Source organism: Modestobacter sp. VKM Ac-2977, assembly GCF_026968045.1.
Lineage (GTDB): Bacteria > Actinomycetota > Actinomycetes > Mycobacteriales > Geodermatophilaceae > Modestobacter.
In genome coordinates, this window is record NZ_JAPVBQ010000002.1 from 657 (window position 1) to 50832 (window position 50176).

46 protein-coding genes are annotated in these 50176 nt (G+C 74.5%); 35 read left to right on the plus strand and 11 right to left on the minus strand.

Annotation, left to right across the window (positions count from 1 at the left end; genetic code table 11):
* A partial coding sequence (locus tag O2V63_RS07635; RefSeq protein WP_269166950.1) for a hypothetical protein occupies positions 1 to 794 on the minus strand: 794 nt, incomplete at its 3' end.
* A gap of 72 nt (positions 795 to 866) precedes the next feature.
* On the opposite strand from O2V63_RS07635, the gene O2V63_RS07640 reads away from it, so the two are divergent.
* Positions 867 to 1928: a tetratricopeptide repeat protein gene (locus tag O2V63_RS07640; RefSeq protein WP_269166951.1), complete on the plus strand. Its 1062-nt coding sequence runs from the start codon at positions 867 to 869 to the stop codon at positions 1926 to 1928.
* An 85-nt stretch (positions 1929 to 2013) separates the two neighbouring features.
* Positions 2014 to 2373 carry a single-stranded DNA-binding protein gene (locus tag O2V63_RS07645; protein WP_269164214.1) on the plus strand — a complete coding sequence of 120 codons (360 nt, stop codon included), beginning with the start codon at positions 2014 to 2016 and terminating at the stop codon, positions 2371 to 2373.
* Positions 2374 to 2409: 36 nt separating this feature from the next.
* On the opposite strand, the gene O2V63_RS07650 is transcribed toward O2V63_RS07645, so the two are convergent.
* Positions 2410 to 3681 (minus strand): DUF1015 domain-containing protein, encoded by a 1272-nt coding sequence (locus tag O2V63_RS07650; RefSeq protein WP_442929005.1) that lies wholly within the window; start codon positions 3679 to 3681, stop codon positions 2410 to 2412.
* A 153-nt stretch (positions 3682 to 3834) separates the two neighbouring features.
* Between O2V63_RS07650 and O2V63_RS07655 the strand changes: the two genes are divergently transcribed.
* Complete coding sequence (locus O2V63_RS07655) at positions 3835 to 5382, plus strand: HAD-IIA family hydrolase (RefSeq protein WP_269166953.1); 1548 nt, start codon at positions 3835 to 3837, stop codon at positions 5380 to 5382.
* A gap of 17 nt (positions 5383 to 5399) precedes the next feature.
* Here the strand turns inward: O2V63_RS07655 and O2V63_RS07660 are convergent, their stop codons facing one another.
* Positions 5400 to 5738 carry an alkyl sulfatase C-terminal domain-containing protein gene (locus O2V63_RS07660; protein WP_036341266.1) on the minus strand — a complete coding sequence of 113 codons (339 nt, stop codon included), beginning with the start codon at positions 5736 to 5738 and terminating at the stop codon, positions 5400 to 5402.
* 266 nt (positions 5739 to 6004) lie between these two features.
* On the opposite strand from O2V63_RS07660, the gene O2V63_RS07665 reads away from it, so the two are divergent.
* The 4 genes from O2V63_RS07665 to recN are packed head-to-tail and all read left to right on the plus strand — an operon-like array spanning position 6005 to position 9861.
* Complete coding sequence (locus O2V63_RS07665; protein WP_269166954.1) at positions 6005 to 6226, plus strand: hypothetical protein; 222 nt, start codon at positions 6005 to 6007, stop codon at positions 6224 to 6226.
* Positions 6226 to 7023: a TlyA family RNA methyltransferase gene (locus tag O2V63_RS07670; protein WP_269166955.1), complete on the plus strand. Its 798-nt coding sequence runs from the start codon at positions 6226 to 6228 to the stop codon at positions 7021 to 7023. Before O2V63_RS07665 ends, O2V63_RS07670 begins: the two co-directional genes overlap by 1 nt.
* The gene (locus O2V63_RS07675; RefSeq protein WP_269166956.1) at positions 7020 to 8090 is read left to right on the plus strand and encodes an NAD kinase; all 1071 of its coding nucleotides are present in this window, start codon (positions 7020 to 7022) and stop codon (positions 8088 to 8090) included. The genes O2V63_RS07670 and O2V63_RS07675 overlap by 4 nt, the downstream gene beginning before the upstream one ends.
* The gene (gene recN, locus O2V63_RS07680; protein ID WP_269166957.1) at positions 8065 to 9861 is read left to right on the plus strand and encodes a DNA repair protein RecN; all 1797 of its coding nucleotides are present in this window, start codon (positions 8065 to 8067) and stop codon (positions 9859 to 9861) included. The genes O2V63_RS07675 and recN overlap by 26 nt, the downstream gene beginning before the upstream one ends.
* 72 nt (positions 9862 to 9933) lie before the next feature.
* On the opposite strand, the gene O2V63_RS07685 is transcribed toward recN, so the two are convergent.
* Positions 9934 to 10929 (minus strand): TetR/AcrR family transcriptional regulator, encoded by a 996-nt coding sequence (locus O2V63_RS07685; RefSeq protein ID WP_269166958.1) that lies wholly within the window; start codon positions 10927 to 10929, stop codon positions 9934 to 9936.
* A gap of 165 nt (positions 10930 to 11094) precedes the next feature.
* Here O2V63_RS07685 and steA point away from each other — a divergent pair, with 165 nt between their 5' ends.
* From steA to O2V63_RS07730, 9 genes are read left to right on the plus strand one after another with little or no spacing between them, the layout of a single operon-like run.
* Positions 11095 to 12279: a putative cytokinetic ring protein SteA gene (gene steA, locus O2V63_RS07690; RefSeq protein ID WP_269166959.1), complete on the plus strand. Its 1185-nt coding sequence runs from the start codon at positions 11095 to 11097 to the stop codon at positions 12277 to 12279.
* Entirely contained in the window at positions 12276 to 13229 is a 954-nt protein-coding gene (locus tag O2V63_RS07695; protein WP_269166960.1) for a copper transporter, read from the plus strand. The genes steA and O2V63_RS07695 overlap by 4 nt, the downstream gene beginning before the upstream one ends.
* A complete protein-coding gene (locus tag O2V63_RS07700; protein ID WP_269166961.1) occupies positions 13226 to 14068 on the plus strand; it encodes a hypothetical protein in 843 nt (280 codons plus the stop codon). Before O2V63_RS07695 ends, O2V63_RS07700 begins: the two co-directional genes overlap by 4 nt.
* Positions 14069 to 14114: 46 nt before the next feature.
* On the plus strand, positions 14115 to 15743 hold the full coding sequence (gene murJ / locus O2V63_RS07705; protein WP_269166962.1) for a murein biosynthesis integral membrane protein MurJ: 1629 nt from the start codon (positions 14115 to 14117) through the stop codon (positions 15741 to 15743).
* Positions 15740 to 16888 carry a glycosyltransferase family 4 protein gene (locus O2V63_RS07710; protein ID WP_269166963.1) on the plus strand — a complete coding sequence of 383 codons (1149 nt, stop codon included), beginning with the start codon at positions 15740 to 15742 and terminating at the stop codon, positions 16886 to 16888. Before murJ ends, O2V63_RS07710 begins: the two co-directional genes overlap by 4 nt.
* Entirely contained in the window at positions 16888 to 19323 is a 2436-nt protein-coding gene (locus tag O2V63_RS07715; protein ID WP_269166964.1) for a hypothetical protein, read from the plus strand. Before O2V63_RS07710 ends, O2V63_RS07715 begins: the two co-directional genes overlap by 1 nt.
* A complete protein-coding gene (locus O2V63_RS07720) occupies positions 19298 to 21019 on the plus strand; it encodes a CTP synthase (RefSeq protein WP_269166965.1) in 1722 nt (573 codons plus the stop codon). The genes O2V63_RS07715 and O2V63_RS07720 overlap by 26 nt, the downstream gene beginning before the upstream one ends.
* Positions 21019 to 21603 (plus strand): NUDIX domain-containing protein, encoded by a 585-nt coding sequence (locus tag O2V63_RS07725; protein ID WP_269166966.1) that lies wholly within the window; start codon positions 21019 to 21021, stop codon positions 21601 to 21603. The genes O2V63_RS07720 and O2V63_RS07725 overlap by 1 nt, the downstream gene beginning before the upstream one ends.
* A 49-nt stretch (positions 21604 to 21652) precedes the next feature.
* A complete protein-coding gene (locus O2V63_RS07730) occupies positions 21653 to 22066 on the plus strand; it encodes a GlcG/HbpS family heme-binding protein (RefSeq protein ID WP_269166967.1) in 414 nt (137 codons plus the stop codon).
* A 60-nt stretch (positions 22067 to 22126) separates the two neighbouring features.
* Here O2V63_RS07730 and O2V63_RS07735 read toward each other — a convergent pair whose 3' ends face one another.
* On the minus strand, positions 22127 to 22744 hold the full coding sequence (locus O2V63_RS07735; RefSeq protein WP_269166968.1) for a hypothetical protein: 618 nt from the start codon (positions 22742 to 22744) through the stop codon (positions 22127 to 22129).
* 122 nt (positions 22745 to 22866) lie between these two features.
* Between O2V63_RS07735 and O2V63_RS07740 the strand changes: the two genes are divergently transcribed.
* Together O2V63_RS07740 and O2V63_RS07745 are read left to right on the plus strand one after the other, a co-directional pair.
* The gene (locus O2V63_RS07740; RefSeq protein ID WP_269166969.1) at positions 22867 to 23799 is read left to right on the plus strand and encodes a helix-turn-helix domain-containing protein; all 933 of its coding nucleotides are present in this window, start codon (positions 22867 to 22869) and stop codon (positions 23797 to 23799) included.
* Positions 23796 to 24335, plus strand: a complete 540-nt coding sequence (locus O2V63_RS07745; protein ID WP_269166970.1) for a dihydrofolate reductase family protein — start codon at positions 23796 to 23798, stop codon at positions 24333 to 24335. The genes O2V63_RS07740 and O2V63_RS07745 overlap by 4 nt, the downstream gene beginning before the upstream one ends.
* Before the next feature lie 28 nt (positions 24336 to 24363).
* Here the strand turns inward: O2V63_RS07745 and O2V63_RS07750 are convergent, their stop codons facing one another.
* Positions 24364 to 25236: an aldo/keto reductase family oxidoreductase gene (locus O2V63_RS07750; RefSeq protein WP_269166971.1), complete on the minus strand. Its 873-nt coding sequence runs from the start codon at positions 25234 to 25236 to the stop codon at positions 24364 to 24366.
* Between the two features lie 135 nt (positions 25237 to 25371).
* Here O2V63_RS07750 and O2V63_RS07755 point away from each other — a divergent pair, with 135 nt between their 5' ends.
* From O2V63_RS07755 to O2V63_RS07790, 8 genes are all read left to right on the plus strand, one after another.
* A complete protein-coding gene (locus O2V63_RS07755; RefSeq protein WP_269167897.1) occupies positions 25372 to 25806 on the plus strand; it encodes a winged helix-turn-helix transcriptional regulator in 435 nt (144 codons plus the stop codon).
* A 150-nt stretch (positions 25807 to 25956) separates the two neighbouring features.
* The gene (ald, locus tag O2V63_RS07760; protein ID WP_269166972.1) at positions 25957 to 27072 is read left to right on the plus strand and encodes an alanine dehydrogenase; all 1116 of its coding nucleotides are present in this window, start codon (positions 25957 to 25959) and stop codon (positions 27070 to 27072) included.
* On the plus strand, positions 27051 to 28022 hold the full coding sequence (gene xerD, locus O2V63_RS07765; protein ID WP_269166973.1) for a site-specific tyrosine recombinase XerD: 972 nt from the start codon (positions 27051 to 27053) through the stop codon (positions 28020 to 28022). Before ald ends, xerD begins: the two co-directional genes overlap by 22 nt.
* 282 nt (positions 28023 to 28304) lie before the next feature.
* Entirely contained in the window at positions 28305 to 29228 is a 924-nt protein-coding gene (locus O2V63_RS07770) for a ParA family protein (RefSeq protein WP_269166974.1), read from the plus strand.
* Between the two features lie 41 nt (positions 29229 to 29269).
* Positions 29270 to 29752 (plus strand): hypothetical protein, encoded by a 483-nt coding sequence (locus O2V63_RS07775; RefSeq protein WP_269166975.1) that lies wholly within the window; start codon positions 29270 to 29272, stop codon positions 29750 to 29752.
* A gap of 101 nt (positions 29753 to 29853) precedes the next feature.
* On the plus strand, positions 29854 to 30678 hold the full coding sequence (locus tag O2V63_RS07780) for a segregation and condensation protein A (protein ID WP_269166976.1): 825 nt from the start codon (positions 29854 to 29856) through the stop codon (positions 30676 to 30678).
* Positions 30675 to 31598: an SMC-Scp complex subunit ScpB gene (gene scpB, locus O2V63_RS07785; RefSeq protein WP_269166977.1), complete on the plus strand. Its 924-nt coding sequence runs from the start codon at positions 30675 to 30677 to the stop codon at positions 31596 to 31598. Before O2V63_RS07780 ends, scpB begins: the two co-directional genes overlap by 4 nt.
* Positions 31599 to 31660: 62 nt before the next feature.
* On the plus strand, positions 31661 to 32503 hold the full coding sequence (locus O2V63_RS07790) for a pseudouridine synthase (protein WP_269166978.1): 843 nt from the start codon (positions 31661 to 31663) through the stop codon (positions 32501 to 32503).
* A gap of 142 nt (positions 32504 to 32645) precedes the next feature.
* Here the strand turns inward: O2V63_RS07790 and O2V63_RS07795 are convergent, their stop codons facing one another.
* The 4 genes from O2V63_RS07795 to O2V63_RS07810 all read right to left on the minus strand — a co-directional run bounded on the left by O2V63_RS07795 (position 32646) and on the right by O2V63_RS07810 (position 36944).
* Positions 32646 to 33740, minus strand: a complete 1095-nt coding sequence (locus O2V63_RS07795; RefSeq protein ID WP_269166979.1) for a LacI family DNA-binding transcriptional regulator — start codon at positions 33738 to 33740, stop codon at positions 32646 to 32648.
* 43 nt (positions 33741 to 33783) lie between these two features.
* Positions 33784 to 34620 carry a carbohydrate ABC transporter permease gene (locus O2V63_RS07800; RefSeq protein WP_269166980.1) on the minus strand — a complete coding sequence of 279 codons (837 nt, stop codon included), beginning with the start codon at positions 34618 to 34620 and terminating at the stop codon, positions 33784 to 33786.
* 37 nt (positions 34621 to 34657) lie between these two features.
* A complete protein-coding gene (locus O2V63_RS07805) occupies positions 34658 to 35506 on the minus strand; it encodes a carbohydrate ABC transporter permease (RefSeq protein WP_269166981.1) in 849 nt (282 codons plus the stop codon).
* Between the two features lie 142 nt (positions 35507 to 35648).
* Entirely contained in the window at positions 35649 to 36944 is a 1296-nt protein-coding gene (locus O2V63_RS07810) for an ABC transporter substrate-binding protein (protein WP_269166982.1), read from the minus strand.
* 106 nt (positions 36945 to 37050) lie between these two features.
* On the opposite strand from O2V63_RS07810, the gene O2V63_RS07815 reads away from it, so the two are divergent.
* The 4 genes from O2V63_RS07815 (at position 37051) to arfA (ending at position 43333) form a co-directional block, all read left to right on the plus strand.
* A complete protein-coding gene (locus tag O2V63_RS07815) occupies positions 37051 to 38322 on the plus strand; it encodes an endo-1,4-beta-xylanase (protein WP_269166983.1) in 1272 nt (423 codons plus the stop codon).
* A 126-nt stretch (positions 38323 to 38448) separates the two neighbouring features.
* Positions 38449 to 40791 carry a glycoside hydrolase family 3 N-terminal domain-containing protein gene (locus tag O2V63_RS07820; protein WP_269166984.1) on the plus strand — a complete coding sequence of 781 codons (2343 nt, stop codon included), beginning with the start codon at positions 38449 to 38451 and terminating at the stop codon, positions 40789 to 40791.
* Entirely contained in the window at positions 40791 to 41825 is a 1035-nt protein-coding gene (locus tag O2V63_RS07825; protein ID WP_269166985.1) for an acetylxylan esterase, read from the plus strand. The genes O2V63_RS07820 and O2V63_RS07825 overlap by 1 nt, the downstream gene beginning before the upstream one ends.
* On the plus strand, positions 41825 to 43333 hold the full coding sequence (gene arfA, locus O2V63_RS07830) for an arabinosylfuranosidase ArfA (RefSeq protein ID WP_269166986.1): 1509 nt from the start codon (positions 41825 to 41827) through the stop codon (positions 43331 to 43333). Before O2V63_RS07825 ends, arfA begins: the two co-directional genes overlap by 1 nt.
* A 59-nt stretch (positions 43334 to 43392) precedes the next feature.
* Here arfA and O2V63_RS07835 read toward each other — a convergent pair whose 3' ends face one another.
* Positions 43393 to 44385, minus strand: coding sequence for a LacI family DNA-binding transcriptional regulator (locus tag O2V63_RS07835; protein ID WP_269166987.1), 993 nt, complete (start codon positions 44383 to 44385; stop codon positions 43393 to 43395).
* 449 nt (positions 44386 to 44834) lie between these two features.
* Between O2V63_RS07835 and xylA the strand changes: the two genes are divergently transcribed.
* The 5 genes from xylA to aroH all read left to right on the plus strand — a co-directional run bounded on the left by xylA (position 44835) and on the right by aroH (position 50040).
* Positions 44835 to 46025 (plus strand): xylose isomerase, encoded by a 1191-nt coding sequence (gene xylA / locus O2V63_RS07840; RefSeq protein WP_269166988.1) that lies wholly within the window; start codon positions 44835 to 44837, stop codon positions 46023 to 46025.
* 36 nt (positions 46026 to 46061) lie between these two features.
* Positions 46062 to 47483 carry a xylulokinase gene (gene xylB, locus O2V63_RS07845; protein WP_269166989.1) on the plus strand — a complete coding sequence of 474 codons (1422 nt, stop codon included), beginning with the start codon at positions 46062 to 46064 and terminating at the stop codon, positions 47481 to 47483.
* A 104-nt stretch (positions 47484 to 47587) separates the two neighbouring features.
* Complete coding sequence (locus tag O2V63_RS07850) at positions 47588 to 48655, plus strand: ABC transporter ATP-binding protein (protein ID WP_269166990.1); 1068 nt, start codon at positions 47588 to 47590, stop codon at positions 48653 to 48655.
* Entirely contained in the window at positions 48652 to 49569 is a 918-nt protein-coding gene (locus tag O2V63_RS07855; protein WP_269166991.1) for an aldose 1-epimerase family protein, read from the plus strand. Before O2V63_RS07850 ends, O2V63_RS07855 begins: the two co-directional genes overlap by 4 nt.
* Positions 49570 to 49677: 108 nt before the next feature.
* Entirely contained in the window at positions 49678 to 50040 is a 363-nt protein-coding gene (gene aroH, locus O2V63_RS07860; RefSeq protein ID WP_164701331.1) for a chorismate mutase, read from the plus strand.
* Positions 50041 to 50176: the final 136 nt, after the last annotated feature.

Sequence of the window (50176 nt, forward strand, 5' to 3'; positions counted from 1 at the left end):
CGCAGGGTGATCGTCCGGCGTGGCAGGACCGTCGTCCCAGTGGTGACCGTCCGCAGGGTGGTGGGCGTCCGCAGGGTGATCGTCCGGCGTGGCAGGACCGTCGTCCCAGTGGTGACCGTCCGCAGGGTGGTGGGCGTCCGCAGGGTCAGGGCCGTCCGCAGGGTGACCGGCCCGCGTGGCAGGACCGCCGCCCCAGTGGCGATCGTCCGCAGGGTGGTGGGCGTCCGCAGGGTGACCGGCCCGCGTGGCAGGACCGCCGCCCCAGTGGTGACCGTCCGCAGGGTGGTGGGCGTCCGCAGGGTCAGGGCCGTCCGCAGGGTGACCGGCCCGCGTGGCAGGACCGCCGCCCCAGTGGCGATCGTCCGCAGGGTGGTGGGCGTCCGCAGGGTGACCGGCCCGCGTGGCAGGACCGCCGCCCCAGTGGTGACCGTCCGCAGGGTGGTGGGCGTCCGCAGGGTCAGGGCCGTCCGCAGGGTGATCGGCCCGCGTGGCAGGACCGCCGCCCCAGTGGTGACCGCCCGCAGGGTCAAGGGCGTCCGCAGGGTGACCGGCCCGCGTGGCAGGACCGCAGCCCCAGTGGCGACCGTCCGCAGGGTGGTGGGCGTCCGCAGGGTGACCGGCCCGCGTGGCAGGACCGCCGCCCCAGTGGTGACCGTCCGCAGGGTGGTGGGCGTCCGCAGGGTGACCGGCCCGCGTGGCAGGACCGCCGCGCGGCCGGAGACCGTCCGCAGGGTGCCGGTCGTCCGCAGGGTGACCGCCCGGCGTGGCAGGACCGCCGCCCCAGCGGTGACCAACCGCAGGGTTCTGGTCGTCCGCAGGGTGATCGTCCGGCGTGGCAGGACCGTCGCCCCGAGGGGGACGCGGCCGTGCGTCGGGCTCCGGGCCCTGCGCTGCCGGAGTGGGTGGACCCGCGGGACCTCGACCAGTCGGTCCGGTCGGCACTGCGCGGCCTGGACTCCCGCAACGCCGACACCGTGGCTCGGCACCTCGTGGCCGCCGGGGGACTGCTCGACGACGAGCCGGAGTTGGCGCTCGAGCACGCCCGCGCAGCTCGGGACCGCGCGTCCCGCATCGCTGCCGTCCGCGAGGCCGTCGGCGTCGCGGCCTACCACGCAGGCGACTACGCCGAGGCCGCCCGCGAGCTGCGGGCCTACGCCCGGATGAGCGGTGACGACAGCTACCGCGCCGTGCTGGCGGACTGTGAGCGCGCCCTGGAACGGCCGGAGAACGCGTTGCGGCTGGTCCAGGAGGCGCTGGCCACCCAGCCCGGTGACGAGGAGCTCGTGGAACTGCGGCTCGTCGAGGCCGGGGCACGACAGGACCTGGGCGAGACGGCAGCCGCCGCGCTGGTGCTCGAGGCTGCCCTCGGCGGACGTCCGACCCCCGCGACGCTGGGGAACCCGGACCTCGGCCAGCTCCGGCTCGCCACCGCGTACGCCGAGCTGCTCGACGCCCGTGGCGAGGAGGAACTGGCCGGTGAGTGGTTCGCCGCCATCGCCGCGGCCGACCCAGACGACCTCACCGGCGTGGCGGCCCTCTTCGCGGACGAGGACGAGGAGGAGGCGGACGCGGACTTGGACGAGGACGCGGACGAGGACGCGGACGAGGACGCCGACGAGACGGTGGCCACCGACGGCCTGGCTGTCGACGTCGCGATCGCCGACGAAGGGGGCGACGACGACGAGCCCGTTGCCGAGGACGCTTCGGCGGAGGTCGCCGACGCAGATCGCCCGGGTGTCGGCACCGCCGAGATCGGCGGGGTCGAGTTCGCCGATGCCGACTTCGGGGACGTCTCGGCCGATGACATCGAGGCCGAGGTGGCCGAGCTCCTCGGCGAGACGCCGCCCCCCGTCGAGCGTGACCACACGCGCCTGTTCCAGGAGGCGCCCGGGCACGACGTCCCGGAGCAGGAGTCACCGACGGACTGAGCTCCGTCGTCCACACCGGCCAGGTGCGTCCACAGACCGTGGGCACACCTGGCCGGTGTGCTGTCCGGGCAGCGAGGCTCGCGGCATGAGCCTTGCTGTCATCGACCGGAACGACGTCGTCCTGCGCGGCCGGCTGTCCGCCCCACCCGAGCTGCGCCCGTTGCCCAGTGGCGACACCCTGCTGGTCTTCAAGCTCGTCGTCCGCCGGGAGAGCCCCCGACCCCGGGGGCCGAAGTCCGACGTGATCACCTGCGTCAGCCTGTTGCCGGCGCTCCAGCGCTACGCGGCTGCCTGGACCCCGGACGACGTCGTGGAGGTGGAGGGGTCGCTGCAGCGCCGGTTCTGGCGGACCCCGACCGGCACGGCGGTCGCCTACGAGGTCACCTGCCGGCGCGGCCGCAAGGTCTCCCGGGGAGCGCCCCGGGCGTCGGCCGAACCGGCGTGAGCGGCCCCGGATCGACGATCCGGGGCCGTCCGCCGGTCAGTGCACGTGCGGACGCAGCACCAGACCGGTGCGGGGCTTGGGCACGAAGAGGGTCGACTTGCGCGGCATCCGCGCCCCCGCCCGGGCGACCGCCGCCACATCGGCCGGCGACGGGGAACGCAGCAGCAGGGCCACGCCGGCCCGGTCCGCAGCCAGCCGCAGCGCCTCCTCGACGTCGTGGGCGACCAGCACCGAGGAGGGGTCGTCCGGGCGCCCCCACAGACCGGTCAGCAGCGCGGCGTGGGCGAGGACGACGTCCAGCCGCCGCCAGGCCGTGGGCGCCTCGGCCGGCACGGCCGCCTGCATCGCCGGCGACGGCTCGGACAATTCGGCGACCCGACTGCCGTCGGTGAGCAGGAAGGTCCCGTCCGCTCCGGTCTCCAGCCAGTCCGCGATCACCGGCCGGACGGCGCCGCCGGACTGCGCCAGGTCGCGGACCGCGAACCCGGCAGCTGCCGACTCCACCGCGGTCGACATCGACAGGTCGGGCACCACGCGGTGGATCGCCCGGACCCGGAGCCCGCCGGCCCCCATCGGCGTGACCAGCGCAAGCACGCTGCCCTGGCCGGCCCGGCCCCGCTGGTGGTCGCGGGCGGCTGCGAACCGGTGGTGCCCGTCGGCGATCACCGCCGCCGTCCCGGCCAGGGCGTGGGTCAGCCGGTCCAGCACCGCGGGGTCGGTGACCCGCCACAGCCGATGGACCACCCCGTCGGGGTCGGCGACCTCCAGGGTGGGCGGGACGTCCCCGGTCTGCCGGGTGAGAGCCGCCACCTCGGGGTCGGGGTCGTGCGCGAGGACGATGGGCTCCAGATCGGTGTCCGTCGCGGCCAGCAGGGCGGCGCGTCCGGCGACGGCCGGGGGGAAGGTGTCCTCGTGCGGGAGCACGGCCACCGAACCGGCGGCCGGCAGCGTCACCGCCCCCAGCCAACCGACGGTGGGAACGGCTCCCGGCGCGGCCATCTCGTACCGCCACAGCGCCGGCGCCTCGTCGTGGACCAGCACGTCCTCGGCCAGCCAGGTGCGCAGCGTCTCCCCGGCGACGGCGGCAGACCGCTGGTCGCGCTCGGCGCGGGTCGTCTCCTGCCCCGGCAACGGCTCGACGCCGGGCAGGATCAGGCGGACGATGTTGTGCGGATCGGCGGCGGCCAGACGGTCCCGCCCCGCCGGGTTCACCAGGTCGTAGGCCGGTGAGCTCACCCGTGCCAGGCGGTCACCGTCGTGCTGGCGGTAGGTCAGGGCACGGAACGGCCGGACGTCGAGGCCCGTCACGTCAGCGGGCGGGGCGTCCGCCGACGTCGAGGGCGGGGGGTCGTCGAGGGCACGGAGTCGATCGTAGGAGTGCCCCCGCCGGGGGCCGGGAGCGGTGCCTGCCGGCACCGGCGGCGCGTGGAGCACCCGGGAGGGTGCGGGGGAGGAGTTGCGGTGGCGGACCCGGGACAGCCGGACGGCGGCGTCTACGACTGGTACCAGCGGGGGCTCGACCTGCTGGGCGACGGCAACCCCGATGCTGCCGCGACCCTGCTCGACCGCGCACTGGCCGCCGAACCCGGTTCGCGCAGCGTGCGGGAGGCCCTGGCCCGGGCCCAGTACGACGCCGGCCGGTACCGCGAGGCGATCGAGTCCTTCGGCGCGCTGATCGCGGTCGACCCCGCCGACGACTACGCCCAGTTCGGGCTCGGGCTGGCCGCCAGCCGGGCCGGGGAGCTCGAGCTCGCCGCCGAGCACCTCGCCCTGGCCGTGGCGATGCGTCCCGACCAGGGCCACTACGCCCGGGCGTTGCGCGGCGTCCGGGCCCGGCGGGGGGCTGGCGACGGAGCTGCCCTGAGACCGGCCCGCACGCCCCTGCGACAGGATGACGACGTGAGCTCCGACGCTGGGTCCAGCCCTCGCCCGACCGACGCCCGTCCGCCGCTGGCCGCCGGCACCGACACACCGCCCACCCGCGCCTACGACGTGGCCCTGCTCGACCTCGACGGCGTGGTCTACGTCGGCCCTGCTGCCGTGCCCGGGGTCCCCGCGGCCCTGCAGACCGCCCGGGACGAGGGCATGCGGCTGGGCTTCGTCACCAACAACGCCGCGCGGACGCCGGAGCAGGTGGCCGCGCACCTGACCGAGCTCGGCATCCCGGCCTCATCCGACGACGTCATCACCAGCTCGCAGGCCGCCGCCTCGGTCGTGGCCGGGCTGGTCGGGCCGGGCGCGCGGGTCCTGCCGGTCGGTGGCCCCGGGGTCGCAGCCGCCCTGTCGGCGGCGGGTCTGACGGTGGTCGACCGGGCCGAGGATGAGCCGGCCGCCGTCGTCCAGGGCTACGGCCCGCAGGTGGGCTGGGCGCAGCTGGCCGAGGCGGTGGTGGCCGTGCGGGCCGGCGCCCGGCACGTCGCCACGAACACCGACGCGACGATCCCCTCGCCCCGCGGCGTGCTGCCCGGCAACGGTGCGCTGGTCGGCGTGGTCAGCACGGTCACCGGGCAGCAGCCGCTGGTCACCGGCAAGCCCGACCCGGCCATGCACGCCGAGTGCGTCCGCCGGACCGGCGCCCACCGGCCGCTGGTGGTCGGCGACCGGCTCGACACCGACATCGAGGGCGCCCGCCGGGCCGACGCGGCCAGCCTGCTGGTGTTCTCCGGGGTGGCCACCCCGGCCGATCTGCTGGCCGCAGGCCCGGTGCACCGGCCGGACCTGCTCTCCGCCGACGCGGCCGGGCTGCTGGTCGCGCACCCGGCAGTGACCCCGGTCGAGGCCGAGGGGACCTGGCGGTGTGGCGGCTGGGAGGCCGCCGCCGACGGGGAGCAGATGACGTTGCGCGCGGTCGGGCCGGAGCGGGAGGGGGCCGACGGGCTGGACGGGTTGCGCGCGCTCGCCGTCGCGCACTGGTCGCGGCATCCCGCGGAGGGACGGCCGGCGGTGCTGCGGGCCGGGGACGACGCGGCTGCCGAGGTGCTGGCCGGCTGGGCCCTGACCGCCGGGTGACGGTCCGGGCCGGCGGGTCAGAGGAGCGACCGCAGCCGCAGCATGTCGCGGAGGCCCGCTTCGAGCTTGATCCGGCCCGACGCCCACGCGGGCGCGAAGGACAGCTGCCCCGACGTCAGGGCCAGCAGGTCGTCGCTGGTCATCGTCAGCCGGATGTCGGCCTTGGGCACCGCCGGCCCGTCCGGCAGTGCGGTCATGTCGTGCACCGAGCCGCGGGCCAGCCGGCCGGCGACCACCTGGTCGAGGTCGGTCAGCCGGCAGGAGACGCTGCGGTCCAGGTCCCGTGCCGCCTCCTTGGCGGCCAGCTTGCCGACGAAGTCGTCCAGGGCGGTCATGCACTCGTCCAGCGTCGCCACGTCGTGGTGCCTCCTCCAGCCGGTGACCGGGCTCGTCCCGGCCGGGCGGTCGCAGCGGGACGCTACCGGCGGGGAGGACGACCCGGCGCGGGCGGTCCGGCGTGCAGCCCGGTGCCGTCGCCGGGGGCGGGTCCACCGGCTCCTCCGGTGCACCGTCGCCGGTCGGTGGCGGCCGGTAGCCTGCCAGGTGGTCGCCGGGTCCCTGGTGACGGGCGAGCCGGCAGCTGCCGGCGCGCCGGCGTTGACCGCGTGTGGAGGAGGAGCCCGTGAGCGTGCCCGGCCAGCCCCGCCCGGTCCCGCACCCCCCAGGCGGCGCCCGGCCCGCTCCGGCGGGCACCGACGCAGCGGCCACGCAGGAGTCCACGGCGCGTCCCGCGGCGTCCCCGTTCGCCGACCTGGCCGGTCGGCCGGTGGCCGAGCACGTCGCGGTGTTCGAGGCCGAGCACGAGCGGCTGCAGCGCGAACTGTCCACCATCGACCAGCTCTGATGGCCCGCCGCAGCCGGCTCGACGCCGAGCTCGTGCGCCGCGGGCTGGCCCGCTCCCGAGAGGACGCCGTCGCGCTCATCGCCGAGGGCCGGGTCACCGTCGGTGGGCAGGCCGCCACCAAGCCGGCCACCGGCGTGGAGGCGGGCACGCCCGTCGTCGTCCGCACCGACCCGGACCAGCCCCGGTGGGTCTCCCGCGGGGCGCACAAGCTGATCGGCGCCCTGGACGCGTTCGAAGTGCCCGTCGAGGGCCGGCGGGCGCTGGACGCCGGCGCCTCCACCGGCGGCTTCACCGAGGTGCTGCTGCGCCGTGGCGCCCGGGAGGTCGTCGCCGTCGACGTCGGCTACGGCGAGCTCGCCTGGTCGCTGCGCACCGACGAGCGGGTCGCCGTGCACGAGCGGACCAACGTCCGCGAGCTGACCCCGGAGGCGATCGGCGGCACGACCGACCTGGTCGTGGCCGACCTGTCCTTCATCTCCCTGCGCCTGGTGCTGCCGGCCCTCACCGGCTGCGCCGGGCCCGACGCCGAGCTGCTGCCGATGGTGAAGCCGCAGTTCGAGGTCGGCCGGGACCGGCTCGGCTCGGGTGGGGTCGTCCGCGACCCGGCCCACCGCGCCGACGCCGTCGCCACCGTCGCGGCGGCCGCCGCGGAGCTCGGCTGGGGCACCGCCGGGGTGGTGGCCAGCCCGTTGCCCGGTCCGGCGGGCAACGTGGAGTTCTTCCTCTGGCTCCGCCGTGACGCACCCCCACCGGACCAGGCCGACATCGACCGAGCAGTTCAGGAAGGACCACAGTGACCGAGCCCCAGCCAGGCGCACCGGCGGGCGCCGCCGACGAGGACCGTCCGGCTCAACGGCGGGTGCTGCTGGCCGTGCACACCGGTCGCGCCGACATCGTCGGGCTCGCCCGCTCCGCCGCCGCCCGGCTCGCCGAGGCCGGCATCGTGGTCCGGCTGCTGGACGACGAGGCCGAGGCGATGGCCGTCCCCGGCGCGGAGGTCTGCCCCTTCGGCCCCGGAGCGGCGGAGGGCGTGGAGATCGTGCTGGTCTTCGGGGGCGACGGCACCTTCCTGCGGGCCGCCGAGATGGCGCGCAGCACCGATGCGGCGATCACCGGCGTCAACCTCGGCCGGGTGGGCTTCCTGGCCGAGACCGAGCCCGAGGCGGTCGAGGAGATGATCGCCGCAGTGCAGCGCTGCGAGTACGACGTGGAGGAGCGGCTCACCCTGGAGGCCACCGTGCTGGACGCCGAGGGCCGGCCGACCGGTGAGGGCACCTGGGCGCTCAACGAGGTCTCGGTGGAGAAGGTCGAGCGGGCCCGGGTGCTCGACGTCGTCCTGGAGGTCGACGGACACCCGCTGACCAGCTTCGGCTGCGACGGCATCCTGTGCGCCACGCCCACCGGGTCCACCGCCTACGCCTTCTCCGCAGGTGGCCCGGTCGTGTGGCCCGACGTCGAGGCACTGCTCCTGGTGCCGACCAACGCACACGCCCTGTTCGCCCGGCCACTGGTCACCTCACCGACCTCGGTGCTGACCATCGCCGTCCCGCCGGACGGCACCCGGGCCCGTGTGTCGGCCGACGGCCGCCGGGTCGTCGACGTGCCCGACGGTGGCCGGGTCGAGGTCCGGCGCTCCGAGCGGCCGGTCCGGATCGCCCGGATGAACCCGACCGCGTTCGGCGACCGACTGGTCGCCAAGTTCGGGCTGCCGGTCCGGGGCTTCCGGGACGCCCGCTCCCACGGGCCCGGCCACGAGGCGCCCGTCGGGCGCACCAACGTGCTGACCGGGGACGTCAACACCAGCGACGGCGTCCTGCGGACCGCGGAGGAGGTGGGCGGTGGCCACCCGGACGGCACGGCGTGAGCGGCCGGCTCCGCAGCCGGAGCCCGCGCAGGCGCCGAACGGTGCGCTGTCGGAGCTGCACATCCACGGTCTGGGCTCCATCGACGACGTCACCCTGGAGTTCGGCCGCGGCCTGACCGTGGTCACCGGGGAGACCGGTGCCGGCAAGACGATGGTGGTGACCGGCCTGAGCCTGCTCTTCGGCGGGCGGGCGGACCAGGGCCGGGTCCGCGCGGGGGTGCGGGCCGGCGTCGAGGGCCGGCTGGTGCTGCCGCCGGACTCCCCGGTGTGGGCCCGCGCCGCCGACGCCGGCGCGGAGCCCGACGAGGACGGCAGTCTCATCCTCGCCCGAACGTTCAGCGCCGAGGGGCGCTCCCGGGCCCACCTGGGCGGCCGCAGCGTGCCCGTCGGCGTGGTCGCCGAGCTGGCCGAGGACGTGCTCGCGGTGCACGGGCAGACCGACCAGCTGCGGCTGACCCGCCCCGCGGAGCAGCGGCGTGCCCTGGACCGGTACGCGGGCGCCGAGCACCTGGCGCGCGTCGAGGAGCACCGCGCCGCCCACGTGACCTGGCGCCGGCTGGCCGACGACCTGGACCGCCGCCGCGGCCAGGCCCGGGAGCTGGCCCAGGCCGCCGACGTGCTGCGGCACGGCCTGGAGGAGATCGCCGCGGTGGCGCCCGAGCCGGGCGAGGACGTCGACCTCGACACCCTGGCCAAGCGGCTGGGTGACGCCGATGCGCTGCGCTCGGTCGCCGACACCGCCCGGTTGGCGCTCGTCGGGGACGTCACCGGCGACCTCGGCGGGGACGGCGACCTCCCGCAGGACGCCACCAGCGCACTGGCCACGGCCGAGCGGGCGCTGGCCGGTTCCGACGACCCCACCCTGGTCCTGCTCGCCCAGGACCTCGCCGACGCGGTGGCCGTGGTCTCCGACGTCGGTGTGCAGCTGGCCAGCTACGTCGCCGACCTGGACGCCGACCCAGCCCGGCTGGCCGAGGTGCTCGACCGCCGGGCGGCGCTGACCGCGCTGGTCCGCAAGTACGCCGACGCGGGGGAGGGGCTGGCCGGGGTGCTGGCCTGGTCCGCCGACGCAGCCGACCGGTTGTCCCAGCTCGACGTCTCCGACGAGGCGCTGGCGACGCTGGAGACCGAACGGGACGCCGCCCGCACCGAACTGGCCGCGCTGTCCGCCCGGGTCACCGCCGGCCGTCAGGCCGCGGCGGACGGCTTCGCCGCCGAGGTGGGGACCGAGCTGGCCGGCCTGGCGATGAAGAACGCGCAGGTCTCCTTCCGGATCGACACCGACGTCGACCAGCCCGGACCGGACGGCGCCGACGAGGTCGTCCTGCTGCTGTCACCGCACCCGGGGGCACCGGCCCGCCCGGTGCACAAGGGCGCCTCCGGCGGTGAGCTCTCCCGGGTGATGCTGGCCATCGAGGTGGTCTTCGCCGGCGCCGACCCGGTGCCGGTGATGGTCTTCGACGAGGTCGACGCCGGGGTGGGCGGTCAGGCGGCCGGGGAGATCGGCCGGCGGCTGGCCCGGCTCGCCCGCGAGCACCAGGTCGTCGTGGTCACCCACCTGGCCCAGGTCGCCGCCTTCGCCGACACCCACCTGGTGGTGGACAAGTCGCCGGACACCGCCCTGGGCGTCACCGCCACCGACATCCGCGCGGTCCGGGACGAGGACCGGGTCCGGGAGCTCGCCCGGATGCTGTCCGGCCTGGCCGACAGCGACACCGGCCAGGCCCACGCCCGCGAGCTCCTCGCCGTCGCGGCCGAACGAGGCCGCTGACCCCGCCCCCCGGCCCCCTCGCAGGTCCCCGCCGCGAGCGCGCGAGCGGTGGGGTGGCGAGGGGGTCCTCTTTCAGGGGCGCTTGGCGTACCCGGCGAGGCCGAACTGCAGCAGTGCGAGCCCGCGGCGGCCGCGGGCTCGCAGCTCGGTCACCAGCTCGGGGCCGGACGCACCGGCCAGCACCCGGTCCCGAGCCGCTTCCAGCAGCGCCGAGTACAGCCCCAGGACGGCGTTGGCGGCCAGCCACGGCTCCAGGTCCCCGGCGGCGGCGCGCGTCTCCAGGGTGATCTGCTCGGCGAGGGTGTCGGTCAGCGTGCCGAGGATCTCCCGTTCCCGGGCCTGCAGCGTCCGGCTGCCGCGGATGATCCGGGCCATCTCGGCGACGCCCTCGGCCGCCTCGGGGGAGCCCAGCTGGCTCACCGCAGCGACGACGAAGCCACCGGCCGCAGCCGCGGCCGACTCCCCGGCCGGGCGCCGGCGGACGGCGTCCAGCAGCGCCGCGCGCATCGGCGGGTCGGTCTCGAAGACCAGCCCCTCCTTGACCGGGAAGTGGTTGAAGACGGTCTTCTCCACGACGCCGGCGCGCTGGGCGATCTCGATCACGCTGACGTGGTCGAAGCCCCGTTCGGCGAACAGTTCGGCCGCCGCGTCGACGATGGCCTCCCGGGTGCGCAGGCGCCGCTGCTCGCGCAGGTTGGGGCCGCGCCGATCCCGGCGGCGGGCCCGTCGGCCGGGGCCGGCCGCGTCCGCGGGCTCGGCGGCGCTCGCCGGCTGGGGGTCGCTGCCGGCCGGGCCGGCGACGTCCGCCACGGGTTCGGCCGGCAGGCGTGCGGTCGTGTTCGGGGCCACCGCTGTCGGGGTCACCTTGGCCGGAGGCGCCGTGGCGGCGGGCACCGGTGGTCGGGACGGCAACGGCACCACCCGGGCGGACGGCGGCTCCGCGGCCCCGGGCGGGGCGCTCGCCGGGTCGCCGGCGACGGTGCTGGTGGGCTCGACGTCCGGCGCGGCGGCGTCGTCGGCGAGCAGGTCGGTCGCTGTACTCCGGCGCGCGGAGGCCCCTGCAGTCACAGCAGTCACGCTAGTGACGGGCCGGTCCCGTCCCCGGGCAGCGACACCCGGTCATCAGCACGGCGAGTCGACCGGAACCCGGTGTCGCTCACTGAACGTGAGCAGTCGGCTGCGCTCGCGCGTCGGGAGGGAGGGCTCCGACCGGCCCGTGGGAGCATCGAGTCCATGCGCATCGGCACCCTGCGGCGCGGACGGTCGTCCGACACGGCTCCCGGCGTGACCGGCACCGTCCGCGTCGACCGGCGGACCAAGAACCTGACCAAGCGGCTCCGGCCGGGCGAGATCGCCGTGCTCGACCACCTGGACATCGACCGGGTGAGCGCCGACTCGCTCGTGGCGGGCAAGGTCGCCGCCGTCGTGAACGCCTCGCCGAGCATCTCCGGCCGGTACCCCAACCTCGGCCCCGGGATCCTGGTCGAGGCGGGCATCCCGCTGGTCGACGGGGTGGGCAAGGAGGTCCTCGCCCAGCTCAAGGAGGGCACCGAGGTCCGGCTGGAGGGCAACCGGCTCTACGCCGGTGACACGGTCGTGGCCGAGGGCGTCGAGCAGACGCCGGAGACCATCGCGGTGGCGATGGCCGAGGCCCGCGCCGGGCTGTCGGACCAGTTGGAGGCCTTCGCCGCCAACACCATGGAGTACATGAAGCGCGAACGCGCGCTGCTGCTCGACGGGGTGGGCGTCCCCGACGTCACCACCCGGATCGAGGGCCGGCACGTGCTGGTCGTCGTCCGGGGCTACGACTACAAGGAGGACCTGCAGGCCCTCCGCCCCTACATCCGGGACTACCGCCCGGTGCTCATCGGCGTGGACGGCGGCGCCGACGCGCTCAAGGAGGCCGGCTACCAGCCGGACATGATCATCGGCGACATGGACTCGGTCAGCGACTCCGTGCTCCGCTGTGGCGCCGAGGTGGTCGTGCACGCCTACCCCGACGGCCGGGCTCCCGGTCTGCAGCGGGTCACCGACCTCGGGGTCGAGGCCATCACCTTCCCGGCCGCGGCGACCAGCGAGGACATCGCCATGCTGCTGGCCGACGAGAAGGGCGCGACGTTGATCGTCGCCGTCGGCACCCATGCCACGCTGGTGGAGTTCCTGGACAAGGGCCGTGGCGGCATGGCCTCGACCTTCCTCACCCGGCTGCGGCTGGGCGGGAAGCTCGTCGACGCCAAGGGGGTCAGCCGGCTGTACAAGAGCCGGATCTCCACCCTGGCGCTCGTCCTGCTCGTGCTGGCCGCCCTGCTGTCGATCACCGCCGCGCTCGCCGTGTCCACCGCCGGCCGCGTCTATCTCGACCTGCTCATCGACCAATGGGACAGCTTCGTGTTCTGGTTGGAGAACCTCTTCTCGTGATCGACTTCCGTTACCACCTGGTCTCCCTGATCGCGGTCTTCCTGGCCGTGGCCCTGGGGATCGTCATCGGCACCACGCAGCTGAACGGACCGGTGCTGACGAACCTGCAGAACCAGGTGACCGCCCTCCAGGAGGACAAGCGGCTGCTGGAGGACGAGACCCAGCAGCTGCAGATCGCGCTGGACCAGGTCGGCAGCTTCGAGGAGGCCGTCGGTCCCGCCCTGGTCGCCGACACCCTCGCCGGGCGCAGCGTGCTGCTCGTCGTCGGCAGCGAGGACGTGCCGGCCGAGACGGTCGAGGGGGTCACCGCGCTGCTGGCCGACGCCGGGGCCACCGTCACCGGCGCCCTGCGGCTCCCCGCGGGGTTCGGTGACCCGGCCAGCGAATCGGGCCTGCGCAGCTACCTGACCGGCCCCGGGCTGCCGCCCGGCATCACCCCGGCGGAGACCGACGACACCGGTGAGCTGCTGGCCGACGTGCTGGCCGACGTGCTCGTCGTCCCCGGCGCCGACAGCGAGGAGGCCGGCGTCGTCCCCGACCCTGCGGCCACCGCCTCGGTGCTGGCCGGGCTGGAAGAGCTCGGGGTGCTCAGCCGGGACACGTCCTCCGTGGCCGCGGCCGACTTCGCCGTGCTGCTGACCGCGGGCACCGCCTCCGGTGACGATGCCGAGGAGCGCACCACCGCCCTGGTCCAGCTGGCCACCGCCCTGGACGCGCGGGGTTCCGGCGCCGTCATCGCCGGTGACCTCGCCGCGGTGGAGGACGGCGGCCTGGTCGGTGCGGTCCGCGCGGACCGGCCGGTCTCCGACGGCCTGTCCACGATCGACAACGCGGACACCCCGGCCGGCCGGATCAGCACCGTGCTCGCGCTGGCCGCCGAGGCCACGGACACCTCTGGCCAGTACGGGATCGGGGAGGGCACCCAGCCGGTGCCCGCGCCCGTCCCGTGATCAGCTCCCTTCGTGGGCGCGCCACGCTGGCCGCGGGGGCCGCAGGGGCCGCGCTGGCCGGGCTGGCCGGTGCCGACGCGCTGACCGCCCGCCCGGTGGGGGCGCCCTGGCGGCGCACCAACTACGCCGGGCGCCCGGTGACCCTGCTGGGTGGCCCGGTGCTGGCCGCCGCGGCGACCGGGTCGGCGGTTGTCGGCGCCCCCGCGGGCCAGCGGGCCGCGGCCGCCGTCGTCGGTGCCGTCGCCGGTGCGGTCGGCGGCTACGACGACCTGGCCGGCGCCCGGCCGGAGCAGGCGCGGGACAAGGGCCTGGCCGGCCACCTGGCCGCACTGCGGGCGGGGCGGGTGTCGGCGGGGGCGGTGAAGGTCGCCGGGATCGGTGCCGCCGCTGCGGTCGCCGCCGTGCTGACCCGCCGGGGCAGTGGGGTGTCGGCCGTCGTCGACGGCGTCCTGACCACCGGCCTGGTCGCCGGGACGGCGAACCTGGTCAACCTGCTCGACCTGCGTCCCGGCCGCGCTGCGAAGGTCGCCGTGCTGCTGTCCGCGGCGACCGTGGGCGGCCCTGCCGGTGGGCTGGTCGCCGGCCCGCTGGGCGCGGGCCTGGCGGTGCTGCCCGCGGACCTCGGCGAGCGCGTGATGCTCGGCGACTGCGGGGCCAACGCCGTCGGCGCGCTGCTGGGCCTGCGGCTGGCCGCGCTGCCGGGCCGCGGCTCCCGGGCCGGCCTGCTCGGTGTGGTCACCGCACTCACCCTGGCCAGCGAGAAGATCAGCTTCACCCGGGTCATCGAGTCGACCCCCGGCCTGCGGGAGCTCGACCGGCTCGGCCGCCGCCGGGCGTGACCGCCGTGCGGCATCCCGGGCGACGTCCTCCCGGGCGGGTCCGGCGATGACGAGCACCGCTCGCCGCCGGGTCGTGCAGGGCGCGGCCGGGGCGGCACTGCTGATCTCGGTGCTCACCCTGCTGGCCCGGCTGGCCGGGTTCGGGCGCACCGTCGTCTTCACCAACGCCGTCGGCGCCGACAGCACCGCGGACACCTACCTCGCGGCCAACTACGTGCCGAACATCGTCTTCGAGGTGGTCGCCGGCGGCGCGCTGGCCAGCCTCGTCGTGCCGATGCTCGCCGGCGGGATCGCCGTGGGGGACCGGGAGCAGGTGCGCCGCACCGCCGGCGCACTGCTGGGCTGGGCGCTGCTGGTGCTGGTGCCGCTGGCCGCGCTGCTCGCCCTCTTCGCCCGGCCGATCGCCGGTGCGCTGCTCGGGGACGACCCGGCAGAGGTCGACCTGGCCGCCCGCTTCCTGGTCGTCTTCGCCCCGCAGGTGGTGCTCTACGGCATCGCGGTGGTGCTGACCGGCGTGCTGCAGGCGCACCGCCGGTTCGCCGGGCCCGCGCTGGCGCCGCTGCTGTCCACCCTGGTGGTCGCCTCCGCCTACCTCCTGTTCGCCGGCCTCGACGGCAGCCGCACGGTCGGCGGGCTGTCCACCACCGCCGAACTGGTGCTCGGGGTGGGGACGACGCTGGGTGTCGTCGCGCTCGCGGCGTCCCTGCTGCTGCCGCTGCGCGGGTTGCGTCTGGGGCTGCGGCCCTCGCTCCGGTTCCCGGTCGGGGCAGCGCCCCGCGTGCGCCGGCTGGCGCTGGCCGGGGTGCTCACCCTCGCCGGCCAGCAGCTGGTCGCCGTGGTGGCGATCTGGCTGGCCGCCGGAGCGCTCAACGGCACCCTGGTCGCCTACTTCGCCGGGATGACGGTCTTCCTGCTGCCGTGGGCCGCGCTCGCCGTGCCGCTGGCCACCTCGGTCTACCCAGGGCTCACCGAACGGGCCGCGGTCGGGGACGAGGAGGGGTACCGGCGGACGCTGGCGCCGGCCGTCGTCCTCACCGTGGTGAGCAGTGCGGTCGCGGCGGCCGGCCTGGTCGCGGTCTCCGGTCCGATGGCCCGGGTGTTCCTGGCCGCGCCGGACAACGCCGGCGCTGCAGCCGCGCTCCAGGCGACGATCGCCGCCTTCGCCCCCGGACTGGTGGGCTACGGGCTGGTCGCGCTGCTCTCCCGGGCCCTGTACGCCCGGGGGTCGTGGCGCGCGCCGACGGTCTGCGTGGTCGGTGGCTGGCTGGTGGCCGTCGCCGCGGACCTGGTGCTGGCCGCGGTGCTGCCCCCGGCCGACCGCGCGCTCGCACTGGGCGCCGGGCACAGCATCGGGGTCACCGTGGCCGGCATCGCGCTGCTGGTCGTGGTGGCCCGGGAGGCCGGCGCAGGGGCGCTGGCCGGCGTGGCCCGCACCGGTGGGCCGGCGTTGCTGGCCGGCGGGCTCGCGGGTGCGGCCGGGCTGCTCACCGCCCGGGCACTGGGTGCCGACCCGGTGCCCGGGGACGGCGTGCTCGCTGCGATCGGCGTCGGGCTGGCGGCCGGTGGGGTCGTGCTGGTCGTCGCCGCGGCGGTCATGATGGGGACCTCCCGGCGGCCGCTGACCGCGGCCGTGCAGGGCCTGCGGGGGGCCGACGCACCAGGAGGGGACCGATGACCGAACAGCCTCTCCTGACCGGACGCCGGATCGCGGAGGTGCTGGCCACCAGCACCGGCGGCGTCGGCACCCACCTGCGCTCGGTGCTGTCCGCGCTGGCCCGCTCGGGCGCGGCCGTGCGGGTCTGCGGCCCGCGGGCCACCGAGGAGCTGTTCGGCTTCACCGCCACCGGCGCCGACTTCCGTCCGGTGGGCATCTCCGCAGGTCTCGACCCGGTGGCCGACCTGCGCGCGGTCCACGCCCTGCGCCGGGCCACCGCGGGGGCGGAGCTGGTGCATGCCCACGGGCTGCGGGCCGGGCTGGTCGCCGCGGTGGCCCGTGCCCTGGCCGGGCAGCGTCGTCGGCCGCTGGTGCTCACGCTGCACAACGCGCTGCCCGAGGGCGGCGGGCTCCGCCGCCGCGTGCTGCAGGCCGCCGAGCGGGCCACGATCCGCGGCGCCGACGTGGTGCTGGCCGCGTCCGGCGACCTGGCCGACAACGCCCGCCGGCTCGGCGCCCGGGACGTGCGGGTCGCCCCGGTCTCCGCCCCGCCGCTGGGGCCCGCCCGGCGGGACCGCCGCGAGGTGCGGCGCGAGCTCGGGCTCGACGACGACCGACGGCCGCTGGTCGTGGCCATCGGCCGGCTGCACCCGCAGAAGGGGTACGAGTCGCTGCTGGACGCCGTCGGCCGGTGGTCGGCGGACCCGCGGCTGCGCCCGGCACCGCTGGTGGCCATCGCCGGGGACGGTCCGCTGTCCGACGAGCTCTCCCGGCGGATCGCCGCCGAGGGGCTGCCGGTGACGCTGCTCGGGCGGCGCACCGACGTCGCCGACCTGCTCGGCGCCGCGGACGCGTGCGTGCTCCCCTCGGTCTGGGAGGCGCGCTCGCTGACCGCCCAGGAGGCGCTGCGGGCCGGGACGCCGCTGGTCGCCACGGCCGTGGGCGGGATCCCCGAGCTGGTCGGGGACGCCGCGGAGCTGGTGCCCGCCGGCGACGCCGCGGCGCTGGCCGAGACCGTCGCCCGGGTGCTCACCGACCCCGCCGAGATCGCCCGGCTGGGGGCCGCCGGACCGCGTCAGGCGGCCACCTGGCCCGACGAGGCGGCGACCGCGGCCGCCCTGGTCGACCTCTACCGGGAGCTGCTCGGACCCCCCGGGGGGCGGTGATGAGCGGACCGGGCGCCTTCCTGCGCCTGTGCTCGGCCTCGCTCGTCCTGCTCGCCCTGCTCGGCGGACTGCTCGCGGGCACCGCCGGCCCGGCGGCGGCCGCCGCCGCCGCCGCCGAGGGACCGTGGTCGGCAACCCGGGTGGTGGACGTCGGCGTCGCCGGGCTGACCTGGTCGGACCTGGACCCCGAGCGCACCCCCGAGCTGTGGGCGCTGGCCGAGGAATCGGCCATCGGTGCGCTGTCGGTGCGGGCCGCCCGACCCACCACCTGCCTGCTGGACGGCTGGGCCACCCTGGGGGCGGGCAACCGGGCCCGCTACCCGGGGCCGGTCGAGCCGGTCCCCCCGGTGCCCGTGCCCAGCGTCCCGCTCGCGGAGGACGACGAGGTCGGGAACGGCGCCGGAGCCGACGAGGGCCCGGCCGCGGTCCGGGTGGACACCCGGCTGTCCTGGTGCGGGCTGGAGGAGCAGGTCGCCGACGTGGGCCTCGCCGAGCCGCAGCAGACCGTCGCGCGGGTGGCCGCCGACGAGGCGACCGCCCGGTTCGGCGCCGAGCCCGGCGCCCTCGGGGAGGCGGTGGACTGCAGCACGGTCGTCGGCCGCGCCGGCTCGCTGGCGGTGGCGGGGGAGACCGGCGAGTTCAGCGTCCGCGACCGGCTGCCGACCGACCCGGCCGAGGTCGCCGCACTGCTGGCCGAGTGCCCGCTCACCGTCGTCTCGCTGGACCAGTTCACCGACGCCGGCGCGCCGGTCATGGAGGAGACCGACACCGGCACCCAGCCCTCCCGCCGGGAGGCGGCGCTGGCGGTCATCGACCAGACCGTCGGCCGGCTGCGCGACGCCGTGGCCGAGCTGCCCGGGGACACGCTCTTCCTGCTGCAGGGGATCTCCGAGGTCAACGGCGGCCGGCCGCAGCTGCACGTGGGCCTGGCCAACGGGCCGGGGGTGGCGCCGGGCTGGCTAACCAGCGCGAGCACCGGCCGGGCGCCCTTCGTCCAGCTCATCGACGTGGCACCCACGATCCTGCAGGCGCTGGGCCTGGACCGGGTCGCCTCGATGAACGGGCAGCCGTTCCGGGTGGCCGGCGACCGGCCGGAGCTGGCGACCGCGATCGCCGAGCTGGAGCAGATCAACACCCGCGCCGTCGTGCACTACCGCAGCACCGGCGCGACCTTCTGGTTGCTGGTGCTGCTCAACGGTGCGCTGGTCGTGCTCGGCGTGCTCGGCCTGGGCGGCTGGGCCACCGGGTGGTTCCCCGGCCGGGGCCGCGGGCGGGTGCGGGACTGGCTGCAGCGGCGCACCCCCGGACGGCGCCGGACGGGGGCGCTGCAGGTGGCCGCGCTCGCCGTCGCCGCCGTCCCGGTGTCGACCTACCTGGCCAACCTGGTGCCCTGGGAGCTCAGCTCGGCACCGCGACCGGCGCTGGCCGGCTCGGTGCTCGGCTGCACCCTCGCGGTGACCGCGGTCGCCACGCTGGGGCCGTGGCGGCGGACCCGGCTGGGGCCGGCCGTCGCCGTCCTGGTCATCACCCTGGGGACCCTGGTGGGCGATGTGCTCACCGGCTCCCACCTCGAGCTCGACGGCCTGCTGGGCTACGACGCCATCGTGGCCGGCCGGTTCACCGGGTACGGCAACCTGAGCTTCGGGCTGCTGGCGGTCAGCTCGCTGCTGCTCACCGCCGCGGCGGCTGCGGCGGTGGCCCGCCGGGCGGGCACACCCGGTCGCCGGCACTGGCTGCTGCCGGTGCTGGGAGCCGGGGTGGGCACCGTGGTCGTGATCGGCGCACCGTCGCTGGGCCGGGACTTCGGGGGAGTGCTGGCCGCCGTCCCCGGGTTCCTGGTGCTCGGCATGCTGCTGGGCCACATCCGGGTCACGGTGGTCCGGTTCGTGGCGGTCCTCGCCGTCGCCGTGCTGGCCGTCGGCACCGTCGCGGTCCTCGACTGGCTGGGCCCGGCCGACGAGCGCAGCCACCTGGGCCGCTTCGTCGGGCAGCTGCTGGACGGCGAGGCCTGGACCGTGGTGAGCCGGAAGGCCCAGGCCAACCTCAACATCCTGCTGGGCAGCCCGCTGGCCTGGATGCTGCTGGTCGCGCTGGTCGCCGCGGTGTGGCTGCTGCGCCCCGGCGGGCTGCTGCGCACCCGCCCGGGTCACCGCGCCGCGGGGCTGCCCGCCGCCGACCTGCGCGTGCTGCGGGCCGGGCTCGTGGCGATCGCGCTGAGCCTGACCCTGGGCGCACTGGTCAACGACAGCGGCGTCGCCCTCCCGGCGACCGCCGCCACCCTCTTGGTGCCCCTGCTGGTGTGGCTGGTCGCCAGTGCACCGGGCGGCGACGGGGCCGCCCGGCCGCTCCCAGACCACGCGCCGGGCGCGGCGCCGGAGGCCCCGGAGGGCCGTGTTAACGTGGGCGTCCGTGGGTCGACTGGCAGAACCTCGTGACCGCGGACCTCTTCTCCCCAACTCCCAGCCGACGAAGTTCGTCTTCGTCACCGGCGGCGTCGTGTCGTCACTGGGCAAGGGACTGACAGCAAGTTCTCTGGGGGCGTTGCTCTCCAGCCGTGGCCTGCGGGTCACGATGCAGAAGCTGGACCCGTACCTCAACGTGGACCCGGGGACGATGAACCCCTTCCAGCACGGCGAGGTGTTCGTCACCGAGGACGGCGCCGAGACCGACCTGGACATCGGGCACTACGAGCGGTTCCTGGACACCGACCTCACCGGCCGGGCCAACGTGACCACCGGCCAGGTGTACTCGGACGTGATCGCCAAGGAGCGCCGCGGGGAGTACCTGGGCGACACGGTGCAGGTGATCCCGCACATCACCAACGAGATCAAGTCGCGCATCATGGCCGTGGCAGAGGGCCCGGAGCGGGTCGACGTGGTCATCACCGAGGTCGGCGGCACGGTCGGTGACATCGAGTCGCTGCCGTTCCTGGAGGCCGCCCGTCAGGTGCGGCACGAGATCGGCCGGGACAACTGCTTCTTCCTGCACATCTCGCTGATCCCCTACATCGCCCCCTCCGGTGAGCTGAAGACCAAGCCCACCCAGCACTCGGTCGCCCAGCTGCGCAGCATCGGCATCCAGCCCGACGCGCTGGTCTGCCGGTCGGACCGGGAGATCTCCGAGGGCATCAAGCGCAAGATCGGCCTGATGTGCGACGTGGACGCCGAGGGGGTCACCTCCTGCCCGGACGCCCCGTCGATCTACGACATCCCCAAGGTGCTGCACCGCGAGGGGCTGGACGCCTACGTCGTCCGCCGGCTGGGCCTGCCCTTCCGGGACGTCGACTGGACCGTGTGGGGCGACCTGCTGGACCGGGTGCACGACCCGAAGCAGACCGTCACGGTGGCGCTGGTCGGCAAGTACATCGACCTGCCCGATGCCTACCTCTCGGTCACCGAGGCGCTGCGGGCCGGTGGCTTCGCGCACCGCTCCCGGGTGCAGATCCGCTGGGTGCCGTCCGACGACTGTGCGACCCCCGAGGGCGCGGCGGCCGCGCTGGCCGGCGTGGACGGCGTCTGCGTGCCCGGTGGGTTCGGCGTGCGCGGCATCGAGGGCAAGCTCGGCGCGATCCAGCACGCCCGGGTCAACGGCATCCCCACCCTGGGCCTGTGCCTGGGCCTGCAGTGCATGGTCATCGAGGTGGCCCGGGACCTGGCCGGCATCGAGGGCGCGAACTCCACCGAGTTCGACCCGGAGACCCCCGACCCGGTCATCTCCACCATGGCCACCCAGCTCGACGTGGTGGCCGGCCGGGGCGACATGGGCGGCACGATGCGGCTGGGCAGCTACCCGGCCGCGCTGCAGAAGGGCTCGGTCGTCGCGGCGGCCTACGGCGCCACCGACATCACCGAGCGGCACCGGCACCGGTACGAGGTGGCCAACGCCTACCGCGACCGGCTCACCGAGGCCGGGCTGGTCTTTTCCGGCACCTCGCCCGACGGCACCCTGGTCGAGTTCGCCGAGCTGCCCGCCGACGTCCACCCGTTCTTCGTCGGCACCCAGGCGCACCCGGAGCTGAAGAGCCGGCCCACCCGGCCGCACCCGCTGTTCGCCGCCTTCGTGCAGGCCGCCGCCGCCTACCAGGACGCCGCCCGGCTGCCGGTTCCCGAGGGCGAGCAGGTCGGGATCTGATGGCCCACGAGTACGCGGTACTGGACTCCGAGGAGCTCTACGCCGGCCGGATCATCTCGCTGCGCAAGGACACCGTGGCGATGCCCGGCGGCGGCGAGAGCGGGCGCGAGGTCGTGCACCACCCCGGCGCGGTCGGCATCGTCGCCCTGGACGACCAGGACCGGGTGGTGATGCTGCGGCAGTACCGGCACCCCGTCGGGGAGCACCTGTGGGAGGTGCCGGCCGGGCTGCGTGACGTCGACGGGGAGCCCCCGGTGGAGACCGCTCGCCGGGAGCTGGCCGAGGAGGTGCAGCTGTCGGCGGAGCGCTGGTCCCTGCTGACCACCCAACACCCGTCGCCCGGCTTCTGCGACGAGCTCGTGGTGCTCTACCTGGCCGAGGGGCTCAGCGACGTCGCCCGCCCCGACGGCTTCACCGTCGAGCACGAGGAGCTGGACATGACGGTGGAGCGGGTGCCGCTGGCCGAGGCCGTCCAGTGGGTGTTCGACGGGAAGATCCGCAACTCCCTCGCCGTCATCGGGGTGCTGGCCGCCGCCCAGCTGCGGGCCACCTCGCCGCAGCTCCGCCCGCTCGACGCGGTCTGACCGCGGGCCCGGGTTGCCCCCGGGCCCGCCCGCGGGCGATGGTGGCCCGGTGCTGACACATGACCAGGCCCTGTCCCTGCTCCAGGCCGCGCGGGAGGAGTCGACGAAGCTCGGCGTCCCGATGTCCTTCGCCGTGATGGACCCCAGCGGCCACCTCGTCGCGCTCATCCGGATGGACGGCGCGCCGTGGATCTCCGCCGACGTCGCGCAGGGCAAGGCGTGGACGGCGGCCGCCTACGGCGCTCCCAGCGCCGCCCAGAAGGCGAAGATGGAGCCGATGCCGAACTTCGCCTCGGCGATCACCACGATGACCGGCGGCAAGTTCACCCCGCAGACCGGCGCCGTGCCGGTGTACTCCGACGGCACGCTGCTCGGCGCGCTGGGCGGCAGTGGCGGCACCGGCCAGCAGGACGAGGACGTCTGCGCCGCCGCCGTCGCGGCCTGCGGCTACACCGTCAGCTGACGCCGGGAGCATCGCAGGGAGCGCCGGCGAACCGAGAGGGCTCCGTTCAGCTGACCTCCGTCAGCTGAGGGGCGGGGCGGGCGAACGGAGACCGAGTCGCTCGAGCTCCAGCCTGGCCAACGCGTGCAGCGCGGCCGGGTCGCCCGCCCGCCAGCCGGCCCCGGTGCCGGCCGGCAGGCGGGCCAGCTGCGGGAGCGGGGCGGTGGCCATCGCCCGGGCGGCCAGCAGGTCGAGGTCCGGGACCCCGTCGAGCAGCCGGTCGGTCGCCCGGGCCTCGCGCAGCCAGCCCAGTCGCCAGGGCAGCCAGCGCAGCAGCAGCCAGCCCACCGGCAGCAGCACGAGCACGACGGCGAGCACGGTGGCCAGGGTGTGCACGGCGTCCGAGGCGTCCTGCCCGGCGCCGGTCACCGAGCCCCCGGCCTCGCTGAGCGATCCGAAGGGGGCCGCCAGCTCGTCGCCGACCACGGGCATCCCGCCGGCGACACCGGCCGCCGTCCCCATCGAGTCCGAGATCGACCGGCCGAGGTCGGCCACCGCCAGGCCCGGCTCGGCCAGGACCAGCACCGCACCGTGCACCGCCCGGGCGACCAGCACCCACAGCACCGCCCAGGCCACCAGCCCCAGGTCGGCTGCCAGCTGCCGGGTGCGGTGCTCAGGACGGTCGGCGTACAGGCGCATCGGGCAGCTCCGGGTGTTCGCGGCGCAGTGGGTCCCCGGGATGGTGCGTCACCGCGGCCGGGACGGCGATCCGAGCAAGAACGGTCGGGCGCGACCGCCGCGGCGGCGGACAGACTCCTCCCATGACGTCGGACCAGGTGCCCACCGGGCGCGACCGGCTCCGCGAGCTGCTGGACGCCGTGCTGGACGAGGACAACCGCACGCTCGGCGAGATGGCCGGGGACGCGTTCGCCTCGCCCTGGCACTTCAGCCGGCAGGTGGCCCGGGGAGCGGGGGAGCCGCCGGTCGCGCTGCGCCGGCGGGTGGAGCTGGAGCGCGCGGCCTGGCAGCTGGCCGGCGGGGCAAGCGTGACCGAGGTGGCGTTCTCGGCCGGGTACGAGTCCGTGGAGGGGTTCAGCCGGGCGTTCCACCGGGCCTACGGCCGTCCCCCGGGACAGTCGTGCACCGCGCGCACCCGTGACGGTCACTGGCTCCCCGCACCCAACGGCGTCCACTTCCACCCGCCCACCTCGCTGTGGGTGACCGGCGAGCAGGGGTCCCGCGGCGGCGACGAGGTCACCGCGCTGCTGGTGCACCACGCCCTGGAGGACACCCGCGCGCTGCTCGACCTCGCGACGGGCGTGCCCGAGGACGAGTACCGGCGGCCCCGCGCGCCCGGTCTCCAGGTGTTGCCCTGGGACGGTCCGGACGAGTCGCTGGCCGCCGTGCTGGACCACCTGGTGTGGGCCACGGAGGTCTGGCTCGCCGCGGTCGAGGGCGCCGACTCCCCGGCGCACGGAGCCGACGACCCCGCCACGCTGCTGGCCCGGCACGACCGCGCCGCCCCCCGGTGGCTGGCCTTCGTGCGAGAGGTGTCCCGGCGTGGGGCCTGGGGCGACCGGCTGGTCGACGCGCTCTGCGAGCCGCCGGAGACCTTCGTGGTGGGCAGCGTGGTCGCCCACGTGCTCACCTTCTCCGCGTACCGCCGGCAGCTGGCCCGGCACTGGTTCCGCGCGGCCGGCGTCGAGGTGGACGCCGGCGACCCGATCGACTGGCTGAGCAGGAGGAACGCATGACCCGCACCGTCTACTACACCGCCACCTCCCTCGACGGGTTCATCGCCACCGTCGACCACTCGCTGGACTGGCTGCTCAGCCGGGAGAACGACGCCGACGGGCCGATGGGGTACGACGGCTTCATCACCGGGATCGGCGCCGTGGCCATGGGGGCGACGACCTACCTCTGGGTCCGGGAGCACGATCCCGACTGGCTGCCGGATCAGCCCACCTGGGTCTTCACCCACCGCGACCTCACGCCACCGCCCGGGGCCGACCTCCGGTTCACCGCCGACGACCCGGCCCGGGTGCACGCGGCGATGGGGGAGGCCGCGGGCGACAGGGACGTCTGGGTCGTCGGGGGCGGGGACCTGGCCGGCCAGTTCGCCGACCACGGTCTGCTGGACGAGGTGGTGGTCGCCATCGCCCCGGTGACCCTGGGCAGCGGAGCGCCGTTGCTGCCGCGCCGGGTCGAGCTCGAGGTGCGGGAGTGCGCGCGCAACGGCGAGTTCGTCTGCGTCCGGTACGGGGTGCTGCGGAGCCCGGCCGGCGCCTGACCGGCCGACGCCTGACCGGCTCCTCCGGTCAGCGGCCGATCGCGTCCAGCTCGGCCAGGTCCTCGGCGGAGAGCTGGAGCCCCGCGCCGGCGACGTTCTCCCGCAGGTGCACCGTCGACGAGGTGCCGGGGATCAGCAGGACGTTCGGCGACCGCTGCAGCAGCCAGGCCAGCGCCACCGACATCGGCGTCGCGTCCAGCCGGGTGGCGACGGCCGAGAGCGCCGAGGACTGGAGCGGGGTGAAGCCGCCGAGCGGGAAGAACGGCACGTAGGCGATGCCGTCGGCGGCCAGGGCGTCGATCAGCTCGTCGTCGGTGCGGGCGGCGAGGTTGTACATGTTCTGCACGCACACGATGGGCGCGATCGACCGGGCCTCGGCCACCTGCTCGGCCGTCGCGTTGCTCACGCCCAGGTGCCGGACGAGCCCCTGCTGCTGCAGCTCGACGAGCGTCTCGAACGCCGCCGCGAGCGAGCCGGGCTGGGGGCCCGCGGCGTTCCCGATCCGCAGGTTGACCAGGTCGAGCACCTCCAGCCCGAGGGTCTCCAGGTCCCCGTGCACCTGGCGGCGGACGTCCGCGGGCTCCCGGGCCGTCGGCCAGCCGCCCTGGGCGTCGCGGGTCGCGCCGACCTTGGTCGCGACGTGCAGCTGCTCGGGGTAGGGGTCCAGGGCCTCGCGGATCAGCTGGTTGGTGACCTGCGGCCCGTAGGCACCACTGGTGTCGATGTGGGTGATGCCGAGGTCGACCGCCGCACGGAGGACGGCGAGGGCGCCGTCGTGGTCGGCCGGCGGGCCCATGACCCCGGGGCCGGCGAGCTGCATGGCGCCGTAGCCGAACCGGGTGACGGTCAGGTCGCCCAGGGTCCAGCTGCCGCCGGGGAGCGTGGGGGAGAGCGTGCTCATGTCCTGCCTTCTGGGTGAGGGGGGTGGTGCCGAACGGCTCCACCGAGCAGGGTGGTCGTCGCGCTCTCTGACGGGAAGCAGGCACCTGGAAGTGCGTAGGGCACCCAGGGGGAAGGGGAACAGCACGTGACGACGATGACGGCCGCCCAGCAGAAGGCCCGGAGCAAGGCAGACTACGACGCGTTCCTGGCGGGCTGTCCGAGCCGCCAGCTGCTCGACCGGATCTCCGACAAGTGGGTGACGCTCGTCCTGGCCGCGCTCGGCACCGGCGGCCCGTTCGTCGACGGCGGCCCGTGCAGCGGTGAGCCCCGGGCCATGCGGTACTCCGAGCTCTCCCGCCAGCTGGCCGGCGTCAGCCAGAAGATGCTCACCCAGACGCTGCGCTCCCTGGAGCGGGACGGACTGCTCACCCGCTCCGTGACGCCGACCGTGCCGGTCACCGTCTCCTACGAGTTGACCGATCTCGGCCTCTCGCTCTACGAGACGATCCGCGGGCTCAAGGCGTGGGCCCAGCTGCACATGGACGAGGTGCTCGCCCAGCGGGCGGCGTACGACGACCGGGTCGGGTGACCCGGCGACCGGCCGGACGTGGCCGCTGACACACTGCGGGCGCCGTCCGTGCCTACACTCCGGCCGAGGTGGGCCCCGACCGGGCCGCCCAGACGCGGTGGCACCACCGACACCCCGGTGGCCGGCTGCCGAGACCGGGAGTCAGTGCAGATGCGGGTCGGAGTCGTCCGAGAGGTCAAGAACCACGAGTACCGGGTCGCGCTCACTCCCTCCGGGGTGACCGAGCTGGTCGCCGCCGGGCACGAGGTGCTCGTCGAGGCCGACGCCGGGGTCGGCTCATCCATCCCCGACGCCGACTTCACCGCCGCCGGCGCGAAGATCCTGTCCACCGCCGACGACGTCTGGGCCGCCGCCGACCTGCTGCTGAAGGTCAAGGAGCCGATCGCCGAGGAGTTCGGCCGGATGCGCGCCGACCAGACCCTCTTCACCTACCTGCACCTGGCCGCCTCCCGGGAGTGCACCGACGCGCTGCTGGGCGCGGGCACCACGGCGATCGCCTACGAGACGGTGCAGACCGAGGGCGGTGCGCTGCCGCTGCTGGCCCCGATGTCCGAGGTCGCCGGCCGGATGGCCCCGCAGGTGGGGGCACACACGCTGGAGCGGGCCTCCGGTGGCCGCGGCGTGCTGCTCGGCGGCGTGTCCGGCGTGCACGCGGCGAAGGTCGTCGTCCTGGGCGCCGGGGTGTCCGGGATGAACGCGGCCACGATCGCGCTGGGCATGCAGGCCCAGGTCACCGTGCTCGACCGGGACCTGGAGAAGCTGCGTGCCGCCGACCGGCTGTACCGCGGGCACCTGCAGACCGTCGCCTCCAACGCCCTGGAGGTCGAGCGGGCGGTGCTGGAGGCCGACCTGGTGATCGGCGCCGTCCTGGTGCCCGGCGCCAAGGCGCCCACCCTGGTCAGCAACGAGCTGGTCTCCCGGATGAAGCCCGGCTCGGTGCTGGTCGACATCGCCGTCGACCAGGGCGGCTGCTTCGCCGACACCCGGCCGACCACGCACGACGACCCGACCTTCGCCGTCCACGACTCGGTCTTCTACTGCGTGGCCAACATGCCCGGCGCGGTGCCGAACACCTCCACCTACGCGCTGACCAACGTCACGTTGCCGTACGTGCTGGCGCTGGCGAACTCCGGGACGGCGGCCGCGCTGGCCGCCGACCCGGTGCTGGCCCGCGGAGCGAACGTCGCCGGCGGGCAGCTGGTGCACGCCGGCGTCGCCGACGCCCATGCGCTGCCCAGCGTGCCGTGGCAGGAGGTGCTGTCCTGACGGTCGCCACGAGTGCGGGCCCCGCCGTCGATCGCACGGTCACCGGCTACCTCGACCACCTGACCGTCGAGCGTGGGCTGGCCCCCAACACCATCGCGTCCTACCGCCGCGACCTGCGCCGGTACGCGGAGTTCCTCGCCGCCGGCGGGGTGCGCGGGCTGGGCGAGGTGGGGGAGTCCGACGTCACCGCGTTCCTGGTCGCCCTCCGCACCGGCGACGACGACCACCCGCCGCTGTCGGCGACCTCGGCGGCGCGGGCGGTGGTCGCCGTCCGTGGGCTGCACCGGTTCGCCCTGCTCGACGGGCTGGTCAGCGACGACGTCGCCGCGGAGGTGCGCCCACCCGCCCCGGCCCGGCGGCTGCCCAAGGCGATCCCGGTGACCGACGTCGAGGCGCTGCTGAGCGCGGCGGCGTCGGTCGAGGGGCCACGAGGGCTCCGCGACCGGGCGCTGCTGGAGCTGCTCTACGGCACCGGCGCCCGGATCTCCGAGGCGGTCGGGCTGGCCGTCGACGACCTCGACCTGTCGTCCGCGGCGGTGCGGCTGGCCGGCAAGGGTGGCAAGGAGCGCGTCGTCCCGGTCGGCAGTTACGCGGTCACGGCGGTGCAGGACTACCTGGTGCGGGCCCGCCCGGCGCTGGCGGAGAAGGGCCGGTCCGGCGTCCGCGGGGGAGCGCTGTTCCTCAACGCCCGCGGTGGGCCGCTGTCCCGGCAGAGCGCCTGGTCGATCCTGCGGGACGCCGCCGAGCGGGCCGGGATCTCCGCCGAGCTGTCCCCGCACACGCTGCGGCACTCCTTCGCCACCCACCTGCTCGACGGCGGCGCCGACGTCCGGGTCGTGCAGGAGCTGCTCGGGCACGCCTCGGTGACGACGACGCAGGTCTACACGCTGGTCACCGTCGAGCGGCTGCGCGAGGTCTACGCCACCAGCCACCCCCGCGCGCTGCGCTGACCCCACCCCCGTCGCCGTGGCGACGAGACCGGGCCGAGGGCTGTCTCGTGCCCGCGGAGGCAGCGCCCAGCCCGATCGCGCCGGCAGGCCGCGGCCCGGTGGGGAGGGCGCAGCGACCACTTGTCGACAAGTTGCCCTGAGTGGTCACGGTCGGCGGCGGGGCTGCCGAGAAGAGGGGTGGGAGAACGGACCGGCGGCTTCCCCCTGCTGGCAGTGCGCGTTCCCCGCCGTGCCCCCGACCGGGAGCCGCGGTCCGCACAGTCCAGGGAAGAGGCAGAAGCGATGTCGTCGAGACGAGCCGAGGCGGCGGCCTCCGCCGTCGCGCTCCCGCGCGGAGGGGCCCCGGCGGGCGACGCCGAGATGGGCATCCCGACGAGCCGCGTCGACCCTGCCAAGGCCCGGCAGCGGAAGCTGCCCGACCCCAAGCCGATCACCTCCCACGGGCCGGCGCAGATCATCGCGATGTGCAACCAGAAGGGCGGGGTCGGCAAGACGACGTCGACCATCAACCTCGGTGCTGCACTCGTCGAGCAGGGCCGCCGCGTGCTGCTGGTCGACCTGGACCCGCAGGGCGCCCTGTCCGTGGGGCTCGGCGTCCCGGCGCAGGGGCTGGACCGCACCATCTACAACGCGCTGATGGAGCCGGCGACCACGCTGGCCGACGTCCGGGTGGCCACCGGCATCCCCGGGCTGGACCTGGTGCCCAGCAACATCGACCTGTCCGCCGCCGAGGTGCAGCTGGTCAGCGAGGTCGCCCGCGAGCAGACCCTGATGCGGGTGCTCGCTGCGGTGCGCCAGGACTACGACTACGTGCTCATCGACTGCCAGCCCTCCCTCGGGCTGCTGACCGTCAACGCGCTCACCGCCGCGCAGGGCGTCATCATCCCGCTGGAGTGCGAGTTCTTCTCGCTGCGCGGGGTGGCGCTGCTCGTCGACACGATCGACAAGGTCAAGGAGCGGCTCAACCCGTCCCTGGAGATCTCCGGGATCCTCGCCACGATGTACGACACCCGGACCGTGCACTGCCGGGAGGTCTTCAGCCGGGTCGTCGAGGCCTTCGGCGACACCGTCTTCAAGACCGTCATCTCCCGCACGGTCCGCTTCCCGGAGACCACTGTCGCCGGTCAGCCGATCACCCAGTGGGCCCCCACGTCCTCCGGCGCTGCGGCGTACCGCGACCTCGCCAAGGAGGTGCTCGCCCTGTGACGCGGCGGCCTGTGCTCCCGGGTGCCTCCGAGCTGTTCCGGATGACCGACACGTCGGCGGCGGCGCAGCCGGCGCCGGTCACCGAGCTGACGACCCTCGCCGCCACCCAGTCCTCACCCGCACTGCGCTCCAACGGCTCGCGGGCCGACGACGGCCACCCCGCGGCCCCCGCCGAGCCCGCCCCGCTCGCGCTGGTGCCCGACGTGGCCGGCGGTGCGCCCCGCATCGTGGTCGACGAGCTGGCCGCGCACCGCGCCACGATGCCGGCGGCCGCGCCGCTCCGGCCGCAGCAGACCCGGGCGCGCACCGAGAAGGGGCGCACCCGGCACGAGGAGAAGATCACCGTCTACTGCTCGGCCGACGAGCTGCTCGCGCTGGAGACCGCCCGGCTGACCCTGCGCGGCCAGCACGGCGTGGCCACCGACCGTGGCCGGATCGTCCGGGAGGCGATCGCCGTCCTGCTGGACGACCTCGAGGTGCACGGCGAGAACTCCGTCCTCGTCCGCCGCCTCCGCAAGCACTGAGGGGCGGCGCCGTCGATCATCGGCGAGTGGCTGCCCCGCCCGGCGTGTCGGGCAGCCGATCGCCGATGATCAACGCCCGGACGCGGCCGTAGGCTGGCCGGATGACGACGGGGGAGGTCGGCGACGGGCGGTTCACCGTCCGGCTGACCAACTTCGAGGGCCCGTTCGACCTGTTGCTCCAGCTGATCGGCAAGCACAAGCTCGACGTCACCGAGATCGCGCTGTCCACCGTCACCGACGAGTTCATCGCCCACCTGCGGGCCCTGGGCGACGAACTCGATCTGGACCAGGCCAGTGAGTTCCTCGTCGTCGCCGCCACCCTGCTGGACCTCAAGGCCGCCCGGCTGCTGCCGGCCGCCGACGTGGAGGACGAGGACGACCTCGCCGTCCTGGAGGCCCGGGACCTGCTGTTCGCCCGGCTGCTGCAGTACCGGGCCTACAAGCGGGCGGCGGAGTTCCTCCGCGGCCGGGAGGCCGAGGCGGCCCGCCGCTTCCCCCGCAACGCCGACCTGGAGCAGCGCTTCGCCGACCTGCTGCCCGAGGTGCTGCTGGGGGTGACGCCAGAGCAGTTCGCCGCCATCGCGCACGAGGCGCTGGTGCCCAAGCCGCCCCCGACCGTGAGCGTCTCCCACCTGCACGCCCCCGCGGTCAGCGTCACCGAGCAGCTGCTGCTGGTCCGCAGCCGGATCGCCACCGCGGGGACGGCGACGTTCCGGGCGCTGAGCAGCGACTGTGCGCACACCCTAGAGGTCGTCGCCCGGTTCCTGGCGCTGCTGGAGCTGTACCGCCAGCAGCTGGTGACCTTCGACCAGGTCGCGCCGCTGGGGGAGCTGCACGTGCGCTGGACCGGGCCGGAGCTGGTGGGCGGCCGGCTGCCGGACGAGATCGACGCGGACACCGCCGAACACCTGGAGGAGTACGGATGAGCGACCAGCCGGAGGAGGTCCAGCCGGAGGAGGCAGCGGCCGCGGAGCAGGCGCCGGCGACGCCGTTCTCCTGGGACGCCGTCGCCGCGGAGCTCGCCGCGACCCTCGAGGAGCACGACGAGGAGGCTCTCGCCGCGGGCTGGGGGCAGGTGGCCGCCCAGCTGGCCGCCGATCTCGGCACCCCCGTCGGCGCGCCGACCGTCGACGTCCCCGGTCCCGACCTCGCTCCCGACCTGACTCCCGACCCGGCCGGTCCGTTGGGCCGGGCACCGGCCGCGCCCCCGGTCGAGCTGGAGGTGGTCCCCGAGCCGGAGGCGCCGGTCGAGGAGGCCGTGGCACCCGCCGTCGACGCGCCGGTGGACGGGGAGCTGGACCCGGCTGCGCTGCGCGGCGGGCTGGAGGCGCTGCTGTTCGTCGTCGACTCCCCGATCGACGAGGGTTCCCTGGCCGCGGCGCTGCGCTGCCCGGTCGCCCGGGTGCGGGCGGAGCTGACCGCGCTCGCCGCCGACTACGACGGCCGGCGGGCCGGCGTCACGCTGCGCCGGGTGGGGGAGGGCTGGCGGCTCTACACCCGGGAGGAGCACGCCTCGGTCGTGGAACGCCACCTGCTGGAGGGCCAGCGCAGCCGGCTCACCCAGGCGGCGCTGGAGACCCTCGCCGTCATCGCCTACCGGCAGCCGGTGACCCGGGCCCGGGTGTCGGCGATCCGCGGGGTGGGGGTGGACGCCGTCGTCCGCACGCTGGTCTCCCGCGGGCTCATCCGGGAAGCCGGTTCCGACCCGGACACCGGCGGCGGCCTGTACGTGACGACCCCGCTGTTCCTCGAGCGTCTGGGACTCACCGGGCTGGACGAGCTGCCCGAGCTCGCCCCGCTGCTGCCGGACACCGGCGCGATGGTGGACGAGCACCCCGACGCCTGAGCAGCGCGACGCCCTGCCGGGTGTGGTCGAGCGGGCACTGCCCAGGTGGGAGACTGGTGGAGATGGACACGACTGCAGACGACACGCCCACCACCTCCGGCGGCGAGGGCTGGTCCGAGGACATGGAGCTCGCCCCGGCGCACCCCCGGGACGCCGGGCCGACCGAGCCCGACGACGACGCCCAGGGCGAGCGGCTGCAGAAGGTCCTCGCCCGGGCCGGGGTCGGCTCCCGCCGGGTGTGCGAGGACATGATCGACCAGGGCCGGATCTCGGTGGACGGCCAGGTCGTCCGGGTCCAGGGCAAGCGGGTCGACCCGGACAGCGTCGTCATCGCCGTTGACGGCCGGCGGATCGACATCCGCAACGACAAGGTCACCTACGCGATGAACAAGCCCTTCGGCGTCATCACCTCGATGAGCGACGACCGCGGGCGGCCCACCGTCGGCGACATGATGGGCGACCTGGCCACCGGGCTGGTGCACGTCGGGCGGCTGGACCAGGACACCGAGGGCCTGCTGCTGCTCACCACCGACGGCGAGCTGGCCCACCGGCTGGCGCACCCCTCGTACGAGGTGAAGAAGACCTACCTCGCGCAGGTCAGCGGCTCGGTGTCGCGGGAGGTGACCCGCCGGCTGCGCAAGGGCGTGGAGCTGGAGGACGGCGCCGTCGTCGTCGACTCGTTCCAGGTCGTGGACACCCACGCCGGGCAGTCGGTCGTGGAGGTCGTGCTGCACGAGGGCCGCAAGCACGTCGTGCGCCGGCTGCTCGACGAGGTCGGGCTCCCGGTCAACCGGCTGACCCGTACCGCCATCGGCCCGATCGAACTGGCCCGGATGCGCAGCGGCACGATCCGCAAGCTCACCCGTACCGAGGCCGGCGCCCTGCACGAGCTCGTCGGCCTCTGAGGGAACGCCCTCCTGCCCGCGCCACGCAGGAGGGTCCGCCACACACGACTGCGGCCGCCGACCCATTGGGGTCGGCGGCCGCAGTCGTGTGTGGCCCGGCATCAGAGCGGGCGTGACCTCCACCGGGGTGGAGGCGGACCGGTCAGCGGACCTGCACCGGCGGAGCGGTGGACGAGCGCAGCACGAGCGAGGTGTCCAGGGTCCGGTCGAGGTCGTGCACGTCCTCCCCGGCGATCAGGGCGAGGAGCATCTCGGCGGCCTCCTGGCCCATCCGACGGATCGGCTGCTGCACCGTCGTCAACGAGGGCTCGGCGAGCACCGACTCGGGGATGTTGTCGAAGCCGACGACCGACAGCTGACCGGGCACGTCGATGCCGAGATCCCGCGCGACCTCCAGCACTGCCAGCGCAGAGAGGTCGTTCGCCGCGAACACCGCGGTCGGTCGATCGGTGCCAGACAGCAGCTCACGAGCCGCCACGCGCGAGAGTCCCGGCTCGAACCCGCCGGAGCGCACGAGCGCCTGGTCGACGCACAGTCCCGCGGCGGCCATCGCCTCGCGGTAGCCCTGCTCCCGCTGCTGCGCGGACATCAGGTCCGAGCGACCGGTGATCATGCCGATCCGCGTGTGCCCGAGCTCGATCAGGTGCTCGACCCCGAGCCGGGCGCCCTGGAGGTTGTGCGCGGCCACGGCAGGCAGTGCCGACGGCCCGGCCTGCGGGTCGACCGCCACCACCGGTCCGTCGGCCTGCACGTCGGTGACCGTCGGCGTGACCAGCACGGCACCGTCGACCAGGGTCGCCATCAACCGGGTGAGCGAGCGCCGCTCCCAGCCCTCCCGGGCCTCCTCGTGACCACCGGCTGAGTAGGCGATCAACTCGTACCCGGTGCCGTGGACGGCGTCGGCCACGCCCTTGAGGACCTCGGTGCTGAAGGGCTCGAAGTCCATGACGAGCACGCCGACGACGTTGGTGCGACGGTTGCGCAGGCTGCGGGCGACGAGGCTCGCCTCGTAGCCGAGCCGGTCGATCACCCGGGTGACGTGGTCGACGGTCTCCGTCGAGACGCCGTACCGCCCGTTGATCACCTTCGACACGGTCGAGATCGAGACGCCGGCCTCTGCGGCGACCTGCTGCATCGTCACCCTGCCGCGCAACGGGGGCGTGGGGACGCGCGTACCCGCGCCCGCGCCCACGAGCAGGCCCGGGACGACGTCGTCCGGCGTCGAGTCGAGCTTCACCGACCACCCTCTCCTGGTCCGGGACCGGCACCGGGTGCCCGGCTCATCCCTTGACCGCGCCCTGGAGCCCGCTGACGATCCGCCCCTGCATCGCGAGGAACAGGACGAGCGCCGGGATCATCGCGATGGTGGTGAACGCCAGCACCCCCGCGGTGTCGGCAGAGTACTGGGTCGAGAAGTCGGCCACGCCCAGCGGCAGGGTGCGCGTCTCGTCCCGCAGCAGGAGCAGCGGGAGGAGGTAGGCGTTCCAGGAGGTGACGAAGGCCAGCACCCCGACCGTGACCAGGGCCGGCATCGACAGCGGGACCGCGATGCGCCAGAAGACACCGACGCGGGTCGCGCCGTCGAGCATGGCCGCCTCTTCCAGCTCCTTGGGCAGCGCCGCCAGGAACGGCCGCAGGATGACGACCGTGACCGGCAGTGCGAACGCCGCCTGCGGCAGGGCGACGCCCCACCAGGTGTCGCCGAGCCCCAGGTCCTGGGTCACGAGGATGAACAGCGGGATGATGGCCACCGCGGCCGGGAAGAGCAGACCCAGCACGAAGACCAGGAACAGGGGCTCCCGGAGCTTGAACTGGTAGCGCGCCAGGGGATAGGCGGCCATCACACCGGCGAGCACCGCCACCACCGTGGTGATGAGGGCGATCGCGGTCGAGTTGAGCGTGTACTGCCAGAAGGCCGAACTGCTGAAGACGCTGGTGTAGTTGCTGAACACCCACGGGTCGGGCAGCCCGGCGGGGTCGCGTGCCAACTGGGCGTTGCTGCGGAAGCCGCCGAGGGCGCCGTAGAGCACCGGCCCCAGCGTGGCCGCCACGACCACCAGCGCCATCAGGTAGACCAACGGGCCGCCTCGCCCGTACGCGTTCGCTCGCCGTGCCATCAGCGCCGTCCTCCTCGTCGTCCGTGCTGGGCCCGGTTCATGCGTCGGCCTTCGTGTCGCGGCGCAGCACCAGGGCCTGGTACGCCAGCGCCATGACGAAGCCGATGACGAAGAGCACCACGGATGCCGCGCCCGCGATCCCGTAGTTGCTGCGCTGGGTGCCCATGCTGATCAGGTAGGTGACCATCGTGGTCGTGGCGTTCGCCGGGCCACCGCCGGTGAGGATCCAGACCATGTCGAACAGCTGCAGCGAGCCGATCATCGACAGGAAGACCCAGGTGCGGATGGTGGGCGCGAGGAGCGGGACGGCGATGCGGCGCTGGACCTGCCACCACGAGGCGCCGTCGAGTTGCGCGGCCTCGTGCAGTTCGTCGGGGACGCCCTGCAGCCCGGCGAGGAAGAGGAGCACGGCCAGGCCGAGGTACTTCCACGTCAGGACGACGAAGACGGTGGCCAGCGCGAGGTCGGGTGTGCCCAGGAAGCCCTGCTCGGGGACCGGGATCCCGATCGACGACAGGGTCCGCTCGAGGATCCCGGTGCGGGGCTGCAGCAGCTGGAACCACACGACGCCGGCGATCACCTCGGCCAGCACGTACGGGACGAAGACGATCGTCCGCAGCAGCCCGCGCCCCTTGATGCGGCGGTTGAGCAGCAGCGCCAGCGCCAGGCCCAGCGGCAGCTGCACCGCGATCGAGGCGAAGACGATGATGAAGTTGTGCATGACCGCGTCGGTGAAGACCTCGTCGGTCAGCACGCGCAGGTAGTTCTCCAGGCCGATGAAGTCGTCCATCGGGCCGAAGCCCTGCCAGCTGTAGAGCGACATCCGGGCCGCGGAGAAGACCGGGTAGAGGACGAAGACGGCCATCAGCGCGAGGGCTGGCGTCACGAACAGGAGGATCTCGAGGCGCTGCCGACGCATCCCGCTCCGGCGGCGGCCGGTCACCCGGGGGGCGTCTGCGCCGCCCCGGGTGACCGCTGCGCCGGGGGACGTCGCCGCCGGCGCAGCGGTCACTCTGGTCATCGGTGGATCACTTCTCCAGTTCGGCGGCCTGCATGGTGGCGTCCACGATCTCCTGCGGCGTCGCCTCGCCGGCGAACATCAGGGCGATCGAGTCGTTCATCGCGCCACCGATCGACTGCCCGAAGGCGGTGTCGAAGTAGAGCTGGATGTACGGGGCCGCGTCGCGGACCTCCAGCAGCTGGGCGAGTGCCGGGTCGGAGACGGCGCTCGTGGCGGCCGGGTTGGTCGGGAGACCCATGTCGTTCTCCGCGAACCCGGTCTGCACCTCGTCGGAGAGCAGGTACTTGACGAGGTCCACCGATGCGTCGGGTGCCTCGGTCGAGACGGCCCACGCGTCACCACCGCCGAGCTGTGCCGTGGGGTCGCCCTCGCCACCCTCGATCTCCGGGAAGGCGAACCAGCCGGTGTTCTCGCCGAGGCCCGTGCCGTCCTCGGTCAGGCCCTGCATGACGCCGGGCTCCCAGTGGCCGGCCAGCTCCATCGCGACCTGGTCGGTGGCGAGCAGGCCGGACGCCGAGGTGGCCCCCTCCTGCGCCGGGGTCGTGAGGAACCCGGGGTTGAACGGCTCGGTGGCCAACAGCTCCTGCAGCACCTCGCCGGCCTCCACGAAGCACTCGTCGGTGAAGTCGAGGCTGGTGACCGCGTCCTCGAGGACGTCCTGGCCGCAGGCGCGCAGCGCCGTGTAGTACCAGTAGTGGGCGGCGGGCCACTTGTCGCCCGCGCCGACCGAGAGGGGCGTGATGCCCGCGGCCTTCAGCTTCTCGATGGCCGCGTAGAGCTCCTCCATCGTCTGCGGAGCCTCGGTGATCCCGGCCTGCTCGAAGAGCTCGGTGTTGTACCAGAAGCCGACGACGCCGAGGGAGAACGGCAGTGCGTAGGTCTGGCCGTCGACCTGCCACCCGGACACGTTGCCGCCGAGCTTCTCGATCGTCTCGTCGGCCTCCTGGGTGAGGTCGCGGACCAGGCCGGCCTCCACGTGGTCGGCGAGCTCGCCGCCGCCGCGCTCCATGTACACGTCCGGCAGGTCACCGCTCTGGAAGGCGGCCGCCAGCCGGTCGACCATGTCCTCGTGGGCCATGGCCTCGACCTCGACCTCGACCCCCGGGTTGGCCTCTTCGAACTCCGCGGCCACCTGCTCGTAGTAGCCCCGGCCGGGCTCGTTGTTGGAGTTGTGCCACCAGGTGATCGTGTTGTCGTCACCCCCGGCTGCACTGGTTTCCTCACCGCCACCACAGGCAGTGGCCGTCAGCAGCACCGCGCTGCCGCACAGCACCGAGAGAGCTGCTCGCCCCGAACGCCGCATGTCTGACCCCTTCGTCACTTCGCACGCCGTCGTGGCGTGCAACACGTTTATGAAGGTCGCAGCGGACACTTGCGTTGTCAATCGATGTCGATAACGATTTCGCACCATGACCCCTGCTGCTGCCGCTGACGCGGCTCGCGTGATCGACGCCACGCTCACGGTACGACGGGCGGACGGTTCCCCCTGTGCGGACACCGAGGTGCTGGTCGAGCAGGTCCGGCACCAGTTCGCGTTCGGCAACATCGGGTTCGACTTCGTCGGGCTGGCCAACCAGGAGCAGGGGGCGGGCCGGGAGAATGTGTTCGGCGGCGCCGATCCAGCCGCCGCCGGGCGGCTCGAGGAGCTGTTCCTCGACGTCTTCAACACCGCGACGCTGCCCTTCTACTGGGCCGGCTTCGAACCCGCGGAGGGCCGGCCGGACACCGCGCGGCTGCAGGCTGCGGCCCGGTGGTTCCGTGACCGGGGCGTGGCGGTCAAGGGCCACCCGCTGGTCTGGCACACGCTGGCCCCGGACTGGTTGCGGGAGCACACCGACGCCGAGGTCGAGGAGATCGTGCGCGCACGGGTGCGGCGGGAAGTCGGCTCCTTCGCCGGCCTGGTCGACACCTGGGACGCGATCAACGAGGTCGTGATCATGCCGGTGTTCACCAACGAGGAGCGGCAGAACGCGATCACCCGGCTGTGCCGGCGGATCGGACGGATCCCCACCATCCGGCTCGCCTTCGACGAGGCGCACGGCACGAACCCGGCCACGACGCTGGTCCTCAACGACTTCAACCTCGGCACGGCCTACGAGTGCCTGATCGAGGGCGTCCTGGAGGCCGGGGTGCAGGTGGACGCGATCGGCCTGCAGAGCCACATGCACCAGGGCTACTGGGGCGAGGAGCGGACGCAGGAGGTCTGCGACCGGTTCGCCCGCTACGGGCTGCCGCTGCACTGGACCGAGACGACCCTGGTCTCCGGCGACCTCATGCCACCCGAGATCGTGGACCTCAACGACCACCAGGTCGACGAGTGGCCCTCCACACCGGCGGGCGAGGAGCGGCAGGCCGACGACATCGTCCGCCACTACCGGACGCTGCTGGCCCACCCCGCGGTGCAGGCCGTGACCTACTGGGGGATCACCGATCGGGGCGCCTGGCTGGGCGCGCCCGCCGGGCTGGTGCGCGCCGACGGCACACCCAAGCCGGCGTACGACGCCCTCCGCAGCCTGGTCAAGGAGGACTGGTGGCTGGCCCCGACCCGGTTGCGGACCGACGGTGCGGGCCGGGTCGCCGTGCGCGGCTGGGCCGGCGACTACTCGGTCTCGGTGGCAGGCGGCACGGCCACCTGTCAGCTGCGGCCCGACGCGCCGACGCCGGTGGTCACCCTCCCCTGACCGCGCACCACCCCGGGGCCGGGGCAGGATGGAGCGGACGCAGCACCTGCCGCAGCCGTCCCCAGCACAGGCGGCTCCTCGGATCGCCGCACCAGCGAACACGACACAGGACGGACTCTCGCAAGCATGGTCACGAACGCCGACAACGGCCCTGCGCTCTGGCGCGACCCGGACACCCGGGCTGAGGACAGGGTGGCGGACCTCCTCCGCCGCATGACGCTGGAGGAGAAGATCGCGCAGCTCTACGGCGTGTGGGTGGGCATCGACGCGACCGAGGGTGAGGTCGCCCCGCACCAGCACGAGATGGCCGCAGCGCCGGTGGACTGGGAGGAGCTGATCCGCAGCGGGCTCGGGCAGCTGACCAGGCCGTTCGGCACGGCACCGGTGGACCCGCTGGTGGGGGCCAAGGGGCTGGCGGAGAGCCAGCGGCAGATCATGGCCGCCGGCCGCTTCGGCATCCCCGCGCTGGTGCACGAGGAGTGCCTCACCGGGCTGGCCGCGTGGACGGCGACCGTCTTCCCCTCCCCGCTGTGCTGGGCGGCCAGCTTCGATCCGGAGCTCGTGCAGCGCATGGGCGCCCTCATCGGGGAGAACATGCGCCGGCTGGGTGTCCACCAGGGGCTGGCCCCGGTGTTCGACGTCGCCCGCGACCTGCGTTGGGGCCGGGTCGAGGAGACGATGGGCGAGGACCCGCACCTGGTCGGCACGATCGGCAGCGCCTACGTCCGCGGCCTGGAGTCCAGCGGCATCGTCGCGACGCTCAAGCACTTCGTCGGCTACTCCGCCTCCCGGGCCGGCCGCAACCTCGCCCCGGTCTCCGCCGGGCCGCGAGAGATCGCCGACGTGTTCCTCCCGCCCTTCGAGATGGCCCTGAAGGCCGGGGCGCGGTCGGTGATGAACTCCTACACCGACATCGACGGGGTGCCCTCGGCAGGGGACCCGGCGCTGCTGACGTCACTGCTCCGGGAGACCTACGGGTTCACCGGCACGGTCGTCGCCGACTACTTCTCGATCGCCTTCCTGCAGGCCCTGCACGGTGTCGCCGGCTCGCCCGGCGAGGCCGCCGCGCTCGCCCTCGAGGCCGGGATCGACGTGGAGCTGCCCACGGTGGCCTGCTACGGCCAGCCCCTGGTCGACGCGGTCCGCAGCGGTGCGGTGGACGAGGCGCTGGTCGACCGGGCGCTGCGCCGGGTGCTGCTGCAGAAGTGCGAGCTCGGCCTGCTCGACGCCGACTGGTCGCCGGACTCGCCGGCGGTCCTGGACGGGGCCGTCTCGCTCGACTCCGCGGAGTCCCGGGCGGTGGCCGGCGACCTCGCCCGCCGGTCGGTCGTGCTGCTGGCCAACGACGGGACACTGCCCCTGCGCCCCGGGGCCAAGTTGGCGGTGGTGGGTCCCCGCGCGGACACCGCACAGGCGATGCTCGGCTGCTACTCCTTCCCGATGCACGTGGGCGTGCACCACCCGGAGGTGCCGGTGGGCGTCGACATCCCTACGCTCGCCGAGGCGATGAAGGCCGCGCCGGAGGCCTACGACGTCGTCGTCGCCGAGGGCTGCCCGGTGGTGGGCGGCGACGACGAGGCGATCGCGGCCGCCGCACGCGCTGCGGCCGAGGCCGACGTGTGCGTCGCCGTCCTCGGTGACCAGGCGGGCCTGTTCGGCAACGGGACCTCCGGTGAGGGCTGCGACGCCGTGGACCTCCGGCTGCCGGGGCGCCAGGAGGAGCTGCTGGAGGCCCTGCTGGCGACCGGCACCCCGGTGGTGCTCGTCCTGCTGGTCGGCCGCCCGTACGAGCTGTCCCGGCAGGTCGACCGGCTCGCCGCGGTGGTGTGCGGCTTCTTCCCCGGCGAGGAGGGTGGCCCCGCGGTCGCCGACGTCCTCAGCGGCCGGGTCGGCCCGTCGGGCCGGCTGCCGGTGAGCTTCCCCCGCGCAGGCAGCAGTCAGCCCGGGACCTACCTCGCCGCGGCTCTCGGCCGGCACACCGACGTGAGCAGTGTCGACCCGACGCCGCTGTTCCCGTTCGGGCACGGCCTGGGGTACGGCTCGGCCATCTGGGGCGACGTCCGGCTGGGCGCCGGCGCGGAGTGGGACACCGCCGGGACCACCGAGGTCGAGGTCGAGCTCCGCAACGACACCGACCGGGAGGTCACCGAGGTGGTGCAGGTCTACCTGCACGACGTCGCCGCCGAGGTGGTCCGGCCCGTGCAGGCGCTGATGGCCGCCCAGCGGGTCGACCTCGCGGCGGGCGGCGCGGCGACCGTGCGCTTCCGGCTGCACGCCGACCTCACCTCCTTCACCGGGCGCGAGGGCGCGCGGATCGTCGAGCCGGGCGAGGTGGAGCTCCGGGTGGGCGCGTCGAGCACCGACGTCCGGCAGGTCCTCCGGTGCACCCTCACCGGCAGCCGCCGCACCGTCGGGTTCGAGCGGCAGCTGCACCCCGAGACGGTGGTCGAGCACCGGCGCGACGGCTGATGCCGCACACCGACCTGCCCCTGGAGGAGCTCCGGCGCTACGCCCCGCACCTGCCCGCGCCGGAGGACCTGCAGGAGTTCTGGGACGCCACCTTCCAGGAGGCGGGGCGGTGGCCGCTTGACGCCTCCTGGACGCCGGTCGACTCCGGGCTGACGACCGTCGAGACCCTCGACGTGTCCTTCGCCGGCGCCGGCGGCTCGCCGGTGCGCGCCTGGCTGCACATGCCCGCCCGCGCGCTGCGCGGAGACCGGCCGCTGCCCGGGGTGGTCCAGTACCAGGGCTACAACGGCGGCCGCGGGCTGCCGCACGAGCACGTCTTCTGGGCCTCGGCGGGGTTCGCCCAGCTGGTGGTCGACACCCGTGGTCAGGGCAGCGGCTGGACGGTGGGGGACACCGGCGACCCGGTGGGCTCGGCGGCCGCGCAACCGGGGTTCCTGACCCGGGGCGTGCTGTCGCCGCAGGAGTACTACTACCGGCGGGTCTACACCGACGCCGTCCGGGCTGTGGAGGCGCTGCGCGGTCACCCGGACGTCGACGGTGACCGCGTCGCGGTGGCCGGCATCAGTCAGGGCGGTGGGATCGCGCTGGCCGTCTCGGCGTTCGCGCCCGGTGTGCGGGCGGTCATGCCCGACGTGCCGTTCCTCTGCGACTTCCCGCGCGCTACGCGGGTCGCCCCGGGCGATCCGTACGGGGAGATCGTCCGGTACCTCAAGGCACACCGCGACCGGGTGGACCGCGTCTTCGCGACGTTGAGCTACTTCGACGCCGCGGTGCTCGGCCGCCTGGCCTCGGCTCCGGCGCTGTTCTCCGTGGCCCTGATGGACCAGATCTGCCCGCCGTCCACGGTGTTCGCTGCCTACCACGCCTACGGCGGCCCCAAGGACATCCGGGTCTACCCGTACAACGACCACGAGGGCGGCGAGGTCCACCAGCAGCGCGAGCAGCTCACCTGGCTGCGCAGCCAGCTCGAGGCGCCCACCGCGTCCGGCCCGGCGGGGGTCGAGCCGCCCACCGAGCTCTCACGGGGGACCTGATGCTCCACGCCCGTCTCACGCTGGACCCGGCGCGATCGGTGGGTCCGGTGTCCCGGCGGCTCTTCGGCGCCTTCGTCGAGCACATGGGCCGCGGGGTGTACGGCGGCATCCACGAGCCGGCGCACCCGACGGCGGACGCGGACGGCTTTCGCCGGGACGTGATCGACCTGGTCAAGGAGCTGGGGGTGACGACGGTCCGTTACCCCGGGGGCAACTTCGTCTCCGGGTTCCGGTGGGAGGACAGCGTCGGACCGCGCAGCGAGCGCCCCGTGCGGCTCAACCTCGCCTGGCACAGCACCGAGACCAACGAGGTCGGGCTGCACGAGTTCGCCTCGTGGCTGGAGAAGGTCGACGCCGAGCTGATGCTGGCCGTGAACCTCGGCACCCGCGGCATCCTCGAGGCCCTCGACCTGCTCGAGTACGCCAACGTGCCCTCCGGCACGGCGCTCGCGGAGCAGCGGATCCGCAACGGGCGCACGCAGCCGTTCGACGTGCGGATGTGGTGTCTGGGCAACGAGATGGACGGACCCTGGCAGCTCGGCCAGATCTCCGCCGAGGACTACGGCAAGCTCGCCTCCCGGACCGCGAAGGCCCTGCGCCAGGTCGACCCGGACCTGGAGCTCGTCGCCTGCGGCTCGTCGGGCGCCGGCATGCCCACCTTCGGGGAGTGGGAGCGGGTGGTGCTCAGCCACGCCTACGACGACGTGGACTTCATCTCCTGCCACGCCTACTACGAGGAGAAGGACGGCGACCTGGACTCCTTCCTGGCGTCCGCGACCGCCACCGACCACTTCATCGAGACGGTCGTCGCCACCGCCGACCACGTGGGCTCGGTGCGCAGGAGCTCGAAGCGGATGGACATCTCCTTCGACGAGTGGAACGTCTGGTACGCCTCGAGGGTGCAGTCGGGCCTGCCCAAGCGGATCGACGACTGGCCGGTCGCGCCGGCCATCAGCGAGGAGCCCTACACCGTGGCCGACGCCGTCGTCGTCGGCAACGTCCTGATGTCGCTGATCCGCCATGCGGACCGCGTGACCAGTGCCTCGATGGCCCAGCTGGTCAACGTGATCGCTCCGATCGCCGCCGAGCCGCAGGGGCCGGCGTGGCGGAAGTCGACGTTCTTCCCCTTCGCGACCACCTCTCGGCTGGCGCGGGGCGTCGCCCTCCACGTGGACGTCGACGCCCCGAGCCACGTCACCGCCGAGCACGGTGCGGTGCCGCTGGTCGATGCCGCGGCCACCGCCGACGTCGACGCGGGCATGGCGGCGCTGTTCCTGGTGAACCGGTCGCAGGTCGAGGAAGCGGAGGTCTCCGTGGACGTGTCGGCGCTCGGCGTGAGCACCGTCGAGGAGGCGCTGACGCTGTCCGACCCGGACCCGTACGCCGCGAACACCAGCGAGCGGCCGGCGCGGGTCGGGTTGCGGCCGAACCTGCGGGCGACGGTGGCGGACGGCACGCTGCGCGTGACGCTGCCGCCGGTGTCGTGGACGGCGGTGTCCCTCCGCTGAGCACCGCCGCCGGGACCTGCGAGGACGAGCGGTCCCGGCGGCCGGCCCGCCGGGGGATCTCAGGAGGGGCGGGCGGTGGAGGCCCGGGGCACCAGCTGCGTGGCCAGTTCCACCCGCTGGGTCTCCAGGCGGGTGCCGGTGATGAGGTCGTGGAGCATGCGGCCGGCCATGCGCCCCATGTCGGCCAGGGGCTGCCGGACGGTGGTCAGCGGCGGCGAGGACCAGCGGGCCATCGGCAGGTCGTCGAAGCCGACCACGCTCACATCGCCCGGGACGGACAGGCCGGCCTGTCGCGCGGCCTCCAGCACACCGAAGGCCTGCTCGTCACTGCCCGCGAAGACGGCGGTGGGGCGATCGGCCAGCTCCAGCACCACCCGCGCCTGCTCGTACCCCCCCTCGTGGTGGAAGTTGCCGTGCCGCACCAGCGCCGGGTCGAAGGGGATGCCGGCCCGATCGAGGGCCGCCCGGTAGCCGTCGATGCGTGCGCGGCTGCAGAGGTAGTCCTCCTTACCGCCGATCACGGCGATCCGCCGGTGCCCGAGCTCGATGAGGTGCTCGGTCGCGGCGAGACCGCCGGACCAGTTGGTCGCACCGACGCTGGGAACCTCCTGACCGGGCATGTCGACCGGGTCGATGACGACGACCGGCAGCTTGGAGCCGCCCAGTCGCCGCTGGTCGGCCGCGGTCAGGCGAGAGGTGATCACGATGGCGCCCTGACGACCACCGGTGATGAGCTCCTGCACCCAGTCCCCGGCGGAGGACCGGGACAGGGTCGTGACCACGACCTCGAGGTCGGCCTCGGTCACCCCCCGCAGGATCTCCATCCCCCAGGGGCTGTCCAGCGCGGTGAAGACCACGTCGACGAGCGGGCGGGTCGGACCCCTGGGCGTCAGGGGGACGTACTTGTGCTGCTCGAGGACCTGCTGGACGTGCGCCCGGGTGGCGGCCGCGACGTCCTGCTTGCCGTTGAGCACCTTGGAGACCGTCGGCAACGACACCCCCGCCGCGGCGGCGATCACCGCCAGGGTGGGTCGGGTGGGGTGCTGTCTCACGGTGCCTCCTGGGGTCGTGCCGCGATGCCTGGCCCGGATGGACACCGGGTGTCGGCCGGGTGATCGTAACTTCAGCCCATTCCTGTCGAAAGACTTTCGGAAACCGTGCACCCACACGGGCGGCCGGGTCGCCTTGCGGCGGTGGTCGGACGACGGGAAGGGCAGTTCTGACTGTCCGGACAGTTGTGTCAACGGGTTCGAGCAGCGGCGTTGACACCGGACTCGCCGCGTCTTACGTTGTCGAAAACCGCCCGCAACTTTCGGGCCACATTGCTGGTTCGTTGGGTCGATCGGGGTCGCTGGCTCCCGGCCGACCGGCGGGGTGACACTGTCGGTGTCGCCCTCGTTGGCGAGTACCTGATCGCCCGCAGCACCCGCCGGCTCCGGTCCCGAGCCGTCCGGCGGGGACGCCGTCCTCCTGCTCCACAGTCTTCGAGAGGAACCGCCCGATGACCGACCTCACGCCCACCCGCGAGGACAAGTTCACCTTCGGCCTGTGGACCGTCGGCTGGCCGGCCGCGGACCCGTTCGGCACCGCCACCCGTGAGCCGGTGGACGTCGTCGAGTCGGTGCACCGGCTCGCCGAGATCGGTGCCTACGGCGTCACCTTCCACGACGACGACGTGATCCCCTTCGGCAGCGACACCAGCGCCCGGGACGCCCACATCAAGCGCTTCCGCGCCGCGATCGACGAGACCGGCCTGGTCGTGCCGATGGTCACGACCAACCTGTTCACCCACCCGGTGTTCAAGGAGGGTGGCCTGACCGCCAACGACCGCGAGGTGCGCCGCTACGCGATGCGCAAGGTCATGCGGAACATGGACCTGGCCGCCGAGCTGGGCGCGCAGACCTACGTGCTGTGGGGCGGCCGCGAGGGCGCCGAGGTCGACATGGCCAAGGACCTGATCGCCGCACTGGACCGCTACGCGGAGTCCATCGACACCCTGGCCGCCTACTCGGAGGCCCGCGGCTACGGCCTGAAGTTCGCCCTGGAGCCCAAGCCGAACGAGCCTCGCGGCGACATCTTCCTGCCCACCATCGGGCACGCGCTGGGCTTCATCGCCAAGCTCGAGCACTCCCACCTGGTGGGCCTGAACCCGGAGACCGGGCACGAGCAGATGGCCAACCTGAACTTCACCCACGGCATCGCCGAGGCGCTGTGGGCCGGCAAGCTGTTCCACATCGACCTCAACGGCCAGCACGGCCCGAAGTTCGACCAGGACCTGGTCTTCGGCCACGGTGACCTGCTGCAGGCCTTCTCGACCGTCGACCTGCTGGAGAACGGCGGCGTCGACGGCGCCCCGGCCTACACCGGTCCGCGGCACTTCGACTACAAGCCGCTGCGCACCGAGGACATGGACGGCGTGTGGCGTTCGGCCGCGGCCAACATCCGCACCTACCTGCTGCTCAAGGAGCGGGCCGCGGCGTTCCGGGCCGACCCGGAGGTGCAGGAGGCGCTGGCCGCTGCGCGGGTGCCCGAGCTGCGCCAGCCCACCCTCGCCGCGGGCGAGACCTTCGAGGACCTGCTGGCCGACCGCTCCGCGTTCGAGGACTTCGACGCCGAGGCCGTGGCCAAGCGCGGTGCCGGCGTCGTCCGGGTCGACCAGCTGATGATCGAGCACCTGCTCGGCGCCCGCTGAGCTGATCCCGACCGCAGAGAGCAGCAGGAGCAGGTCATGACGCTGGTGGCGGGGGTCGACTCATCGACCCAGTCGTGCAAGGTCGTCGTCCGGGAGGCCGAGACCGGCCGGCTGGTCCGTGAGGGCCGGGCGGGTCACCCGGAGGGCACCGAGGTCGACCCCGCCGCCTGGGAGGCGGCACTGCGGACGGCGATCGACGAGGCCGGCGGCCTCGCCGACGTCGCCGCGGTCGCCGTCGGCGGGCAGCAGCACGGGATGGTGTGCCTGGACGCCGACGGCGAGGTCGTCCGCCCGGCGCTGCTGTGGAACGACACCCGTTCCGCCCAGGCCGCCACCGACCTCACCGCCGAGTTCGGCGGCGGGCAGGCCTGGGCCGACGCCGTCGGCCTCGTGCCGGTCGCGTCGTTCACCGTCACCAAGCTCCGCTGGCTGGCCGAGCACGAGCCGGAGAACGCGGCCCGGACGGCGGCGGTCTGCCTCCCGCACGACTGGCTCACCTGGCGGCTGGCCGGCTCGCCGGGCCTGGACGGCCTGGTCACCGACCGGGGCGATGCCAGCGGCACCGGCTACTGGTCGCCGTTCACCGGGGACTACCGGACCGACCTGCTGGAGCGGGCGTTCGCTGGCCGCGCCCCGGTGCTGCCGCGCGTCCTCGGCCCGGCCGAGCAGGCCGGCGTCGTGGCGGCGGGCGCGGTCGCCGGCGACGGCGGCGCCGTCCTCGGTCCGGGGACCGGCGACAACGCCGCCGCGGCGCTCGGCATCAACGCCGAGCCCGGCGACGTCGTCCTCTCCATCGGCACCTCCGGCGTCGTCTCCACCGTCTCCACCACCCCGTCGGCCGACCCGACCGGCACCGTCGCCGGGTTCGCCGACGCCACCGGCAACTTCCTGCCCCTGGTCGTCACGCTCAACGCCGCCCGGGTGCTGGACGCGACGGCCCGTCTCCTCGGGGTGGACCACGACGAGCTGTCCCGGCTGGCGCTGACCGCGCCCGCCGGTTCCGGCGGCCTGGTCCTGGTCCCGTACCTGGAGGGGGAGCGGACGCCGGACAAGCCGTACGCCACCGGCGCGCTGCACGGGCTGACCCTGTCGACCGCCGACCCCGCGCACCTGGCGCGCGCCGCGGTGGAGGGGCTGCTGTGCGGCCTGGCCGACGGGCTCGAGGCGATCGCCGCCCAGGGCAACCCGGTGCGCCGGGTGCTCCTGGTCGGTGGCGGCGCGCGCTCCGAGGCCGTGCGCCGGCTGGCCCCTGCGGTGCTCGGGGTGCCGGTGCTGGTGCCGCCGCCGGGGGAGTACGTCGCCGACGGCGCCGCCCGCCAGGCCGCGTGGGTGCTGGCCGGTGGGGATGCCCCGCCGGTCTGGCCCGCGACCAGCACGCAGACCTACCAGGCGGACCCGGTCCCGTTCGTGCGCGAGCGGTACGCGGAGGCCCGGGAGATGACCGCCGACCGGGTCTGAACACCCGGCCCCGCCGCGAGGCGGTAGAACTTGCACGGCACCACGACGTCCACGGCACCACCCACTCGGATCGTCCGGCACGTTCCTGCCGGTAGGAGGACACCATGGCCACCGTTACCTTCGACTCCGCGACCCGGATCTACCAGGCGGGTCAGCGACCTGCGGTCGACTCGCTGGACCTGGAGGTCCAGGACGGGGAGTTCCTCGTCCTGGTCGGCCCGTCGGGCTGCGGGAAGTCCACGTCCCTGCGGATGCTCGCCGGGCTGGAGGAGGTCGACGGGGGGCGCATCCTCATCGGGGACCAGGACGTCACCGACGTCGCCCCCAAGGACCGGGACATCGCGATGGTGTTCCAGAACTACGCGCTCTACCCACACATGACGGTCGCGGACAACATGGGCTTCGCGCTGAAGATCGCCGGGATGGGCAAGGACGAGCGCCGCACCCGGGTGGAGGAGGCGGCCAGGCTGCTGGACCTGGAGCCCTACCTGGACCGCAAGCCCAAGGCGCTCTCCGGTGGCCAGCGGCAGCGCGTGGCGATGGGCCGGGCGATCGTGCGCAAGCCGCAGGTCTTCCTGATGGACGAGCCGCTGTCCAACCTGGACGCGAAGCTGCGGGTGCAGACCCGTACCCAGATCGCCTCGCTGCAGCGCCGGCTGGGCATCACCACCGTCTACGTCACCCACGACCAGGTCGAGGCGATGACCATGGGTGACCGGGTCGCGGTGCTCAAGGACGGCCTGCTCATGCAGGTCGGCGCCCCTCGTGAGCTGTACGACCGCCCGGCGAACGCCTTCGTCGCCGGTTTCATCGGCTCGCCGGCGATGAACCTGTTCGAGGTGCCGGTCGTCGACGGCGGTGTCCGGTTCGGCACGGCGCTGCAGCCGGTGGCGCGCGACGTGCTGGGTGCCGAGCCCAGGCTCACGCTCGGCGTGCGGCCCGAGGACCTCGACCTCTCCGCCGAGGGCCTGCCGGTGGAGATCGACGTGGTCGAGGAGCTCGGCGCGGACGCGTACCTGTACGGCCGGGCCCTGTTCGAGGACGTGGAGCAGCCGATCATCGCCCGGGTCGACGGCCGTCGTCCCCCGCGCTCGGGGGACGTCGTCCACGTGACGGCCCGCCCGGACCACGTGCACCTGTTCTCCCTCGAGTCCGGGGCGCGTCTGGGATGACGGTCCTGCCCACTGGAGAGCAGTTCGCCCTCCGCTGCGCCGGGGCCGAGGCGACCGTGGTCGAGGTGGGCGGCGGGCTGCGGTCCTACCACGTCGGGGGCCGGGCGGTCGTGGACGGCTACGGCGAGGACGAGATGGCCGGCACCGTTCGGGGACACGTGCTCGTCCCCTGGCCGAACCGGCTCGCCGACGGCTGCTACACCTGGGACGGCGAGGAGCACCGCACGCCGCTGAGCGAGCCGGAGCAGGCCAACGCGATCCACGGCCTGGTGCGCTTCTCGGCATGGCGCGTGGTCGACCGGAGCAGCGATGGCGTCACGCTGGAGCACCTGCTGCACCCGCAGCCCGGCTACCCGTTCGCCCTGCGCCTCCAGGTGGCCTACGAGCTGTCGACCGAGGGGCTGCGGGTCACCACGACCGCCGTCAACGAGGGGTCGGTCGCCCTGCCCTACGGCGAGGGGCACCACCCCTACCTGGCCGCCGGGCCAGGGCTGCTCGTGGACGACTGCGTGCTGGACGCGCCGGGGAGGACCCGGCTGGAGACCGACGGGCGGGGGATCCCCACCGGCTCGGTGCCGGTGGCCGGCACTCCCTACGACCTGCGCGGCGGCCGGACCGTCGGGGACCTGGTCATCGACCACGCCTTCACCGACCTCGAGCGGGACGCCGACGGGCTGGCCTGGGTGCGGTTGACCGGCCCGGACGGGCGTGGCGCTGCGCTCTGGCTCGACTCGGCCTACAGCCACCTGCAGCTGTTCACCGGCGACGTGGTGCCCGAGCCGCGCCGCCGGCAGGGGCTGGCGGTCGAGCCGATGACCTGCCCGCCGAACGCCTTCGCCACCGGGGAGTCGGTGATCCGCCTGGAACCGGGGGAGTCGACCACCGCGACCTGGGGCCTCGCGCCCCTGGGCTGAGCCGACCGACCACCTCTCCCGCGGTCCGGCGGGAGAGGTGGCGCGGGCTCCGTAGACTCGATCGAGGTGCACGGCGACCCGTGCACCGCATCGATCGAGGAGAGTGCTGTGGCCGTCCGAGCCATCCGCGGTGCGACCCAGGTGGCCGCCGACGACCGGGACGAGGTCCTGGAGGCCACCCGGGAGCTGGTGAGCACGGTCCTGGCCCGCAACGAGCTGGACCCCGCTGACCTGATCAGCATCCTGTTCACTGCCACGCCCGACCTGGTGTCGGAGTTCCCGGCGCTCGCCGCACGGGAGCTGGGGCTGGGCGACGTGCCGCTGATGTGCGCCACCGAGATCGCGGTGCCGCACGCCCTGCCCCGGGTGCTGCGCCTGATGGCGCACGTGGAGACCGACCGCGACCGGGCCGCCGTCCAGCACGTCTACCTGCGCGGGGCCGTGGCGCTCCGCCGGGACATCGCGCAGTGAGTGAGCATCGAGTGAGCGCCAGCGAGCGAGGAGCGGAGCGAACGTCGCTGCGCAGGGGGATCGCGCAGTGAGTGAGCATCGAGTGAGCGCCAGCGAGCGAGGAGCGGAGCGAACGTCGCTGCGCAGGGGGATCGCG

What these genes read in the sequence shown, in the direction of transcription:
- xylA (WP_269166988.1), top strand. Translation starts at nt 44,835, where the DNA reads ATGACCGACCTCACGCCCACCCGCGAGGACAAGTTCACCTTCGGCCTG.
- scpB (WP_269166977.1), top strand. Translation starts at nt 30,675, where the DNA reads ATGAGCGACCAGCCGGAGGAGGTCCAGCCGGAGGAGGCAGCGGCCGCG.
- O2V63_RS07735 (WP_269166968.1), bottom strand. Translation starts at nt 22,744, where the DNA reads ATGCGCCTGTACGCCGACCGTCCTGAGCACCGCACCCGGCAGCTGGCA.
- O2V63_RS07850 (WP_269166990.1), top strand. Translation starts at nt 47,588, where the DNA reads ATGGCCACCGTTACCTTCGACTCCGCGACCCGGATCTACCAGGCGGGT.
- ald (WP_269166972.1), top strand. Translation starts at nt 25,957, where the DNA reads ATGCGGGTCGGAGTCGTCCGAGAGGTCAAGAACCACGAGTACCGGGTC.
- O2V63_RS07750 (WP_269166971.1), bottom strand. Translation starts at nt 25,236, where the DNA reads ATGAGCACGCTCTCCCCCACGCTCCCCGGCGGCAGCTGGACCCTGGGC.
- O2V63_RS07755 (WP_269167897.1), top strand. Translation starts at nt 25,372, where the DNA reads ATGACGGCCGCCCAGCAGAAGGCCCGGAGCAAGGCAGACTACGACGCG.
- O2V63_RS07810 (WP_269166982.1), bottom strand. Translation starts at nt 36,944, where the DNA reads ATGCGGCGTTCGGGGCGAGCAGCTCTCTCGGTGCTGTGCGGCAGCGCG.
- O2V63_RS07670 (WP_269166955.1), top strand. Translation starts at nt 6,226, where the DNA reads ATGGCCCGCCGCAGCCGGCTCGACGCCGAGCTCGTGCGCCGCGGGCTG.
- O2V63_RS07740 (WP_269166969.1), top strand. Translation starts at nt 22,867, where the DNA reads ATGACGTCGGACCAGGTGCCCACCGGGCGCGACCGGCTCCGCGAGCTG.
- steA (WP_269166959.1), top strand. Translation starts at nt 11,095, where the DNA reads ATGCGCATCGGCACCCTGCGGCGCGGACGGTCGTCCGACACGGCTCCC.
- O2V63_RS07855 (WP_269166991.1), top strand. Translation starts at nt 48,652, where the DNA reads ATGACGGTCCTGCCCACTGGAGAGCAGTTCGCCCTCCGCTGCGCCGGG.
- O2V63_RS07710 (WP_269166963.1), top strand. Translation starts at nt 15,740, where the DNA reads ATGACCGAACAGCCTCTCCTGACCGGACGCCGGATCGCGGAGGTGCTG.
- arfA (WP_269166986.1), top strand. Translation starts at nt 41,825, where the DNA reads ATGCTCCACGCCCGTCTCACGCTGGACCCGGCGCGATCGGTGGGTCCG.
- O2V63_RS07645 (WP_269164214.1), top strand. Translation starts at nt 2,014, where the DNA reads ATGAGCCTTGCTGTCATCGACCGGAACGACGTCGTCCTGCGCGGCCGG.
- O2V63_RS07770 (WP_269166974.1), top strand. Translation starts at nt 28,305, where the DNA reads ATGTCGTCGAGACGAGCCGAGGCGGCGGCCTCCGCCGTCGCGCTCCCG.
- O2V63_RS07715 (WP_269166964.1), top strand. Translation starts at nt 16,888, where the DNA reads ATGAGCGGACCGGGCGCCTTCCTGCGCCTGTGCTCGGCCTCGCTCGTC.
- O2V63_RS07800 (WP_269166980.1), bottom strand. Translation starts at nt 34,620, where the DNA reads ATGGCACGGCGAGCGAACGCGTACGGGCGAGGCGGCCCGTTGGTCTAC.
- O2V63_RS07725 (WP_269166966.1), top strand. Translation starts at nt 21,019, where the DNA reads ATGGCCCACGAGTACGCGGTACTGGACTCCGAGGAGCTCTACGCCGGC.
- O2V63_RS07820 (WP_269166984.1), top strand. Translation starts at nt 38,449, where the DNA reads ATGGTCACGAACGCCGACAACGGCCCTGCGCTCTGGCGCGACCCGGAC.
- O2V63_RS07790 (WP_269166978.1), top strand. Translation starts at nt 31,661, where the DNA reads ATGGACACGACTGCAGACGACACGCCCACCACCTCCGGCGGCGAGGGC.
- O2V63_RS07825 (WP_269166985.1), top strand. Translation starts at nt 40,791, where the DNA reads ATGCCGCACACCGACCTGCCCCTGGAGGAGCTCCGGCGCTACGCCCCG.
- O2V63_RS07780 (WP_269166976.1), top strand. Translation starts at nt 29,854, where the DNA reads ATGACGACGGGGGAGGTCGGCGACGGGCGGTTCACCGTCCGGCTGACC.
- murJ (WP_269166962.1), top strand. Translation starts at nt 14,115, where the DNA reads ATGACGAGCACCGCTCGCCGCCGGGTCGTGCAGGGCGCGGCCGGGGCG.
- O2V63_RS07745 (WP_269166970.1), top strand. Translation starts at nt 23,796, where the DNA reads ATGACCCGCACCGTCTACTACACCGCCACCTCCCTCGACGGGTTCATC.
- O2V63_RS07775 (WP_269166975.1), top strand. Translation starts at nt 29,270, where the DNA reads ATGACCGACACGTCGGCGGCGGCGCAGCCGGCGCCGGTCACCGAGCTG.
- xylB (WP_269166989.1), top strand. Translation starts at nt 46,062, where the DNA reads ATGACGCTGGTGGCGGGGGTCGACTCATCGACCCAGTCGTGCAAGGTC.
- O2V63_RS07815 (WP_269166983.1), top strand. Translation starts at nt 37,051, where the DNA reads ATGACCCCTGCTGCTGCCGCTGACGCGGCTCGCGTGATCGACGCCACG.